The sequence below is a fragment of the Streptomyces sp. TAA040 genome (assembly GCF_000424845.1).
Genome location: NZ_AUKR01000002.1, coordinates 344,610 through 401,162, shown reverse-complemented (window position 1 = coordinate 401,162; position 56,553 = coordinate 344,610). Strand labels below are relative to the sequence as shown.

At 72.2% G+C, this 56,553-nt stretch carries 49 protein-coding genes and 1 pseudogene (1 of these 50 cut by a window edge); 19 read left to right on the top strand and 31 right to left on the bottom strand.

What is annotated here, in order from left to right; translation table 11 throughout:
• Positions 1–116: 116 nt before the first annotated feature.
• Positions 117–326 (bottom strand): MbtH family protein, encoded by a 210-nt coding sequence (locus tag H300_RS0103790; protein WP_028426373.1) that lies wholly within the window; start codon positions 324–326, stop codon positions 117–119.
• A gap of 66 nt (positions 327–392) precedes the next feature.
• The gene (locus H300_RS0103785) at positions 393–1,751 is read right to left on the bottom strand and encodes a lysine N(6)-hydroxylase/L-ornithine N(5)-oxygenase family protein (RefSeq protein ID WP_028426372.1); all 1,359 of its coding nucleotides are present in this window, start codon (positions 1,749–1,751) and stop codon (positions 393–395) included.
• A 265-nt stretch (positions 1,752–2,016) separates the two neighbouring features.
• Here H300_RS0103785 and H300_RS0103780 point away from each other — a divergent pair, with 265 nt between their 5' ends.
• Positions 2,017–2,964, top strand: a complete 948-nt coding sequence (locus tag H300_RS0103780) for a methionyl-tRNA formyltransferase (protein ID WP_028426371.1) — start codon at positions 2,017–2,019, stop codon at positions 2,962–2,964.
• A gap of 37 nt (positions 2,965–3,001) precedes the next feature.
• Here the strand turns inward: H300_RS0103780 and H300_RS0103775 are convergent, their stop codons facing one another.
• From H300_RS0103775 to H300_RS0103765, 4 genes are all read right to left on the bottom strand, one after another.
• On the bottom strand, positions 3,002–5,152 hold the full coding sequence (locus H300_RS0103775; protein ID WP_028426370.1) for a UvrD-helicase domain-containing protein: 2,151 nt from the start codon (positions 5,150–5,152) through the stop codon (positions 3,002–3,004).
• 219 nt (positions 5,153–5,371) lie between these two features.
• Positions 5,372–6,970: a serine/threonine-protein kinase gene (locus H300_RS0103770; RefSeq protein ID WP_028426369.1), complete on the bottom strand. Its 1,599-nt coding sequence runs from the start codon at positions 6,968–6,970 to the stop codon at positions 5,372–5,374.
• Between the two features lie 328 nt (positions 6,971–7,298).
• On the bottom strand, positions 7,299–7,514 hold the full coding sequence (locus tag H300_RS29760; protein WP_078515689.1) for a DUF397 domain-containing protein: 216 nt from the start codon (positions 7,512–7,514) through the stop codon (positions 7,299–7,301).
• Positions 7,498–8,337, bottom strand: a complete 840-nt coding sequence (locus H300_RS0103765) for a Scr1 family TA system antitoxin-like transcriptional regulator (RefSeq protein ID WP_028426368.1) — start codon at positions 8,335–8,337, stop codon at positions 7,498–7,500. The genes H300_RS29760 and H300_RS0103765 overlap by 17 nt, the downstream gene beginning before the upstream one ends.
• 776 nt (positions 8,338–9,113) lie before the next feature.
• Between H300_RS0103765 and tgmA (H300_RS0103760) the strand changes: the two genes are divergently transcribed.
• From tgmA (H300_RS0103760) to H300_RS0103740, 5 genes are all read left to right on the top strand, one after another.
• Positions 9,114–9,386: a putative ATP-grasp-modified RiPP gene (gene tgmA / locus H300_RS0103760; RefSeq protein WP_486583536.1), complete on the top strand. Its 273-nt coding sequence runs from the start codon at positions 9,114–9,116 to the stop codon at positions 9,384–9,386.
• Positions 9,387–9,396: 10 nt separating this feature from the next.
• Entirely contained in the window at positions 9,397–10,356 is a 960-nt protein-coding gene (tgmB, locus tag H300_RS0103755) for an ATP-grasp ribosomal peptide maturase (protein ID WP_028426366.1), read from the top strand.
• Positions 10,349–11,470, top strand: coding sequence for an ATP-grasp peptide maturase system methyltransferase (tgmC, locus tag H300_RS0103750; RefSeq protein WP_028426365.1), 1,122 nt, complete (start codon positions 10,349–10,351; stop codon positions 11,468–11,470). The genes tgmB (H300_RS0103755) and tgmC (H300_RS0103750) overlap by 8 nt, the downstream gene beginning before the upstream one ends.
• 421 nt (positions 11,471–11,891) lie before the next feature.
• Positions 11,892–12,755 carry a Scr1 family TA system antitoxin-like transcriptional regulator gene (locus tag H300_RS0103745; protein ID WP_028426364.1) on the top strand — a complete coding sequence of 288 codons (864 nt, stop codon included), beginning with the start codon at positions 11,892–11,894 and terminating at the stop codon, positions 12,753–12,755.
• Positions 12,752–12,967 carry a DUF397 domain-containing protein gene (locus H300_RS0103740; RefSeq protein ID WP_051269407.1) on the top strand — a complete coding sequence of 72 codons (216 nt, stop codon included), beginning with the start codon at positions 12,752–12,754 and terminating at the stop codon, positions 12,965–12,967. The genes H300_RS0103745 and H300_RS0103740 overlap by 4 nt, the downstream gene beginning before the upstream one ends.
• Before the next feature lie 53 nt (positions 12,968–13,020).
• Here H300_RS0103740 and H300_RS0103735 read toward each other — a convergent pair whose 3' ends face one another.
• From H300_RS0103735 to H300_RS24765, 11 genes are all read right to left on the bottom strand, one after another.
• Positions 13,021–16,206 carry a type I restriction endonuclease gene (locus tag H300_RS0103735; protein ID WP_028426362.1) on the bottom strand — a complete coding sequence of 1,062 codons (3,186 nt, stop codon included), beginning with the start codon at positions 16,204–16,206 and terminating at the stop codon, positions 13,021–13,023.
• Positions 16,203–17,459 carry a restriction endonuclease subunit S gene (locus H300_RS29755; protein ID WP_486583535.1) on the bottom strand — a complete coding sequence of 419 codons (1,257 nt, stop codon included), beginning with the start codon at positions 17,457–17,459 and terminating at the stop codon, positions 16,203–16,205. The genes H300_RS0103735 and H300_RS29755 overlap by 4 nt, the downstream gene beginning before the upstream one ends.
• Complete coding sequence (locus tag H300_RS0103725) at positions 17,456–19,447, bottom strand: HsdM family class I SAM-dependent methyltransferase (protein ID WP_028426361.1); 1,992 nt, start codon at positions 19,445–19,447, stop codon at positions 17,456–17,458. Before H300_RS0103725 ends, H300_RS29755 begins: the two co-directional genes overlap by 4 nt.
• A 217-nt stretch (positions 19,448–19,664) precedes the next feature.
• The gene (locus tag H300_RS24780; RefSeq protein WP_106966667.1) at positions 19,665–20,195 is read right to left on the bottom strand and encodes a helix-turn-helix domain-containing protein; all 531 of its coding nucleotides are present in this window, start codon (positions 20,193–20,195) and stop codon (positions 19,665–19,667) included.
• Between the two features lie 227 nt (positions 20,196–20,422).
• On the bottom strand, positions 20,423–21,061 hold the full coding sequence (locus H300_RS0103715) for a GAF domain-containing protein (protein ID WP_028426360.1): 639 nt from the start codon (positions 21,059–21,061) through the stop codon (positions 20,423–20,425).
• Complete coding sequence (locus H300_RS0103710) at positions 21,058–21,915, bottom strand: S8 family peptidase (protein ID WP_028426359.1); 858 nt, start codon at positions 21,913–21,915, stop codon at positions 21,058–21,060. The genes H300_RS0103715 and H300_RS0103710 overlap by 4 nt, the downstream gene beginning before the upstream one ends.
• 3 nt (positions 21,916–21,918) lie before the next feature.
• Entirely contained in the window at positions 21,919–25,380 is a 3,462-nt protein-coding gene (locus tag H300_RS32105; protein WP_078515688.1) for an adenylate/guanylate cyclase domain-containing protein, read from the bottom strand.
• Positions 25,381–25,558: 178 nt separating this feature from the next.
• A complete protein-coding gene (locus H300_RS0103700) occupies positions 25,559–25,759 on the bottom strand; it encodes an aroma-sacti cluster domain-containing protein (RefSeq protein WP_028426358.1) in 201 nt (66 codons plus the stop codon).
• The gene (locus H300_RS0103695; RefSeq protein ID WP_078515687.1) at positions 25,752–26,507 is read right to left on the bottom strand and encodes an iron-containing redox enzyme family protein; all 756 of its coding nucleotides are present in this window, start codon (positions 26,505–26,507) and stop codon (positions 25,752–25,754) included. Before H300_RS0103695 ends, H300_RS0103700 begins: the two co-directional genes overlap by 8 nt.
• Positions 26,504–27,643 carry a radical SAM protein gene (locus H300_RS24770; RefSeq protein WP_051269405.1) on the bottom strand — a complete coding sequence of 380 codons (1,140 nt, stop codon included), beginning with the start codon at positions 27,641–27,643 and terminating at the stop codon, positions 26,504–26,506. The genes H300_RS0103695 and H300_RS24770 overlap by 4 nt, the downstream gene beginning before the upstream one ends.
• Before the next feature lie 72 nt (positions 27,644–27,715).
• A complete protein-coding gene (locus tag H300_RS24765; protein WP_486583534.1) occupies positions 27,716–29,752 on the bottom strand; it encodes an AfsR/SARP family transcriptional regulator in 2,037 nt (678 codons plus the stop codon).
• A 462-nt stretch (positions 29,753–30,214) separates the two neighbouring features.
• Here H300_RS24765 and H300_RS31370 point away from each other — a divergent pair, with 462 nt between their 5' ends.
• From H300_RS31370 to H300_RS0103660, 5 genes are all read left to right on the top strand, one after another.
• The gene (locus H300_RS31370) at positions 30,215–30,379 is read left to right on the top strand and encodes a hypothetical protein (protein WP_158678311.1); all 165 of its coding nucleotides are present in this window, start codon (positions 30,215–30,217) and stop codon (positions 30,377–30,379) included.
• Between the two features lie 131 nt (positions 30,380–30,510).
• Positions 30,511–33,168, top strand: a complete 2,658-nt coding sequence (lanKC, locus tag H300_RS24760) for a class III lanthionine synthetase LanKC (RefSeq protein WP_051269403.1) — start codon at positions 30,511–30,513, stop codon at positions 33,166–33,168.
• Positions 33,169–33,180: 12 nt separating this feature from the next.
• Complete coding sequence (locus H300_RS0103670; protein WP_028426356.1) at positions 33,181–34,449, top strand: MFS transporter; 1,269 nt, start codon at positions 33,181–33,183, stop codon at positions 34,447–34,449.
• Positions 34,450–34,818: 369 nt separating this feature from the next.
• Positions 34,819–35,379: a ParH-like protein gene (locus H300_RS24755; protein ID WP_106966665.1), complete on the top strand. Its 561-nt coding sequence runs from the start codon at positions 34,819–34,821 to the stop codon at positions 35,377–35,379.
• Positions 35,372–36,697 carry an MAB_1171c family putative transporter gene (locus tag H300_RS0103660; protein ID WP_028426355.1) on the top strand — a complete coding sequence of 442 codons (1,326 nt, stop codon included), beginning with the start codon at positions 35,372–35,374 and terminating at the stop codon, positions 36,695–36,697. Before H300_RS24755 ends, H300_RS0103660 begins: the two co-directional genes overlap by 8 nt.
• 29 nt (positions 36,698–36,726) lie before the next feature.
• On the opposite strand, the gene bla is transcribed toward H300_RS0103660, so the two are convergent.
• Positions 36,727–37,677, bottom strand: coding sequence for a class A beta-lactamase (gene bla / locus H300_RS0103655; RefSeq protein ID WP_028426354.1), 951 nt, complete (start codon positions 37,675–37,677; stop codon positions 36,727–36,729).
• Between the two features lie 81 nt (positions 37,678–37,758).
• Between bla and H300_RS24750 the strand changes: the two genes are divergently transcribed.
• Both H300_RS24750 and H300_RS0103645 read left to right on the top strand, forming a co-directional pair.
• Positions 37,759–38,811: a LysR family transcriptional regulator gene (locus tag H300_RS24750; protein ID WP_078515686.1), complete on the top strand. Its 1,053-nt coding sequence runs from the start codon at positions 37,759–37,761 to the stop codon at positions 38,809–38,811.
• 32 nt (positions 38,812–38,843) lie between these two features.
• Positions 38,844–39,710 carry a serine hydrolase gene (locus H300_RS0103645; protein WP_486583543.1) on the top strand — a complete coding sequence of 289 codons (867 nt, stop codon included), beginning with the start codon at positions 38,844–38,846 and terminating at the stop codon, positions 39,708–39,710.
• Between the two features lie 69 nt (positions 39,711–39,779).
• Here H300_RS0103645 and H300_RS24745 read toward each other — a convergent pair.
• A pseudogene (locus tag H300_RS24745) lies at positions 39,780–40,640 on the bottom strand (AraC family transcriptional regulator); the annotation flags it as partial.
• Between the two features lie 70 nt (positions 40,641–40,710).
• On the opposite strand from H300_RS24745, the gene H300_RS0103635 reads away from it, so the two are divergent.
• Together H300_RS0103635 and H300_RS0103630 are read left to right on the top strand one after the other, a co-directional pair.
• On the top strand, positions 40,711–41,256 hold the full coding sequence (locus H300_RS0103635) for a metallophosphoesterase family protein (protein WP_028426352.1): 546 nt from the start codon (positions 40,711–40,713) through the stop codon (positions 41,254–41,256).
• A gap of 69 nt (positions 41,257–41,325) precedes the next feature.
• Positions 41,326–43,128, top strand: a complete 1,803-nt coding sequence (locus tag H300_RS0103630; RefSeq protein WP_028426351.1) for an acyl-CoA dehydrogenase — start codon at positions 41,326–41,328, stop codon at positions 43,126–43,128.
• A gap of 123 nt (positions 43,129–43,251) precedes the next feature.
• On the opposite strand, the gene H300_RS0103625 is transcribed toward H300_RS0103630, so the two are convergent.
• The 8 genes from H300_RS0103625 to tgmA (H300_RS0103590) form a co-directional block, all read right to left on the bottom strand.
• The gene (locus H300_RS0103625) at positions 43,252–43,944 is read right to left on the bottom strand and encodes a response regulator transcription factor (RefSeq protein ID WP_486583533.1); all 693 of its coding nucleotides are present in this window, start codon (positions 43,942–43,944) and stop codon (positions 43,252–43,254) included.
• Between the two features lie 177 nt (positions 43,945–44,121).
• On the bottom strand, positions 44,122–44,901 hold the full coding sequence (gene pstB, locus H300_RS0103620; protein ID WP_028426349.1) for a phosphate ABC transporter ATP-binding protein PstB: 780 nt from the start codon (positions 44,899–44,901) through the stop codon (positions 44,122–44,124).
• Between the two features lie 78 nt (positions 44,902–44,979).
• The gene (gene pstA / locus H300_RS0103615) at positions 44,980–46,059 is read right to left on the bottom strand and encodes a phosphate ABC transporter permease PstA (RefSeq protein WP_028426348.1); all 1,080 of its coding nucleotides are present in this window, start codon (positions 46,057–46,059) and stop codon (positions 44,980–44,982) included.
• Complete coding sequence (pstC, locus tag H300_RS0103610) at positions 46,059–47,003, bottom strand: phosphate ABC transporter permease subunit PstC (RefSeq protein WP_028426347.1); 945 nt, start codon at positions 47,001–47,003, stop codon at positions 46,059–46,061. The genes pstA and pstC overlap by 1 nt, the downstream gene beginning before the upstream one ends.
• 312 nt (positions 47,004–47,315) lie before the next feature.
• Positions 47,316–48,419, bottom strand: coding sequence for a phosphate ABC transporter substrate-binding protein PstS (gene pstS / locus H300_RS0103605; RefSeq protein WP_199779123.1), 1,104 nt, complete (start codon positions 48,417–48,419; stop codon positions 47,316–47,318).
• A 397-nt stretch (positions 48,420–48,816) separates the two neighbouring features.
• Positions 48,817–49,986 carry an ATP-grasp peptide maturase system methyltransferase gene (gene tgmC, locus H300_RS0103600; protein ID WP_028426345.1) on the bottom strand — a complete coding sequence of 390 codons (1,170 nt, stop codon included), beginning with the start codon at positions 49,984–49,986 and terminating at the stop codon, positions 48,817–48,819.
• Positions 49,983–50,942: an ATP-grasp ribosomal peptide maturase gene (gene tgmB / locus H300_RS0103595; RefSeq protein ID WP_028426344.1), complete on the bottom strand. Its 960-nt coding sequence runs from the start codon at positions 50,940–50,942 to the stop codon at positions 49,983–49,985. Before tgmB (H300_RS0103595) ends, tgmC (H300_RS0103600) begins: the two co-directional genes overlap by 4 nt.
• Before the next feature lie 3 nt (positions 50,943–50,945).
• Entirely contained in the window at positions 50,946–51,200 is a 255-nt protein-coding gene (tgmA, locus tag H300_RS0103590) for a putative ATP-grasp-modified RiPP (RefSeq protein WP_028426343.1), read from the bottom strand.
• Positions 51,201–51,413: 213 nt separating this feature from the next.
• On the opposite strand from tgmA (H300_RS0103590), the gene H300_RS0103585 reads away from it, so the two are divergent.
• The gene (locus H300_RS0103585) at positions 51,414–52,412 is read left to right on the top strand and encodes an XRE family transcriptional regulator (RefSeq protein WP_486583532.1); all 999 of its coding nucleotides are present in this window, start codon (positions 51,414–51,416) and stop codon (positions 52,410–52,412) included.
• 20 nt (positions 52,413–52,432) lie between these two features.
• Positions 52,433–53,014, top strand: coding sequence for an HD domain-containing protein (locus H300_RS0103580; RefSeq protein WP_028426341.1), 582 nt, complete (start codon positions 52,433–52,435; stop codon positions 53,012–53,014).
• A gap of 210 nt (positions 53,015–53,224) precedes the next feature.
• Here H300_RS0103580 and H300_RS0103575 read toward each other — a convergent pair whose 3' ends face one another.
• Complete coding sequence (locus tag H300_RS0103575; RefSeq protein WP_028426340.1) at positions 53,225–53,431, bottom strand: DUF397 domain-containing protein; 207 nt, start codon at positions 53,429–53,431, stop codon at positions 53,225–53,227.
• Positions 53,428–54,321: a Scr1 family TA system antitoxin-like transcriptional regulator gene (locus H300_RS0103570; RefSeq protein ID WP_078515685.1), complete on the bottom strand. Its 894-nt coding sequence runs from the start codon at positions 54,319–54,321 to the stop codon at positions 53,428–53,430. The genes H300_RS0103575 and H300_RS0103570 overlap by 4 nt, the downstream gene beginning before the upstream one ends.
• 155 nt (positions 54,322–54,476) lie before the next feature.
• Between H300_RS0103570 and H300_RS24740 the strand changes: the two genes are divergently transcribed.
• Positions 54,477–55,034 (top strand): ATP-binding protein, encoded by a 558-nt coding sequence (locus H300_RS24740; protein ID WP_486583531.1) that lies wholly within the window; start codon positions 54,477–54,479, stop codon positions 55,032–55,034.
• On the opposite strand, the gene H300_RS0103560 is transcribed toward H300_RS24740, so the two are convergent.
• On the bottom strand, positions 54,994–55,248 hold the full coding sequence (locus H300_RS0103560) for a WhiB family transcriptional regulator (protein ID WP_028426338.1): 255 nt from the start codon (positions 55,246–55,248) through the stop codon (positions 54,994–54,996). The two genes, H300_RS24740 and H300_RS0103560, sit on opposite strands and share 41 nt — an antisense overlap.
• On the opposite strand from H300_RS0103560, the gene H300_RS32100 reads away from it, so the two are divergent.
• The gene (locus H300_RS32100; RefSeq protein WP_486583530.1) at positions 55,135–55,737 is read left to right on the top strand and encodes a MarR family winged helix-turn-helix transcriptional regulator; all 603 of its coding nucleotides are present in this window, start codon (positions 55,135–55,137) and stop codon (positions 55,735–55,737) included. The two genes, H300_RS0103560 and H300_RS32100, sit on opposite strands and share 114 nt — an antisense overlap.
• 158 nt (positions 55,738–55,895) lie before the next feature.
• Here the strand turns inward: H300_RS32100 and H300_RS0103550 are convergent, their stop codons facing one another.
• Positions 55,896–56,553: the 3' portion of a sn-glycerol-3-phosphate ABC transporter ATP-binding protein UgpC gene (locus H300_RS0103550; RefSeq protein WP_028426337.1), read on the bottom strand. The gene runs 533 nt beyond the window's last position; only the last 658 of its 1,191 coding nucleotides appear in the window; the start codon falls outside the window, past its right edge — the gene reads right to left on this strand; the stop codon is at positions 55,896–55,898.

Below are 56,553 nucleotides of genomic sequence, written 5' to 3'. Positions count from 1 at the left end.
GCGGGGGCGGCCGGGCGCGGGTGCGGGCGGCCTTCCGGGCCCAGGCCCACTGCGGGGGTCCACTGCCGGGGCCGCCGGGCTCCCGCCCCGCGGCCCCGGTAGCGGACCGCGCGCGGTCAGCCCTGCCGGGCGACCAGGCTCGCGGGGCGCATGTCGGTCCAGTGCGCCTCGACGTACTCCAGGCAGGCCGCACGGCTGTCCGCTCCGAAGACGGTGCGCCACCCGGCCGGTACCTCGGCGAAGGCGGGCCACAGCGAGTGCTGGTTCTCCTCGTTGGTCAGGACCAGGAAGCGGGCCTGCGGGTCGTCGAACGGGTTGGTGGCCATGGCTGCGGTTCACTCCTTGCGGGTCCTGCCGGCGCTCCGGCACGGGACGGTCGTGGTGGGCACTGCTCAGCGCGCGGAGCCGATCCCGCCTGCGACCGGCCGTACCGCGGCGTCGTCGGCCCGCAGCCGGCGGTCCAGGAGCGAGTCCAGGATCTCGCCGACGCGGATCGCGGTGTTGGACAGCAGCGACGAGGTGATGCCGTGGGTGTGCTCGGTGCCGCCCTGGAGGTAGATCCCGCAGCGCAGCTCCGGGTCCGTCTCGATCCGGTAGTCGCGGGCGACGCGGACACGGCCCCGCTCGTCGCGGTGGCAGCGGCCGGCGACCTCGCCGAGGAGGCCGAGCGGGTCGGCGGGGTGGTAGCCGGTGGCGAAGACGACGGCGTCCGCGTCCAGGTGTGTCTCCTCTCCCGTGACCAGGGAGGTGACGGTGGCCCGCACGCTTTCCGGGCCCTCCTCCAGGGCGGTCAGCCGGGACGCGTTGAGGAAGCGCAGCCGCTCGGTGCCGAGGACCTTCTCCCGGTACGCCTCGCGGTACAGGTCGTCGATCAGGTCGATGTCGACCACGGAGTAGTTGGTGTTGCCGTGGTAGTCCATCAGCTTCCGCTTGACGCTGTCGGGGGCCGAGAAGTAGTCGTCCACCGCGTCGGGGTCGAAGATGCGGTTGGCGAAGCTGCTGTCGTCCGAGGGGCTGTAGCCGTAGCGGGAGAAGACGGCGCAGACCTCGGCCCCGGGGAAGCGGCGGTGCAGGTAGGCGACGTTCTCGGCGGCGCTCTGGCCGGCACCGACCACGACGAAGCGCGACGGCTGTCCCTCCGCCAGCCGCTCCACCCGGCCGAGCAGGTCGGAGGTGTGCCAGAGGTGGTCCGAGCGTTCGACGCCCTCCGGCATCCGCGGCCGCAGGCCCGTGCCGAGCACGAGGTTGCGGGCCCGGTGGACGACCACCTCGGAGCCCGAGCGCACCGTCACGTCCAGGTACTCCACCTCCAACCCGTCCTCGCACAGGACCGGTTCGACGGCGAGGACCTCGTGGCCGTAGGAGACCACGTCGTCGACCTTCGCGGCGGCCCACTCCAGGTAGTCGTGGAACTCGACCCGCAGCGGGAAGAGGTTCTTCTGGTTGAGGAAGTCGACCAGCCGCCCCCGGCTCTGGAGGTAGCACAGGAAGCTGTGCTCGCTCGCCGGGTTCCGCAGCGTCACCAGGTCCTTGAGGAAGGACACCTGCATCGTCGCGTCGTCGATCAGCATGCCGCGGTGCCAGCCGAACCGCGGTTGCCGCTCGAAGAAGTGGGAAGTGACCGCCTCCTGCCTGCCGACGCGCGCGTTGTGCTCGCTCAGGGCAAGGGCCATGGCCACGTTGGACGGACCGAAGCCGATGCCTATGAGGTCGTGGATCAGAGGTGCGTCGCCAGGTGGAACCTGAGACATGTCACTCCCATCGTGCGGGACGGCGCCGGCCGGGCGGCATGGAAACGGGCGGCCCGGGGCATGCCGGAGAGCAGCGACCCGGGTTCTGACTTAGGTGAGGCTAACCTGATCTGGTGGAGCCTGTCGACGGGGCGGCCGTGCCGTTCGCGGTTCAGGGGCCTGAAAGGGCGTGCCGTGCAGCGGTGTTGCGTAGTTAGGTAAGCCTTGCTTTACTTGCTGTCGGTCAGTTGCCCCACTCAAGTAGCTCCACTCGGGAGGAACCTTCATGCGGGTCGTCATGTTCGGATATCAGACCTGGGGCCACCGCACCCTGCGCGCGCTCCTGGACTCCGAGCACGACGTGGTGACCGTGGTGACGCACCCCCGGAGCGAGCACGCCTACGAGAGGATCTGGAGCGACTCCGTCGCCGACCTGGCCACCGAGCACGGCGTCCCGGTGATCATCCGCAACCGGCCCGACGACGAGGAGCTGTTCCAGCTCCTCAAGGACGCGGACCCGGACATCATCGTGGCCAACAACTGGCGCACCTGGATCCCCCCGCGGATCTACACCCTGCCCCGGCACGGCACGCTGAACGTCCACGACTCGCTGCTGCCCGCGTACGCCGGCTTCTCGCCGCTGATCTGGGCCCTCGTCAACGGAGAGCCGGAGGTCGGCGTCACCGCCCACATGATGGACGAGGAACTGGACGCCGGTGACATCGTCCTCCAGCAGGCCGTCACCGTCGGACCCCACGACACGGCGACCGACCTCTTCCACCGGACGGTCGAGCTCATCGCCCCGGTCACCCGCGGCGCGCTCGACCTCATCGCCTCCGGGCGGACCGAGTTCACCCCGCAGGACCGCTCCCGGGCCACCTTCTTCCACAAGCGCGCCGAGGAGGACATCCGGATCGACTGGGGCTGGTCCGCCGAGGACCTCGGGCGCCTGATCCGCGCCCAGTCCGCCCCGTATCCGGCCGCGTTCACCCACCATCGCGGCAGGCGCCTCGAAATCCTCTCCGCCTTCGTCTCGGAGGGCCGCTACGGCGGCACCCCCGGCCGCATCTTCTACCGCGAGGGCGAGGGAGTCGTGATCGTCGCCGGAGCCGACGCCCGCCGGGGCCGCAACCACGGCCTCGCCATCACCCGCGTCCGTACCGAGGACGGTCGCGAACTCCCCGCGACCGAGTACTTCACCTCCATGGGCGGCTACCTCACCTCCCACCCCTGAACGCCCCAGGGCGGCTCACCCCGCAGGGGGGCAGGCGTCACACGGCGCCCGCCTCCGTCAGGAACGGGCTCGGAGTCCCCGTCCACGACACGTGGAGGCTGTCGCGGGCGCGTGTGCAGGCCACGAAGAGCAGACAGCGCTCGGCTGCCAGGTCGGCCTCGTGCTGGAGGCGGTCCACCTCGACCGGGGTGACGGCCTTGGCGAAGGGCACGGCGCCCTGGCGGACGCCGATGACGGCGACACAGCGGAACTCCAGGCCCTTGAGGGAGTGCATGGTCCCGACGCGCACCGCCTCGGTGTTCTTCGGCGCGTCCCCGCGAAGCCGTACCGCCGCGACCCCGGCGTCCCGCAGTCCGGCAACGGCCTGGTCGCAGTTGCGGTTGAAGCGGGCGCCGACGGCGATGTCCGCGGCCGGGACACCGGCCTCCGTCCAGGCGCGCACCCGCGCGACGAGCGCGTCCAACTCGGCGTCCTCGGAGTCCGTGGCGCGCACCTCGGGGCCGTTGCCGTGCAGTGCCGACCGGTAGCCGATCAGCGTGTCGTGGCGGCCGTCGTCCTCCAACTGCTCGAAGGGACGTCCGAGCAGCAGCGCGGTGGACCAGGTCAGGATCTCGTGGGTGCTGCGGTAGTTCTTGCGCATCTTGGCCGACCTGCCGGTCACCCTGATCCCGAGGGCCTTGAGGGAGACCCTGGTGTCGTAGATGCGCTGGTGCGGATCGCCCGCGATGAACAGGTCGTCCGGGCGTTCCGGGACGGCCGCGCGCAGCAGCCGCCACTGCGCGGGATGGAGGTCCTGCGCCTCGTCCACGACGACGTGCCGGTACCGCGGGCCCTCCTTCGCGAGCAGGTCCGCCGCCTCCGCGCAGGTTCCCAGGTAGGTGCGCAGTCCGTCCGCCGCCAGCTGCGCGGTGAACTCCTCGACGACTCGCCAGACCGCCGGACGCTCGGCCGCGGGCAGTGCGCTGCCGCGTCCCCTGCGGTCGGCGGCCAGGTAGTCTTCGAGGCTGCGCAGGTCCTGGGCGAGGACGACGTGCTTGTACTCCTGGGCCAGGAACTGCCAGGTGGCCTCGCTCCCAGCGGCCAGCGCGGCCTTCGTCCAGCGGGCGTGCTCCTCGTTCCCGTACAGCGGACGGCACTCACCGCTGCCGGGCAGCACCCGGCCGGCGAACGAGTCGACGGTCGTCACGTCCACCCGCGAACGCAGCTCCTCGTTCTCGACAAGACCTTCGAGCCCGCTGCGGAGAGCTGTCACCAGGGAGTTCGTGTAGGTGGTCAGCAGGATGCGGTCCCCGTCGCGGAGGTGCCGCAGCAGGTGCCGGACGCGGTGCAGCGCGACGACCGTCTTGCCGGTGCCCGGCCCTCCGGTGACCTGGGCGGGCCCGGAGTAGGACGCCCGGTAGGCCACGCGGTGCTGTGAGGGGTGCAGGAAGATCCGCCAGGCGGCGAACGGCTTGTCGAGGATCTCGCGGAGCTCCTCGGAGGCGCTGACCAGCGCGATGCGGGTGCGGGTGCGGCGGATCGCGGTGTCGTAGTCGGCGGTGTCCACGGGGGGCGAGGACTGGTCGAGCGACCGCCCGGCCAGGCTGGGGGCGACCAGGTCGCGCCAGACGTCGTCGACGCCGAACCCCGCGGCCAGGTACTCCAGAACCTCTCGCTGGTCCTGCGGGAAGTGGGGTGCGAACACCTCCAGCTGTTCGAGGCTGGTCAGCACACGCGCCTGCCGGAGCGTGGTGGCGTCGATGCCGAGCGCGCCCATGTCGCCGTCGGACACCTTGGCGAAGAGCCGCCGGTCAGGAGCGGCGGCGATGCGCTCATAGGCGGGTGTGAGCTCCTCCAGCACGGTGATGTCGCGGATCTCCACCGCCTGCGTGACGGTGTTGATACTGGCCTTCTGCTTCACCGCCCAGGCGTTGGCCTTGTCGTGCGGCATCACCCGCAGCAGGACGAACGTGTCCCCGCGGTCCGGCGCCAGGAGCACGCCCCGGGTGCCCCGGTCGATGCGGATCGTGCGGATGTGCCTGTCGCGCGCACCGGTCAGGGACTCCAGGTTCAGCCCCGGGTCCTTGAAGAGCTGTTCCAGAGTGAGCCGCTCGAACTTCTCCCAGGCGTCGAACACCCCCTGCCGAACGGTGCCCTGGAGCTTGCCGAGCTGGGCGCAGAAGGAGATGTCGAAGGCGAGGTGCGGCATGGGCGGCAGGTGCTTCCTCGTGAGGGGCGGTCGTCAGTAATGGTCGGCCTCACCGTCGAGGACCGTCAACGCAGCTTCCTGCGTGCTGAAGCCGGTGACGATCCGTACCGCTTGCGCGGTCAACGCGCGCGAGAGCAGGCGTGGTGCGTACTCGGCCTCGGGCTTCCCCCGCTGGGGGAGGGGCGCACGGCGGTGCGTCCGGCACGGGGGCCGGTGGCCTCACTCCTCGGCCCGCGGATGTTCCAGAGCGAGGCGGACGAGGGCCAGGGTCTCGGCGATCTCGACGGTCAGCTCGTCCTCCGGCCCGAGGACCCGTACGAGGTCGGCGTGCAGGGGGACGAGCAGTGCGCCGGCCTCGGCGCTGCGGCCCTGCGCGAGCAGCAGCATGCCGATGTCGCGGCGCAGCACGAGGGCTTCCTCTCCCTCCTCGCCGTCGACCGACCGCACCATGTCGAGGACCGCGCGGAGCTCGGCCAGGGCGGCGGTGACCTCGCCCAGCTCGGCACGGCAACGCGCGGCCTGCGCGCGGCAGTCGAGCGCCTGCTCCCCGGCCGGCCCGGTGGTGCGCGCGTAGGCCTCCGCGAGCGCGTCGAACTCCGGCAGCGCGGCACGGACGTCGCCGCCCAGCAGGCGGCTCACCGCCCGCCGGGTCCGCAGCCCGAGCACGACCTTGTTGTCGGCTCCCAGGGCGCGCGCGGCGGGATCGACCACCTCGCCGACGACTTCCGCCGCCTGGGCGCAGCGCTCCTCCTGCATCAGCGCGTCGTAGTGGGCGTGGACCTCGCGGATCTCGGCCCGCAGGGTCTCCGGCATCGGGGCGGGAGCGGGGGAGTCGTCCGCGCCGCTCGCGGGCCGCTGCCCGGCCGCGCCCCGCGGTCGGGGCGCGTACGGGAGCCGGAAGAGGCCGGTCGGATCGGGCAGCCCGTGCGGGAGGGCATCGACGGGTAACGGCGCCGCACCGGGCGGGGGGACGAACGGAAGCAGGCGCTCGTACACCTCCTGCACGTCGGCGGGCCGGCCTTCGGGCTCCTTGGAGAGCAGGTGCAGGACGAGCGCCTCCAGCTCCCGCGGCACGTCCGCACGCAACCGGCCCAGGGGGGTGGGGGCGTCGTTGACGTGCCGGTACATCAGCACGTATTCGCTGTCGGCAGTGAACACCTTCTCGCCGCTGAGGAGTTCGTGCAGGACGCAGCCCAGCGCGTACAGGTCGGCCTGCGGTGTGATCCGCCCGCCGAGCACCTGCTCGGGCGCCATGTAGTGGTGGCTGCCGAGGGGGCTCCCGGTGGCCGTCAGTTTGGTGACGTCGGTGCGCAGTATGGCGGCGATGCCGAAGTCGAGGACCTTCACCGTCCCGTCCTGCGCGACGAGGATGTTGGCCGGCTTCAGGTCACGGTGGACGACCGGCACTCCGTGCGCGTGGGAGAGGACCGTCGCCACCTGGGCGAGGACCGAGGCCGCCCAGCTCACCGGCAGGCCGTGTCCGTCCGGTTCCCGGGCCGCGTCCACGCAGTCGGTGAGCGGCACCCCGTCGACGAGTTCCATCACCAGGTGCAGGTGCTCCAAGGCGTCGTCGAGCACCGCGTCGTACACCTGCGGCACGCCGGGGTGCCGGATGCGTGCCGTGACCCGCGCCTCGCGTTGGAAGCGCTTGACGAACTCCTGTCCGAGATCCGGTGAGGTCACGGACTGCCGGCGGATCAGTTTCACCGCCACCGGCCGGTCCAGCACGGCATCGTAGCCCCGCCACACGTCCCCCATGCCGCCGCGGCCGAGTGGGCCGAGGAGTTCGTACCGTCCCGCGATCGGCGTGTCCGCCACCGTTCCCCCGTCGCATGTCCCTCACCGGCGCCGCGCGGCACCGGCCCGTTCAGGTCGGGGACCAGTCTCGCGGTCGCGGTGATCGCCCGTCCACCGGTTCGCCTCCAGCAGGTGTATCAACCGGCCCGGTCGAGGTGTCCGGAGGTCGAACACCGCCACCGGCACCGCGCGTACCGATGAGGAGAGGGGCCGATCGGGCTGTGGGACAGGGGGCGAGCGCGCAGGTCCCGCGCTCCGCGATGTGCAGGCGTGGCTCCGCGCAGCCGTGGCGGCGGCCCTCGCCGCTTCGCGAGCGCCGGTCACGCGGGGGTCTGCTGCGGGGCTCGGCTCAGGCGGGGAGTTCACCGCCCTTGACGGCGCCGACGAACGACGACCAAGCGGCCCCGTCGAAGATGAGCGCAGGGCCGTACGGGGCCTTGGAATCACGCACCGGAACGCCCTCGGCATATCCGTCTGACACCTCCACGCATCCGCCCGCGTTGTTCTCGCTATGGCTGGACTTGCGCCAGGCGGGGAGAGTCGACGCGTCAGGGATCGTCTTCAACTTCGTACTCTTTCACGTAGGTGCGGATCAGATCGAAGGATTCATCGTCCGTGAGGGCCAGGGAGCGCACCGTGTCAAACCTCTGCGTCAGCTCAAGAACTCTTCTCGGCGACTCCACTGGTTCACCGGAGTCGAAGCTCTCGACTACGGCAATGGTCGCGCCATCGGGCAACGTGTGCAAGGTCAGGCTCCCCCCGAGCATCGGGTGCCCCCCTCGGTCGAAGGGGAGGACCTGCACGGTTACGTGCGAACGGACCGCGAGTCGCAACAGATGCTTCATCTGTGCAGCCATGCACGGTGGGTCACCGATGGGGCGCTTAAGTGCCGACTCGTCCATGATTCCCCAGTAATAGGGCGGTTCCTTGCGGTCCAGGATTCGCTGTCGCTTCACACGGATGGCAACGCGTTCGCTGATCTGTTCCTCGGATTCGCCCAGCTGGGATCTCCGGAAGGCCGCTCGCGTGTACCCCGGGGTCTGAAGAAGTCCGGGGATGACGCTGCTGTTGAAGACCTGGATGCGCCTGGCCTCGGGTTCCTTGTCAACGGCTTTCCGGCTGTAATCCGGAATCAGTGTGTCGTGGGCCAACTCAAGGAGTTCGGCCAGCACTCCGTCAGTATCGAAGAAGTGATCCAGCGTGTTGGCCATGGCTTCCGAAGGAAGCTGTTCCCCGAGTTCCACCCGACCCAAGTAACTGTGCGAGTAACCGCCCGCCCGTTCGGAGAGTTGGCGCAGGGACAAGCCCTTGCGCTCACGGAGCCGCCGCAGCCGTCTGCCGAGCCTGACCCGGGGCGTGAGCTTGGCGTTCTCGCTGTTCAACTCCACTCCACCGAACTCCTGTTCGGATCGATTCGCTGTCAACCCAGGGTATTCGGTGACAGTCCCGCCGTGTAACCGGCAGACCTCATCGGCAATATCTGTAAGGGTTGGAATGCGGTGCGTTACTACCCGTTCCATCGGGGTGCGCACACACGAGGTGTACGGAGGGATCATGAGTCAGCAAGCGGAGGATCGGCCCCCGGAGCGCCGGGCGGAAGTTGCGACACGAGCCGTCCGGCCGTTCCCGTCGAAGACTGCGGGGCGCGCGCCGAACCCGCACACGGCGAGTTCGGGCGCGACACGAGCGACGCCGACGTGTTGAAACGTCAGCACCGGCGACGGGAGTACCGCGGGCGACCTGCCGGACGTTCCGCTGCCGTGTCCTGCCGTGTCCTGCCGTGTCCTGCCGTGTCCTGCCGTGCGGAACGCGACGGCGGAGCCGGAGTGCGAGGCGCAGTCCGGCAGCGCGGACACGTACCGGGACCTGGCACGCGGGCTGCCGCCGGAACGTCGCGGACCGCATGGTCACGCCCCTCGGACGGGTTTCCGGCCGGACTCCCCTCGGCCGGCGTCCGGGGCGCCTACGAGTCGCCCACACGGGTGGAAAGTCACAGCCGATGGCGCGTTCCGGGGGGCGGCACGCTCGTGACCAGCAGCGTGGGCCGTATCGCCCGAAGACCCCCGGCCCGGCCGGTCATCCGCCCGCAAGGCCTGGACGGGTCGAGCCCCTGCCGGGCGGGCCCTGCACCGCATCCACCGTACGAATCGACCGAGGAGGAGACGTGCAAACGAGCCTCGCACGTACACAGACGACCGCACAGGCCCCGTGGGGACTGCGCCGTATGACCCCGCTGCGCAACGGGCCCCCTTCGCCCTGGCGGTACGCGGGCGTTGACCCGGTCACGCAGACCGGGCGATGGGTCGGGGAGGACGGCGCGATGACGCCGGCCGAACTCGGCAGGCACGGGACGAGCGTGAACACCTACCCGCCCACGCAGGTGGGCAAGGACGGCAAGGTGGACGCCGACTCCGGTCACGACGCGACGCAGGACTAGGGAAAGCTCCGTGGACGGACGCCCGGTGCTGGTCTGCACGCAGGACGAGGACGCCACCGCTGATCTGGTCATCGCGGAGTTGAACCGGCGCCGGGTCCCTGTCCTGCGCTTCGACCCTGGACGGGACTTTCCGGCCCTGTCGGTGCTCGCCGCACGCCTCGGGCCGGGCGGATGGGGCGGACAGCTCACTGTCGGCGACCGGGCGGCCGACCTGTCCGCCGTCCGCGCCCTGTACCACCGTCGCCCGAACGTCTACCCGACGGGCAGCGGCGAGCAGGCGGCCCGGTTCGCCGCTCAGGAGAACCGACGGGGACTGGGCGGGGTGCTGGGAGCGCTTCCGGGGTGTCTGTATCTCAGTCATCCGCAGGCCATCGCGCGGGCGGAGTACAAGCCCGCGCAGCTGGACGCCGCAGCACGGATGGGGCTCACGGTGTCGGCCACCCTGATCACGAATGATCCGGCGGAGGCCAAGGCCTTCTGCGCCGCGCAGCCGGCCGTGTACAAGGCCTTGCACACCGGTGCGTACGACCTGGAGGGCGAGCCCGCCGGTATCTGGGCCGCGCCCGTCGAGGCCGGGGAGATCGACGGCGCCGTCAGTCACAGCGCGCACCTGTTCCAAGCTCGGGTGCCCAAGGTGGCGGACGTGCGCGCGGTCGTTGTCGGTGAGCAGGTGTTCAGTGCTCGGATCACCGCGCCGCCCGGGGTCGTGGACTGGAGGGCGGAGTATCAGCGCCTCACCTATGAGTCCGTGGCCTGTCCGGAGGAGATGCGCGTGACGCTGGTGCGGTTCCTCGCCGACTTCGGGCTGAACTTCGGAGCCTTCGACTTCGCCGTGACCGCCGACGGCGCATGGTGGTTTCTGGAGTGCAACCCGAACGGTCAATGGGCCTGGCTCGAAGACGCGGCAGGACTGCCGGTCACCAGCGCAATCGCAGACCTGTTGGAGAACGGAGCGAGCCCTCATGACTGATCCCCTGCCCTCGGAGCGCCTGCGGGCCGACCTCGTGCGGCACCTGACCGAGTCCGGCGCACTTCGCAGCCCGGAGTGGGAAGCGGCCGTGTCGTCCGTGCCTCGTGAGGCGTTTCTCCCGCGTGGCTGGTTCGAGTACGAGGACGGCGGCTGGTACCGGCCTGTGTCCGGGCACGACGCGGCCGGACTCGGGCGGATCTACGAGGACGACACCCTCGTGACGCAGGTGGCCGGGGGCGTCTTCCCCGACCAGGTCGAGGGGCGCATCGCGGCGGCGCCCTCCTCGTCGTCCACCCTGCCGGGGCTGGTCGTGCGGATGCTCGAAGACCTGCGGGCCACCGAGGGAACGCGCGTCCTTGAGATCGGCACGGGCACGGGCTACTCCACCGCGTTGCTCTGCCATGTGGTCGGCGAGGACAACGTGACCACGGTCGAGGTGGACGCGGAGGTGTCCGCCCGCGCCGGGATGGCGCTCGGGGGCGCCGGCTACTGGCCTTCCCGGGTGGTCGGCGACGGCCTGGCGGGGTATGAGGAAGGCTGCCCGTATGACCGCGTGATCGCGACATGCGGCGTACACACCGTGCCGGCCGACTGGCTCGCGCAGACCCGGCCCGGTGGTGAGGTCCTGGTCACGGTCGCCGGATGGATGCACGCGTCCGAACTCGTACGGCTCACGGTCGCCGACGACGGCACGGCCAGTGGTCCGGTCCTCGGCGGGCAGGTGTCGTTCATGCTGGCCCGCCCGCATCTTCCGCCCCCGCTCGGGATGCTGCCGAACCTCGGTGAGAGCGACGCACTGCCCACGGTGTTCGGCGCGGACGTGCTCGACGACTGGACGGCCCGATTCGTCGCGCAGTTCGCCGCACCTCGCGCGCAGCGGTTCGCGCTCGAACGGGACGGCCGAACCGAACACGTCGTGATCGACGTGGACGGAGAATCGTGGGCGGTCGTCTTCTGGGACGGCGCACGGTGGAGGGTCCGGCAGGGCGGCCCGACGCGCCTGTGGGATCAGATCGCCGAAAGCGTCACACGCTGGCAGGCGGACGGGCGACCGACTGCCGATCGCATGCGGCTTCACGTCGGCCCGGATGGGCAACGGCTCACGTGGGAGTAGCCGACAACTGACAGCCCCCATGCGTTCCCTGGCCGCGTGCCGCGTGCCGCGTGCCGCGTGCCGCGTGCCGCGAGAGGGAGCGGTCGTTGCTCCCGCCGAAAGCGGCTGCCGGGTCGCGCTTCGGTGCGCGCGTTGCCGCTGGCACCCGGCGACCTGGTCGGCGACAAACCCTGGTCCGCCCGTGCGAGCCGCTCGGCAGCACGGTGCGGCGCTCCTCGGTCCTGGACAGTGCCGACCACGGGGCCGACGCGTGCCCGGGGTGGCGAGTGCGTTCGGTGTAGCGGGTGGGATCGGTGGGGTTGCTCGACTTGGCCCCATGACCTGCGTCTATGTCGTAGCGTGACAAGTAGTCACTCGCCGTCGTGTGTCGCTCGTACGCACGCGGCAGACCACGTGCACACGAAGGGAAGAGTGAAGGCCCATGCGGGACGAAGGCGGGACCACCGAGCGCGAACCGGAGCCGTTGGGGCAGCGGCCGGAGGACGAGCCGGGGCACGGCGTGGTGACGGCCTTCGGACGTCAGCTGAAGCTGCTGCGCACCCAGGCCGGCATGGACCGGGTGGAGTTCGGCAAACAGGTGGGGTATGCCCCGCAATCGGTGGCGTCGATCGAGCAGGGCCGCCGTATGCCTCAGCCGCACTTCATCGACAAGGCTGACGAGGTGCTGCGCGCGGGAGGTGTGTTGAGAGCCCTGAAAGAACTCGTCGCCCGGTCCCAGTACCCGGCCTTCTTTAGGGACATGGCTCGGCTGGAGGGGGAGGCGGTCTCACTCCACGTGTATGCGGCGTTGGCCGTGCCGGGGTTGTTGCAGACGGAGGATTACTCGCGTGCGGTGTTCACCATGCGTCGCCCACTACTGGACGACGAGACCATTGAAGAACGTGTCGCTGCGCGGCTGGCGAGGCAGCGTATCTTCGCGCGCCGCCCCCTGCCGACGTTGAGTTTCGTGGTGGAGGAATCGGTCCTGAGGCGTCCTGTCGGGGGTTCGGCGATCCTGCGGGAGCAGCTTGAGGAGATTCTCCGGGTCGGGCAGCGGCGCAACGTTGAAGTCCAGGTGATGCCGACTGCGCGCCAGGAACACTGCGGTTTGGCGGGGCCGTTCACCTTGATCGAAACCTGTGAGGGTCGGAGGATGGCATACGTTGAGGTGCAGCGTGACAGCCACCTGCACATGGAGAGAACGCTTGTCAGAGATGGCGAGGAGCAGTACGGCATTCTCAGAGCACAGGCGCTTACTCCGAGCGAGTCGCTGACCTTCATCAATAAGATTTTGGGAGAGACATGAGTGACCGGGTGACACAGGATGACTTGCCCGAGGCGGTCTGGTACAAGAGCAGCCACAGCAGTGGAGAGGGCGGTGAGTGCGTCGAGGTGGCGATGGCTTCCGCTTCGGTGCGCGTGCGGGATTCGAAGCGGTTGGACGGGCCTGTGCTGGCGGTCGGTCGTGAGGCGTGGGCCGGGTTCGTGGCCTTGGCCGTCGCGGGCCGTCAGGCGTAGCGACGGTCCGCGCCTGCGTGCACGGACGCGGTGCGCGCAGGCGCGGCCTGCCCCTACGCGGCGTCGTCCAACCCCTCCTCGCGGCGGATCATCCGCCACGCGGCGCGGCGGGCGCTGCGGTCGAGGCTGGATTTGAAGTTCCGGTCGGGGCCGAAGTACTGGCGGCCCAGCCCGGCGATGGAGTCGATGTGGTCGGCCATCTTGTCGGCGAAGACCCTGTCGAAGACCTTGCCGAAGTTGCCCTCGTCGTTGACGACGGCCGCGGCCCGCACCTTCGCATCGGCCTTGGCCTCCTCGAAGGGCTGAATCACGTCCTGCTCGGTGAAGTCCGTGCCGAACTTGGCGTTGAACTTCTCGATCAGCTCCGACAGCAGTGACTTGTCCGGGTCCTGGGCGCCGCCCTCACCGTCGCCGAACCCCTGCATCGTGGCGGGGCCCTCGGGGTTCAGGGAGACGTCGTGCTCGCCGGTCCTCTCCACCCTCAGGTGGCTGAGGTCGACCGCTCCGATGTCCACGCCGCCGTCGGCCCGGCCGCGCAGACGCGTGAGGAGGTACCGGCCGTAGAGGTGGAGCCGTTCGAGCTCGGGGTCGTGGTACGGCACGATCTGGGCGAGGAACCCGTACTTGCGCACGTAGTCGTGCAGGTCGGCGTGGAAGCCCTCGGCCGTCCGGACGTCGTCCTCGTCCTCGTCGTTGTCCCGCAGGGCCTCGTAGCGGACGACCGCGGGGGAGAGGCGGCGGTACAGCTCCGCGTGCAGCTTCTCCCACGCGGCCGTCGAGCCCGCGGCTCTGTCCTTCGCCGCGAAGTACGCGGTGGCGAACTCGTCCATCTCCGTCTCGGAGATGATCGGCGCGGACATGACCCGGCTCTGGGCCGTGTAGAGCAGGTTGGGGTCCGAGGGAAGCGTGTTCGCCTCCTCGAAGTACGGGCGGAACGCCTCTTTGATGTCCTCGGCCTCGTTGGTGAAGTCCAGGACGGCGAGGTCCGCTTGCGCCTTCCGCTCGGCGGTGCGGTTCAGACGGGAGAGGGTCTGGACCGCGGAGATGCCGGTCAGGGTCTTGTTGACGTACATCGTGGACAGCAGGGGTTGGTCGAAGCCGGTCTGGTACTTCTCGGCGACCACGAGAATCCTGTACTCGGGCTGCCCCTTCCCTCCCGCCTTCGCAGCCTTGTCGTCGGCCCGGGTGTAGTCGAAGGCCTTCGGCAGCGCGGTCTCCGACAGCCCGTCGTTCTCCTTCGTCTCCGTGGTCTCCTCGCCGTCGATGGTGAGTGAACCTGAGAAGGCGGCGAGGACGCCCACGTCCGGGTACTTGGTGTCGTAGTCGCGGTCCCGGAGATAGCTCTTGATGGCGCGGGCCATCTGCACGGCCGAGCGCCGGGACGCGGTGACGACCATGGCCTTGGCCCGTCCCCCGAGCCGTCCGCGGGTGTGGGTGACGAAGTGCTCGGCGATCACCTGGGCGTGCTGGGACACCGTCGAGTCGTGGGTGAGGGCGTAGCGGGCGAGGAGTGAGTTCGCCTTGCCGGGGTCCACCTCCAACTCCTCGCGGTTCTGGTTCACCAGCTTCCAGTACGTGTTGTACGTGATGTAGTTGCGCAGCGGATCGAGGATGAAGCCTTCCTCGATGGCCTGGCGCATGGAGTACGTGTGGAAGGGCCGGTAGGCCTCCTTCCCGTCCACCCGGTCCGGGGTGCCGAAGAGTTCGAGCGTCTTGGACTTGGGAGTGGCGGTGAAGGCGAAGTAGGAGAGATTGGCGGCCCGGGAGCGCTCAAGCGCCTTTCTCCGGAGCTTCTGTGTCACGGCGACGCTGGTCGCGCCACTGTCGGCGGAGTCCGAGTCGAGTCCGAGTTCGCGGAGAGCGGCGCGGACGGAGGTGGCCGCGTCCCCCGACTGCGAGGAGTGCGCCTCGTCGATGACGATCGCGAAGTGGGTGCCTTTGATCTCGGTCGGGGTGCGCTTGATGTAGTCGAGGAGCGCGGGGAACGAGTGCAGGGTGACGGTGACGATCTTGCCGGTGTCGCGGGAGAGGGCGCGGGCGAGCTGCTCGCTCTTGGCGCCCTGCTTCTCGTCCACCTTGACGACCAGCCCGTCCGTCTGCGAGAAGCTGCCGACGGTCGCGCGGAGCTGGGCGTCCAGGTTCCTGCGGTCGGTGATGACGATCACCTTGTCGAAGACCGGGCTGCCCGGCTTGATCCGGCCGGCGGCCAGGGCCTCGGAGTCGAGCGCGCGCGGATCGTTGCCGGCGTGCAGGTCGGAGAGGCGGTGCGCGAGCCATCCGATGGTGTTGGACTTGCCCGAGCCCGCCGAGGCCATGATCAGGTAGTTGTGCCCGGGGCCGTGGGCGGCGGCGTGCGCGGTCAGCTTCTTGACCACGTCCCACTGGTGGTAGCGCGGGAAGACCGTGGTCCGGGCGGTCGCGCCTCCGGGGGCCTTGGTCTTCTGCTGGTGGGCGAACCGCTGGAGGAGGTCGAGCCAGTTCTCCCGCTCCCAGACCTGCTCCCAGAGGTAGGACGTGGCGTACGTGCCGTAGGCGGCCGGAGCCGGATTTCCGGCACCGCCGGGGCGTCCGGGACCGTCAGAGCCGGTGTTGAAGGGCAGGAAGCGGGTGTTCTCGCCCTTGAGGTGCGTCGCGACGAAGACCCGGTCCGGATCGACGGCGAAGTTCGCGATCACCCGGCGGGTGAAGACCAGCTCGGTGGGGTCGCGGTCCGTGCGGTACTGCTGCTTGGCCTGCTCGACGCCCTGGCCGGTCAGGGGGTTCTTCAGCTCGGCGGTGGCGATCGGGATGCCGTTGAGGAACAGGGCGAGGTCGAGGCGGTGGTGCGCGTCGAGCTGCTTCGTGGCGTAGGAAAGCTCACGGACGACGGTGAGCCGGTTGGCCCGATAGCCGTCGAGAACCGAGTCCTCGGGGACGAGGTTCGGCTTGAAGTAGGCGACCCGCAGGCGGACCCCGCGATCCTTCACACCGTTGCGCAGGACGTGCAGCAGGCCGTCGGTGGCGATCGCCTGGTCCAGACGGCGTGCGAAGCCGCGCTGAGCCTCGTTGGCGTCACCGTAGACGGTCCGCAGCTCGTACCACTCCTCCGCCTGGGTCCTGTCGAGGAACTCGAACAGCTCCCGAGTGTCCAGACCGAGTTCCGGCTGATAGCCGGCAGGACCGACCTCGTGCCAACCGCGCTCGGTCATCGCGGCGACGATCGCGGAACCGAACGCGGACTCGTCGTGGGCGGGGCTCATACGCTGATTCCCTCCGTGGTGTTCCGTCCGCTGGCGGTGGACACGTCGAACTGACCGGTGACGGCCGCGGTGATGAGCGCCTGACGCCGTTCGGTAATGCGGGCGTCGAACTCATCGAGTTTGCCGCGAAGGGGACGCAATTTGCGAATCTGATCCCCAATTTCATGCTGTTCTTTGAGAGGTGCGACCGGGATCGGAATGCGCCCGAACATATCCCAGTTGCGGAAGTCGAACGCGCGTTCTCGCGTACTGTAAGAGAATCCAGTGAGATAGCCTTGCAGGGATAGAATTCGCAGCAGTCTTCCGTAGTAAAGCGCGTCACCCTCTTTGCGGGGTGTCAGTACATGATAGACCGGGCTGCAATTTCCCTCAGCTTCAGAAGTGCCGATTGCGCCAGCGAACCCGTCCAATCCATGCACGATGACATCGTCCACTCGTACATGGACACCGTGTGGTTCGAGAGAAGCCGAATTTGTATAACCTTCGGCACGTCTCAGTGAGCGAGCGGTAACTTGCCCGTCCCGAAAGGCTGTAATAACCTCTGAAGTGTCCGCGGTGGCGCGATTGTGTTTGTCGAGTAGCCAGCGCATGGCGATGAGCGGATCCCCCGTGCTCGGCTCAGCAAGGCTGCTTTTCCCGATTATGTTGAGCACCCGGGTGTCGATGCGATCATTTAGTAGTTTATGTTGAAGTGCGCGTGAATGCGTAATCGCGGCGAGTTTGCTAATCTCGGCGTCGAGGAAATCGGCGATTCGGCGCTGTTCTGCTTCTGGGGGTTCGGGTAGCGGGAAACGTTTAATGTCTCGCTGGAAAAGATGTGGGACCCCCATGCCGTCCTTGACGGAATTAATGTGAGATTGAATGGGGGTGCTGGCGATTACATATCGCAGGAAACGTGGCTCCATTGAAGAGGTTCGAATCACCGCGATTGAGCCATTGACTGTAGCTTCGCAGGGAATGTCCTGGGCGATGTTCACGATTCCGAGAGTGTTCCCGTCTTTCGCTAGCAAGACATCCCCCTCTCTCAGCTTGAGTTCCGGGGATTCGTGATAGCGAAACTGTGAGATATAATTCACGTTCGCGTAGTCAATTGTGCGAGTTTTGATGTTCGGAGTAGCTAGAAAGGCGTAACCTTCTTCTTGGTACTCGGCCGCCGTGAGTGCCTTCCAGCCGATACGCGCTTTTACGGATGCGATTCGGTCCAACCGTGTGATGCCCCAATGTGGTGGCAACGAAGCAAGAACGTCGTTCATTCCGTCACCTCGCCGAGGAGGGCCTGGATCTCGGCCTCCAGGGTCTTGAGCTCCGCGTCGATCTCGGCCAGGGGCCTCGGGGGCTCGTAGACGTAGAAGTGCCGGGTGAACGGGATCTCGTAGCCGGTCCTGGTCTTCGTGTGGTCGATCCATGCGTCCGGGACGTGCGGGTGGACCTCACGTTCCAGGTACTCCTCGACGTCCTCGCCGAGCGGGACGTTCTCGTAGTCCCGGAGTTCCGTGTCCGGCTCCGTCTCGCCCTTGATGCGCTGCACCTCGCCCTCGGGGTCGCGCACGCCGACCGCGTCGCGCAGGGCCTTCGCGAAAGGTGCGCCCGTCGGCCAGAGCAGGCCGGCGGCGACCACGGCGTCCTTCAGGTCGACCCAGGCGTCCGCCTTCTTGGGCCAGGACGAGCCCAGCCGCGTACGGAGAGCACCCACGAACGCCTCGGGGTCCGTCAGTTTCTGGACCGGCTTTGCCGCTGCCAGGGCCGTCAGCGTCTCCTCGGTGACCTCGAAGCGGAGCTTCAGCGGACGCTCGACCGTGATGCGCTGGTAGCCGAAGGCGGTGTTGTCGAAGACCTTGACCTTGCCGTGAAGCGGGTGGTCCGGGTCGTCGGCGACGTGGACGGCCTCCGCATACAGTTGCGTCACCTCCCGGATGTGCTGCGCGCTCAACTCCTTGCGCTTGTCGCCGAGGGACTTGCGCATCTTCTGCCACTGGTCGCGCGCGTCCAGCAGGACGACCTTGCCCTTGTGCTCCGGGGCCTTGCGGTTGGTGAGAACCCAGAAGTACGTGGAGATGCCGGTGTTGTAGAAAAGCTGGTCCGGCAGGGCGACGACGGCTTCGAGCCAGTCGTTCTCCAGAATCCAGCGGCGGACCTCCGACTCGCCGGAACCGGCTCCGCCCGTGAAGAGCGGAGAGCCGTTGAAGACGATGGCGACGCGTGAACCGCCCCCGCCCTTGACGTCCACCGGCTTCATCATCGAGATCATGTGCTGGAGGAAGAGGAGCGAGCCGTCGTTGATCCGGGGGAGGCCCGCGCCGAACCGGCCCGCGTCGCCGAGGTGCCGGTGCTCGTACTCGACCTCGTCCTTGACCTTCTTCCACTCCACGCCGAACGGCGGGTTGGCCAGCAGGTAGTCGAACTTCTCGCGGCCGTGGCCGGGGTCGCTGAAGGAGTTGCCGAAGGCGATGTTCTCCGGGTCCTGCTCCTTGATCATCAGGTCGGACCGGCAGATGGCCCAGGACTCGGGGTTGAGCTCCTGTCCGTGCACCTCGACGGTGGCGTCCTTGTTGTGGGACCGGATGTACTCCTCGGCCGCCGAGAGCATGCCTCCGGTGCCGCAGGCCGGGTCCATGACCGTACGCACCACACCGGGAACCTGGAGCGCGTCGCCGTCCGGGGCGATCAGCAGGTTGACCATCAGCCGGATGACCTCGCGGGGAGTGAAGTGCTCGCCCGCCGTCTCGTTCGACTGCTCCGCGAAGCGGCGGATCAGCTCTTCGAAGACGTACCCCATGTGGTGATTCGAGACCACGTCGGGGTGCAAATCCAGGTCGGTGAACCTGCCGATGACCTGGTAGAGCAGGTCCGCGCCGTCGAGCCGCTTGATCTGTTGCGCGAACTCGTACTTGTCGAGGACCTCGCGGGCGTTCTCCGAGAAGCCGCCCACGTAGATCTGTAGCAGCTTCGCCGCGTTCTGCGGGTCGGCGGCGATCCGCTTCAGCGTGAGGTCGCTCCTGTTGTAGAACGAGTGCCCCGACGCCTTGCGGAGAAAGTGGGCCGTGTCGATGTCCTGGCCCTCGAAGCGGGCCACGGTCTCCGCGACCTGCTCGCGGGTCGGCTCCAGGACGCACTCCAGGCGGCGCAGCACGGTGAAGGGCAGGATGACCTTGCCGTAGTCGGACTGCTTGTAGTCACCGCGCAGGAGGTCGGCGACGGACCAGGCGTGGTTCGCCAGCTCCGTGTGCTTACTGCTGTTCAAGGGGTTCCCCGGTTTCCTTCCTGACCTGTCCCGCCCGAGAGGAGCGGGTGCGGTCCAGTGTGGTGGATGGGAGACGGCTCCGTGGGCGCTTCCGCAGGGATCGTCGTCGGCCCCTGGACCGGCTCGTCGGCGAGCCGGTCCGGCCCTCGCGTGCCGGAACGCAGCGCGGGTCGCACATGGCGCGGGCCGGTGTTCGGGAGGGTGGGCGGTGCCGGGATCAGGGGTGTTCCCCCGGGTGCCGCTCGCCACGGCTGTTCCCGTCCCGCCCGTCCCGCCCGTCCTGCTCCGGGGGCCCGTCCCGCCTTCCCGGGGCGTCCTGCCCTCCGGGGGCGTCCTGCCCGCCGCGTTCGCGGCGGCCGATGACGTCGATCATGTCGCTGATGGTGCCGACGGCCTCGGGGGAGAGGTTCACCGCGCGCAGCGCCATGCTGCGGATGCCCGCGTCCCGAAGGGCGCCGAGCAGTTCGAGTTCGGCGGCGATCCCGGTGCTGCGGTCCTCCTCGAAGAAGTAGGCCACCGGGACCTGGAAGAACTGGGCGAGGGCTTCGAGGTGGCGTTTGGTGGGGTTGTCGCGCCGGCCGGTGCGCAACTGCCACAGGTAGGTGGCGGAGAAGCTCTCGCCGGTAGCCTCACGGCAGGCGCGGGCGACCTCCTCGTGGCTGTACTGCTCACGGCTGGGTCGGCGCACCACGCGGAAGAGCGCGTCGATCCGCTCCGCCAGGCTCGTGTGCTCGTCCGTCCCGGCCACTTCTCCGCCCGTCCCTCCCTCGGCAGGGGATCGACTCGTGCGGGCCCCCTGCCCCTCCCCGCCATCCTAAGGGCTTGTCCGGTCGGGGGCGGGGGGCTTGTCCCCGCCCCGGCGCCGAGGCGCGCGGCGGGGGCCCGGCGCCGGTGCGGCCCCCCGCCCTGCACCCGCACCGGACCCCCGTCTCGCCCCCGCGCCCCCCGCGCCCCCGCCCCCCCCGCGCCCCCGGGTCAGCGGGCGGGCGCCTCCAGGAGGCGCTGGAGGCTGCCCACCAGGTGCAGTGCGGCGCTGCGCCCGCTCTGGTCCAGGGCTGGTCCGTGCTCCGCGGCCGGACGGCCGGTGTCCGGAGCGGCGGGGGCGGACCGGTTGTCGGCGACGACCCGCAGCGCCGCTGCGGCCTGGCGGGCGAACAGCGCCAGCAGGTCGAGCTCGTCCAGGCTGGAACGGGACTGGGGGACCGGGTCGAGCACCTCCAGCACGCCGAGAATCCGGTCGTGGTGCAGCAACGGTGCCGCCATGATCGAGTCCGGTACGTAGGCGGTGGACTCGGCGAAGTCGCGGGCGAAGGCCGTGTTGTGCGTCAGGTCGTCGACGACCATGGGTTCCCCGGAGGAGACCACCCAGCCGGCGATGCCGTCGCCGGCCGGGAACCGCCGGCCCACCAGGGTGTCCTCCCCCTGGCCCGCGACGGCCTGGAAGACGAGTTCGTGCGCTTCCTCGTCGTAGAGGAACACCGAACTCGCCTGGGCGTCGAAGATGGCCCGCGCCACCTCCACCACCGAGTGGAGCAGTTCCCCGGCCGCCGGGTCGGGCTGGTCGGCAGGTCTCCCGCCGGTCGTGACCGGCGTCGAGTCGTGGGCTTCGATCACGATGTACCTCCGGTGCCTGTGTGCACGTTGGCCGCCGACAGGTAGAGGGCGTTCTTGAGCTGGAACGTCGTCATCCTGCGGTGTTTGGAAAGGATGCGGGCGCAGAGCCCGGCCACGAACGGAGTCGCGAAGCTGTTGCCGGTGGTGCGGATGGACGTCCCGCCCAGCCAGGCCGCCCGGACGTTCTGCCCCGGCGCGAAGAACTCCACCGGCGGGGCGGGGTTGTACAGGTGCAGGTCGGGATCGTCCTCCTGGTGGCTGCCGACGGAGATGACCGAGGCGAAGCGCCAGGGGAAGCTCTCGACGGGGGTGTTGTGCGCCGAGGCGACGATCACCGTCCGGCGGAAGTACGCCTCGTCGGCGAGGCTGTGGAGCTCCTCGGCGAACCGGGTCCGAGTGGTCGACAGGCTCAGGTTGATCACGTCGAAGTTCTGCCGGACGGCCCAGCGCAACCCGGTGAGCATCATGTCCCCGGTGCCGGAGAACCGCTCGCCCAGCACCCGGACGCTGTGGATCTCGCACTCCGGCGCCGTCCGGCGGACGATGCCGGCGCAGGCGGTGCCGTGGCCGCAGGCGTCGGACGCCTCGGTCGGCACCACCGTGCAGCCCTGCTCCTCCTGGACCACCCGCCAGGAACTCTGCACGGGCCCGACCATCGGATGGTCCGCCTCGACCCCGGAGTCCACCACGCACACCCGTACCCCCCTGCCGCGCGCCCCGCCCCACGCCCAGGACGGGGGCGCGGGCTGCCCGTCGGCTTCGATCGCCACGTCCTCCGGGCGCCCGGCGCGGAGCTTCCAGGTCAGTCCGGCGCGGGTGCCCGGGGCCGCGCCTCCCCGCTCGGCGGTGTCCATCGCTCAGTCCTTCCCGTCCGGCGCGGTCCGTGCCGCACCGGCTGCCCGTGCCGCACCGGCTATGCGTGTCCGGAGGTCCGCCGCGCGGCGGGCTCCCGGCAGATGGCCCTTCTCCGCCCAGCACCGGTCGGCGGCGGCCACCGCCTCCTCGGCCCGTTCCCACCGGCCCAGGAGCCGGTCCACCTCCGCGCGGTCCGTCCAGGCGACCCCCCGCACCACGGGCGAGTCGGTCGACTCGGCCGCTTCGACGGCACGCTCGGCGCGTAGCACGGCCTCCTCCCGGCGGCCGTACGCCGCCGCCAACCGGCCCCGCATGCCGTCCAGATCGGCCGCGTCGGCGCGCGGCAGCCGCTCCGGGCCGGCGCCGGAGTCGAGCCGCTCGGCGGCTTCGGCGTGCCGGCCCTCCTCGACGAGCAGACGCGCGTGCTCACGCGCCACCGCGCCGCCGAGGGTTCCCGGCGGCGCGTGCTCCGCCGCCTCGGCCAGCAGGTCCGCCGCCCTGCGCGGCCGCCCGGCCAGCGCCTCGACGGCGGCCCCGAAGACGGGGAGCACCACCCGCCCCTCGGCGAAGCCGAGTTCGTCAACGAGGCGACGGGCCTCCGCCAGCCTTTCCCGGGCGCCCTCCCAGTCCTCCTCCAGGGCCAGCAGCACCGCGAGCGGGCAGTTCAGGGTCACGCGTACGGTCGCGCGGGTGCCGCCGTGCTCGTGGAGCAGCCCGCGGCAGCGGCGCACGGCCTCCGGTACCCGCTCGGGTCCGCGCCACAGCGAGATGCCGACCGCTCCGAGCGCCGCCGCCCGCTCCGGCTCCGCGTCCGCCCGCACCGCGTGGTCCAGCGAGCGGGTGAGCAGCGCGTCGGCCTCCCCGTGCCGCCCCTGCAACTGGCGCTCCTGCGCCATCCGCAGGCACGCCCGGGCGACCCCGAGGTCGTCACCCGCGGCCTCGAACACGGCGAGGGCCCGGCGGGCGGTCCGCGCGGCGTCGCCCGGGGCGGTCGCCGCCATCGAGAGCCGGGCGTGGGCGGTCTCCACCGGGTCGCGGGACTCGGCGAGCACCGCGGTGAGGAGTTCGTGTCCCGTCCCGGTCCGGCCGGTGGCCAGCCGCACCTCGCCGAGCCGGCGGGTGGCGGTCGTCCAGGTCGGCCCCCCTGCGGGGGCCAGCCCGGCGGCGCGGGAGAGCAGCGCCTCGGCCCAGCTCAGGTCGGCGCGGGCCAGCGCCCTTCCGCCGACCTCGGCCAGCCCGGCCGTCGCGCGGTCCCGCAGCGCCTCGGTACGGGCGTCCAGCAGGCCGAGTTCGGTGCGGTACCGGTACGCCCGCTCCAGATGGCCGACCGCCTGTACCTCCTGCCCGAGCCCGGGCCCAAGGCCGACGCCGGGTCCGACGCCGACGCCGGGCCCGGGTCCGATGCCGACGCCGGGCCCGGGTCCGGGCGTTCCCGAGCGGACCGGTTCGGGGCCGGTGGTGGCCCCGAACCGGTCCGGACCGTCCAGCGCGGCGGCGCGCTCGTGCCGTTCGGCGCGTACCCGTTTGGCCATGGAGTCGTAGGTGACCTCGTGCAGCAGACCGCTGCCGAACCGGTGCGCCGCGGCGAGGGAGGTGGGTCGCCCGACCGGCTGGATCAGCCGCCGCCGCCGCAGGCCGGCCAGCGCCGTACGGACCGGATCGCGCCGGACGCCGCCCGGTCCGGTCCGGCCGCCCGGCTCTCCGCCGTCGTCCGGTACGGCCCCGGCGCCGCCCCCCTCCTGACCGGCGCCGGTCAGGGGGCCGCCCGGGGTGCGCTCGGCGGCGGCCAGTGCGGTGATCCGGGCGGTGTCGAACTCGCGGCCCAGTACGGCGGCCAGGTCCAGCACGGCCCGTTCGGAGCGGTCCAGGGCGTCGAGCCGGGCACCGAGCAGGGCCTGGAGCGTGGGCGGCAGCGAGGCGCCGCGGCCGGACTCGTCGGCGGTGGTCAGCAACTGCTCCAGGTAGAAGGGGTTCCCCCCGGCTCCCTCGATGATCTCCGACGGCACGGCGGCCCGGTGGGCCTGCACTTCGACGAGGGCACCGGCCATGGTCTCGGCCTCCGCGGGCGAGAGGCCGCCCAGCATCAGCGCCCGCGACCGCAGGCGTCCGCTTCCCCAGGAGGGTCTGCGGTCCAGCAGGTCCAGCCGGGCCGTGCAGACGAGGAGGACGGCGGACAGGTCGAGTTCCTCGATCAGCCGGTCCAGGACGTCCAGCAGCAGTTCGCTCGCCCAGTGGCAGTCGTCCACGATCAGGACGACCGGGCGCCGGCGGGCCACGGCGGACAGCAGGGTCGTCAGCGCGGCGCAGGTGTCGTCCACGGACGGGTTGGGGGTGCCGTCCTCCAGCAGGCCGGCCCCGAGCACCGAGCAGGCCGCCCGGACCGAGGCGCGTTCGGCGGGTTCGGCGGCGCGCAGCAGCGCGTCGGCCGCCCCGCCGGCGCCTGCACCGGCGGCGGCGGCGGTGGCGGTCGGGGCCGGGGCCGGGGCCGGGGGCCGGGCCGGGGCGGTGTTCCGGCCGGTGGCGGGGCCCGCCCAGGCGTCGGCCAGCAGCTCCTGCACCGCCTCGGCCAGCGGGGCCAGGCTTCCCCGGTCGCCGTAGGAACGGCAGCGCCCGGACCCCGAGGCCGCCCCCGGCACCACGGAATCCCGCCACTCGCGCACCAGCCGGGTCTTGCCCATGCCGGCCTCCCCGTAGACCGTGACCAGTTGGGAGCCGCCCCCCTCGGCCGCGCCGTCGAGCGCGAGGCCGAGTTCGCCCAGCTCGCGCCGGCGGCCGGTGAACGGCACGTCGAAGCGGCGCAGCAGCTCCGGCGCGTCCTCGTCCACGGCCAGCAGTCGGTGCGCGGTCACGGCGGCGTCCTTGCCCTTGAGGCTGAGCGCCCCGACGGGCTCGGTACGGGCGGCCGGGCCGGCGGCCGACAGCGTGCCGTCCCCGATCAGGACCTCGCCCTCGGAGGCGTTCTGCTCCAAGCGGGCGGCGATGTTGACCGTCTCGCCCGACACGAGCTTCTGCCGCGCCGACACGTCCGAGGTCGTCACGACCGGGCCGGTGTGCACGCCGATCCGCACCGCCAGCCGTACGCCGAGGGTCTGGGACAGCTCGGTGTTCAGCGCCGCCACCGCGTCCTGCATGCCGAGTGCGGCGGTCAGCGCCCGGCGGGCGTCGTCCTCGTGGATGACCGGAATCCCGAACACGGCCATCACGGCGTCGCCGATGAACTTCTCCACCGTCCCGCCGTACTCCTCGATGCGCTCGCTCATCGCGTCGAAGTACCGCAGGGTCACCGCGCGGAGCGCCTCCGGGTCGAGCGCACCGGAGAGTGCCGTGGAGCCGACCAGATCGCAGAAGACGATCGTCACCACCTTGCGCTCCTCGACCGCCGCGGCGGTGGGGCAGGCGGCGCCGCAGTGCAGGCAGAACCGGGCGGTGCCGGGGAGCGGCAGGTGGCAGGCGGAGCAGTCCATGGCGGGTCCTCGGGATCGCGGCGGGACGCACGGCCGGAGGGCGGCGGTGCGGTGGCGCAGGGGCGTGTCCTCCCGGCGGGTGCCCGCGCGGGCGCTGCGCGGGCACCGGTGCCCTGCCGGTCGGGAGCGATCCGGTGCCGCGGGTCGGTGCGGTCGGCACGGCACCCGCGGCGCGGGGTCAGAAGAGCGCACCGCCCGCGATCTCGCTGTGGGCCTGCACCTCCGGTCCCAGTTCGCCGAGCCGTGCCTTGATGTCGAGGAGCAGCGCGAGCTCCTCGGCGGAGAGGTCACGCAGCAACGTGCGCTGGCCCTCGCTGAGGTCCTGCACGGTGTAGCCCTCCGCGGCAAGCGCGGCCAGCACGTCCGTCTGCTCATCCATGTGTGACCTCCGTCGGAACCACCGGCGTGCCGTGCGGCACTCCGGTCGGTGCGGGGCCGGCGAGTCCGGCGAAGAGCCGGACGAGGGCCCCGGTGGCGGTCAGCCCGCTCACCGCCACGGCTCTCGCCAGCTCCGGCGTCAGCGGGAGCGCGTCGATCCGGTCGAACACCGCCCGGGCGTGCCCGGTGTCCAGCTCCGCGTGCTCCCGGACGGTCCGGACGGCCGACGGCGGGAGCCGCGCGGCGCCGACCAGCCGGTCGGCGAGCCAGGGCGCCGGGGCGTTGCTCTCCAGCACCGCGATGTAGCCGAGCAGCGCCACCGGGTGGTGGTGCTCGATCCAGTAGTACTGGGGGCCCACCAGCGCGGCGACCGCCGCTGCCGGCTGGCGGTCCAGCACCTCGGACGGCTCCGCCCCCAGGACCGCGAGGTCGTCCAGCAGCCATTGGTCGTGGTCCCGTTCCTCTGCGATGTGCTGCTCCAGGTACCGGGACAGGGGACCGGCGACCGGGTCCGCGGGGCCGAGTGCGGCGCAGCGCCGGTGGGCGCGCTCCATCAGCGGCACCGAGGCCCGGATCACCCCGTGCATGGCGTGCAGGTAGGCCGCGTAGCGCTCGGGGAGCCCGGGCCGCCGCCACAGTTCGTTGAGCACGGCCCGCACCGCCGGTGCCGTCAGCAGCAGCCGGACGCGCAGCGCCTCCCCGGCGGGTGCCGTCCCGGCGGGCGGCGGGCCGTCGGCGGGCCCCCTCACCGGTCCCTCCCGGGCGGCTCCGTGCCCCCGGGCGGTGCCTGGCCGCCGAGAGGCGGCTCCGGGACGCCGGACCCGGGCAGCGCGACCAGTTCCGCGTACACGGGCACCCCGTGCCGCCGCATCAGGGCCACCGGCCCTTCCCCGACCAGGTGCCGGGCCGTCTCCCGGTCCAGGAGCGCGCCCGCCGCTCCGGAGGCGAGCCGCCGCGCGGTGCCGAGCGCCGCCGGAAGGTCGCTCAGCTTCCGGCAGCCGGCACAGTACCCGCGGGGGGCGCCCTCGCCGCCGGGACCCGCGCGGGACAGCAGGTGGGCGGGCCCGGCACTGCGCACCATCCGCAGGACCGGGGAGTCCGCGCTGTGCCGCCGCACCTCGGGCCAGCCGTCCGTGCCGATGTGCCCGAGCCGCAGGTGCGGCGGTGCCGGGCGCCGGTCCACGGTCTGCTGGTTGCAGCAGGCCAGGACGGTTCCGTCGGGGGCCACGACCGGCCAGGCGGCCATCGAGCACGGCTGCACCCGTCCCGGATTCTCGCCCTCGGGCGCCGCGGCGGCCCAGGAGGCCGCGCGGCCCAGCGGACGCACGGAGTTGACGAGCATCGGGACGCGGTCCGCGAAGGTGCGGCGGATCTCGGCGGTGACGTCGGCCAGGTACGGGTCCTCGGCTCCGCGGCCGGTGAGGTGGAAGCTCGCCGGGATGCCCCAGTCGAGCACCCGGCCCACCATGCGCAGGACGTCGGCACGGGCGATCTCGCGCTCGTGGAAGACGTCCAGGCTGACCGAGAAGTGGTCGACCGCCCGCACGGCCCGGGCGACCCGGTCCGGGATGCGGCCGCCCGCGGCGAAGAACGCGCCGCTGAGCAGCGCCGTCCGGGTGCCCCGCAGACGTGCCTCCCGGGCCAGGTCCACCACGAGGTCCGGCAGCAGCAGCGGTTCGCCGCCGGTGAGCATGACCACCTCGGGGCGGTCGTCCGCGGTGAACGAGCGGACGAAGCGGAGCAGGTCGGCAGCCTCCGGCTCCCCGGAGGCCATCGTGGAACCGGACGAGCAGTGGGCGCAGTGCAGCGGGCAGCGCCGGGTGAGGGTCATCAGCAGGCCGGCCCCGGGCTGCGGCCTGAGCCGCATCAGTTCGGCGAGTTCCACCTGCCGCCGCCTCCTCGGATCGTTCCGGCGCGCTCTGACCGCTCTCCGGACGCGCTCCTCAAGCCTGGGCGCTCAGAGTTCAACGCCGGTTGCCGAACGGTTGGCAGGTGGTATGACCGCAGCTCGGACGGGTGCGGACGCGGCTCCTCCGGCCTCCCGCCCGGCGGCCGGGACAGCGGCCGGGACGGGGGCCGGGAAGGGCACGGCCCGGGTCGTGGCCGGTGCCGCCACCGGGTCCGGAAGCCGCTCGGCGGCCGGTGCCGCCACCGGACCCGGGTGCCGCTCGGCGGCCGGACGCTCCACCGGGGCCGGCTGCTCCCCGGCGTGGACCCCGGCGAGGAGAGGCAGCCGGTAGAGCACGGCGTGCGCGGTCGCCTCGTCGTCGGGCACGGACACCACCCCGGCGTCGATCAGCCGCTCCAGGTCCCGCCGGGCCGCGGTGGCGGGACGGCCCAGGGCGGCGGCCGCCTCGTCCAGGGTGAAGACGGGACGGGCGAGGGTCCCGAGCCCGCGCAGGCTCGTGCGGGCGCACTCCGGCAGCTCCCGCCAGGTGCGGTCCAGTACCCGGCGGACGTCGAGGTCTCCGGAGGCCAACTCGTCCAGCAGAGCGCCGCGGTCGGCGAGCCGGTCCGCGTACTCGCCCAGCGGCACGTACCGGAGCACCGACAGCTTGCGTCCGCACACCCGCACGGCCAGCGGCAGGAAGCCGGTGGCGCCGGCGATGCGGTGGGCGGCCGCCCGGTCGGAGTCCAGCCGCGACTCCCCGACGAGCCGGCCCAGCAGGTGCAGCGCCTCCTCGGGCGGGAAGGGGGGCACCTCGACGCGGTGGACGGAGTCCAGCCCCGGCAGCGGCGAGCGCGCCGTGACCACCACGGCACTCGCCCCGGCCCCGGGAAGGAGCGGCCGTACCGCCGCCGCGTCCGCCGCGTCGTCCAGCACCACCAGCAGCCGGTGCCGGGCGAGCCAGGAGCGCCACGCGCCGGCCGCGTCACCGGGCCGCCGGGGCGTTGGCGAGGCGTCCGAGCCGGTCAGCCGGGCCAGGTCGGCGAGTACGGCGGCGGGGTCGCGGGGGCTCCCCGCGGCGTCCCGCATCGCGACCAGCACGGTGCCGTCCGGATACGCACCGGACGCGCGGTGCGCCGCCCGTACCGCCAGGGCGGTCTTGCCGATGCCCGCCGGGCCGGTGAGCAGCACGGGCCGTCCGCGCCCCAGCGCGGCGTCCAGCTCGGCGAGTTCGGCCGCGCGGCCGGTGAAGTCCGGCAGGTCGCCCGGGAGCGGCGCGGCCCCCGGCGGACCGGTCCGCTGCGGGGGCACCGCCGGCAGCCGCGGACCGTACTGCTCCCCCGCGAGCAGGGAGCGGTACAGCGCGGCGAGGGCCGGGCTGGGCTGGATGCCCAGTTCCGCCGCCAACGACTGGCGCAGGCCGTCGTAGACCGCGAGCGCCTCGGTCTGCCGGCCGGTCCGGCAGTACGCGTCCATCTGCACGGCGCGCAACCGCTCGCGGTGCGGGTACGACTCGGCGAGCGTGTCGACGGAGTCGGCGACCTCCGCGGCGTTGCCCAGGTGGAGTTCGGCCTCCGCCCAGTCCTCGTACGTCCGGAGGTGCCGGGCGGCCAGGCGCTCGGATTCGTCGGACAGGAAGGGCGAGCAGGACAGTTCGGGCAGCGGCTGCCCCCGCCAGAGGTCGAGCGCCTGCCGCAGCAACCGGGCGGCCGTCCCGAAGGACCCCTGCCCGTAGGCGTCCCGGCCCTCCCGGGAGAGCCGGCGGAAGGCCGCCGCGTCCAGCTCGTCCTCGGCCACCCGCAGCAGGTAGCCGCCCGGACGGTTCTCCAGCCGTCCGCCGAAGCCGGCCTCGGCGAGGGTGCGGCGCAGCCCCGAGACGTACACCTGCACGTTCTTGCGGGCGGTGCGCGGCGGGTTGTCGTCCCACAGCGCCTCGGTCAGCAGCCCGACGGACACCGGTGCGTTGGCCCGGCACAGCAGCACCGCGAGGAGCAGCCGCTGCTTGAGCGGGCCGGTCGGCAGTCCGCCGGGGAGGTCGACGGCCAGCGGGCCCAGGATGGCGAACCGCAGGCGGTGCGGTGGCGGTGCGTCCGTTCCGTCCTTCACCGGATTCCCCCTTCGACGGTGTGCACGGGCGTTCGTGTCCCGCGGGTGCCCGCGGGTGCCCGCGGGTGCCCGCGGTCCGGAGCGGGGCGCGGGCGGCGTTCGGGCGGCGTTCGCGGGGATGGCCCCCGATGACGTCAGCCAGTGCGCACGGGATCTCGCATCGTATTCATCTCAGTTCATGACTGTAGGCGGCGCGGTGAGCCCGTGTCAGCACCGCGTCCGCGGTACCGCCCGCGCACGTCCCGGCCCCACCCGCCGCAAGCACCGGGGCCCACCCGCCGCGAGGTGCGGGGAAACCGCCTCTATACCGCGGGCCGGTCGGATTCCAGCCCGGCGGACCTAGCTTTCCTGGCATCGGCGGAACACGCCGGTGGCGCCCTACCCGGAATCCGGTCGGCTTCGGCCGCGCGGACTCCGGTGGGCCGGGCGCCGCATCGATCTCACAGACCCAGGGAGAGAACCATGGCTGACATCACCGAGCCCACCCCCGAGGAGAACGCCGCCGCCGAGTCCGAGGAGTCCGAGGTCGAGGCCCACGGCGAGAACGTCCGGTCCCTCCAGGACATGGAGGCCGGCAACGTCCCCGACGACGCGCTCATCAGCACCGTGAGCCTCGGGGACTGCTGACCGGTCGACTCGGCGGCGTGCGTCTCCGGCTCCCGCCGGAGGAGCACGCCGCCCGGGCCGTGCGGTGCGCGGCCCGGCAGCCCGTCGTTCCGGCCGCTGACGTCGGCCGCCTTGCGCGCAGGAGACGCTCGATGAGGAACAACCCGCTCACCTTCGCCGTCGCGGACCCGGAGTTCTACGCACCCCTCGACAGTGCCGCCCACCCGGGCGACGCGCTCCGGCCGGCCCGGCTGCCCGCCGACTGGAACGCCCGGACGTCCGGGGTGTGGACGTTGTGGCGCCCGCCCGGCGCCGTGCTGCCCGACGACGGCTGGAAGGTGCACGTCTCGGCCCGGCCCGACCGTCTCGATCCGGTGCTCGACACCGTCGCCGGAGTCTGCTTCGCCGAGGGCGTGGTGTTCAAGCACCTGTCCGCCCGGCTGTTCTACCGGCTCACCCACCACAAGCACGCCGGCCGTCCGCAGAGCGGCAAGTTCGTGGCGGCCTACCCCGTGGACGTCCCCGCCGCCCGGCGCCTGATGGAGCGTCTGGAGCAGGCGCTCGACGGCGAGGAGGGCCCGTACATCCTCACCGACCGCCGCTTCCGGCGCTCGCGGACGGTGCACTACCGCTACGGCGCCTTCCGGGCGCGGCCCCGGGTCCGACCCGACGGGAGCCGGGCGCTGGACCTGCGCGACGGCCTCGGCAACCTCGCGGAGGACGTGCGCGGCGTCGGCTTCCTGCTGCCCGCGGGCGTCGAGGACCCCTTCCGCGCGCCCCGGACCGCCCCCGCGACCACCCCCGCGACCACCCCCGGGGCTCCCGCCCCCGCGACCACCCCCGGGGTGCCGGCCTCCGAGGCGCCGGCCCCGGTGACGCTGGACGGCGTGGCGTTCGAGGAGGCGGTGCGGCACAGCAACGCCGGCGGTGCCTATCGTGCCCACGACACCGCCACCGGCCGGCAGGTCTTCGTGAAGGAGGCCAGAGCCCACACCGGCGTCAGGGAGGACGGCGCGACGGCCGTCCAGCAACTGGAGGCCGAGTGGGAGGTGCTGCGCGCGCTGCACGCCCTCGACCCCGGGCTGGCACCGGAGCCGATCCGCCGGTTCCGCTCCTGGGAGCACGAGTTCATGGTCACCGAGTTCATCGCAGGGACTCCCCTCTCGCGCTGGATGGCCGCCCGGAACCCGCTGCTGCGGGTGACCGCCGGCCCGGCGGAGATCCGGGCCTACTACGAGCGGTGCGAGCGCGTCCTGTGCGCGGTCGAGGACCGGTTGCGGCGCCTCCACGCCTGCGGACACCTCTTCGTCGACGTCAGCCCCGGGAACGTCCTCGTCGACGAGGAGGACCGGGTCCGGCTGGTCGACTTCGAGGCGGCGCACCGGACCGGTACCGCCTTCGCGCGGGTCGGCACGCCCGGCTACTCCCCGCCGCCCGAACTCGTCGGGGAGGACCTCGCCGTCTACGACGACTACGGCGTCTCCGCACTGGCGCACCTGCTGCTGGGCCCGCTCCACCACGTGGTGCGCCGCAACCCCGACGTGCTGGCGCACCAGTACCACGACCTGGCCGAACGCGCCCCCGTCCCGCCCGCGCTGTGGAAGCGGGCCACCCGGTTCCACCGGCCGGGCCCGTCGCCGCAGCTCCCCGGCCCCGAGGAGCTGGCCCGCGACCCGCTGCCGCACCTGGCCGCACTGCGCGACCGGGTCGCCGACGCCCTGGTGGCGATGGCCGACCCGGCCCACCCCGACCGGGTGTTCCCGACGATCCCGGACGGCCACCGCAGCAACGCCCTGTGCCTCGCGTACGGCAGCGCCGGCGTGGTGCACGCCCTGGCCCGGGCCGGGCGCACCCTCCCCGAAGGGGTGCTGGACCGGTTGCGGGACGACGCCGTCGCCGGGGTGGACGGGCTCGGCCCCGGCCTGTTCGTGGGCACCGCGGGGATCGCCCGGGTGCTCGCCGACCGGGGGAGGGCCGAGACGGCCGCCGAACTGCTCGCCGCGGCCGACCGGCACCCCCTCACGAGGACGTGCGCCACCCTGGCCGGCGGCTCCGCCGGAGTCGCCATGGCCCACCTCTCCCTCTACGGGCACACCCGCGACAGCCGCCACCTGGAGCGCGCGGCCGACCTCGCCGACGCGCTCCCGCCGGACGGCGCGCTCGCCCCGGCCCTCGGCCCGGACGACGCCACCGGGCTGCTGCACGGACGCTGCGGCATCGCGCTGATGCTCCAGCAAGTCGCCGCCGCCACCGGAGAGACGAGGCACCTGACGCGCGCCGTCGGGCTCCTCCACGCCGAACTGGACCGGGCCACCGATCCCGACGCGGCCGACCTGGCCTTCCCCGTCTCCGCCACCGACACCCGCAGCATGGCGTACCTGTACGCCGGTTCGGCCGGCATGGTGCACGCGGTGACGCGGTGCCTGCTGATGCGGGAGGAACCGCGCCTCCGCGAGGCGCTGCCCCGCCTCCTCGCCCCGCTGCGGAGCACCATCACCGCGATGCCCGGTCTCTACCAGGGCCTCTCCGGGCTCGGGATGGCCCTGGTCGACCACAGCCTGCTGACCGGCGACCCCTCCGGCCGGGAGGCCGCCGTCCGCACGGCCCGGGTCCTCCACAAGTACGCGATACCGCATGCCACCGGGGTCCGCTTCCTCGGGGACCAGTCGCTGCGGTACAGCGCCGACCTGTTCAGCGGCTCGGCAGGGGTGCTGCTCTTCCTCACCGAACTGCTCGACCCCCGCCCGGACGCGCTGTTCACCGTCGACTCGCTCGCCGCGGCCCGCGTCCCGGCCCCGGCCCTGCCCTGACCGGAGGCACACGTGCGCCGCGACACCAACCTGTACTGGTGGGGCCAGACGACCTCCGCCTTCGGCTCCTTCTTCTCCGCCGTGGCCCTGCCGATCATCGCCGTGGTGCACCTCGACGCCACGGCGGGCGAGATCGGGATGATCAGCGCCGCGGCGGTGCTGCCCGTCCTGCTCCTGGGCCTGCCCTTCGGAGCCCTGGCGGACCGCATCGCCCGGCCCCGCCGGGTCCTGACGGCCCTGGACGTGCTGTCCGGACTGTCGGTCGCGGTCGTCGCGCTCGGCCTGGCACACGAGGTCGTCGGGGTGGCCTGGCTGATCGCGCTCAGCATCGTCCGGGGCGGCCTGTCCACCCTGGCCGGCTCCCTCTACTTCGTGCACCTGCGGCAGCTGGTCGGCGCGGAGGGGGTCGGCCCCGCCCGGGCGCGGCTCCAGGCGGGGCAGTACGGAGCGTCCCTGGTCGGCCGCTCGCTCGCCGGACCGGCGGTCGCCGTCTTCGGCGGAGCGACCGCGCTGGCGATCGACGCGGTGAGCTACGCGCTCAGCGCGGCGGCGCTGCTGGCGATGCGCGCTCCGGACCGGGCCGCCGCCCGGCCCCGGACCGCGGTCGGCGGGCTGCGCGGTGCGGCCGTCGGCATGCGGTTCTTCTTCGACCACACCTTCCACCGGGCGCTGCTGGCCTTCGTCCTGTCCTCCGCGGTCGCGCTGGCCGGGATCACCGCTCTCACCGGCCCGTTCCTCCTGCGTGACCTGCAACTGCCCACCTCGGCCTACGGACTCGTCTTCGCGCTCTCCGGTGCGATGGGGCTGGCCGGCTCCGCCCTGGCGGCGCGGGTGGTGGGGCCCGGCCGGAACCCGCACCGGGTCACCACCCTCGCCTTCGGAGCCGCGGGATGCTGCACCCTGCTGCTTCCCCTGGCCACCGGCCCGCGGGCACTCGCCGCCGTCGTCGCGGCGCTCGGGATCGGACTGCCGGTGTTCTTCGGGGCCATCGCCAACGTGGCACTGACCTCGGTGCTCGCTGTGGACGTGCCCGAGGAGGCGATGGGCCGGGCGATGGCGGCCCTCCAGGTGCTCAACGCCGGAGCCGGTGTCCTGGGCGCGCTGCTCGGCGGCTTCCTGGGCGACGCCGCCGGAGTGCGGGCGGCCCTGTGGACGCTCGCCGCGGTGAAGCTCGGCGCCGTGCTGCTGGCCGGCCCGCCCGCCCTCCGCGCGGCCCGCCGCATCCGGGACGCCGACCGGCCGGAACCCGAACCCGAGGGCGTCGAGATCAGGACGGTGTGAGGGTCCGGCGAAGGGGGCCCGCTCGGCGGCCCGGCCCCGTTCGGGGACTGCGCGCCATGGTCGCCCGGCCCGTCGGGAGGGTTCCGGCGCGCGGAACCGACCACCGGGCGGCCGGGCGGGCCCGAGCGGACGCGGCGGTCACCCCGCGTGGTCGGCCGAAAAACGACGGTTGCCGTGGTCGGCGGCCCAGCGCTCTCGTCAGCCGCGGCGACGGCGGCTAACCTCGCCCCACGACAGCCCGGCCACCACCCCCGCAGCGGCCGGGCACGACCCTCACCTCTGCTTCCCTCCCGGTTCCGGGCGGCGCGCCCGGGCGCGCCGCGCGTTGTGGGCGGGCCGGTGGAGTGGCCGCGGCGGAGAGGAGCCCCGGTGCGTGCGTTCCGGCGGGAGAAGGACCTCCGGCAGCGGACCCGTCGGCTCGCGGCCGGGCTGGCGCTGCCCCGGCCCTTCGACCCCGGGGAGTTCGTCGCCTCGCTGGCGGAGCAGCGCCGCCGGCCGATCCGGCTGCTTCCCGTCGAGCAGCCGCACTACGCGCCGTGCGGTCTGCTGGTGACCACCGACCGGGTCGACTACATCGTCTACGCGCGGGGTACGACCGCACTGCACCAGCGGCACATCCTGCTGCACGAGGTCGCGCACCTGCTGTGCGGCCACGACCGCACGGCCGCGGCCGACTCCGCCGGCCTCGCCAGCCTGGTGCCGCACCTCTCGCCCGCCCTGGTGCGCCGCGTCCTCGGCCGGACGGTGTACGCCGCCGCGCACGAGCGGGAGGCAGAACTCCTGGCCTCGCTGATCCAGCACCGAGTGCAGGCGGAGCAGGCCCAGGAGGTCCAACGGGCCGCACGGGAAGGCGGCGCGGCGCGTCCGGGGGACGACCGCGCCGCGGTGCTCATCGGCGCACCCGCTCGGCGGGGCCGGGAGCATGCGTGACGTCGTCGGCTACCTCCCCGCCGTCCTCGCCGCCGTCCTCGGCTGCTTCGAACTCGCCCTCGCCCGCCGCGGCCGGGTGTCCGCCGGTGTCCGCCAACTGTGCCTCTTCGGACTCTGCATGGGCGCGGCGATGGCCGTGCTCGCCCCAGCCACCGGGCGGGCGTGGAGCGCGGCCCTCCCCGCGCTGAGCGGGCTGACCTACCCCGTCGGACGGGAACTGGAGATCCTCGCCCTGTACTTCCTGGTCTCCGCCGTGATGGCACTCGACCTGCCCGGCCCCCGACCGGGCCGGAGCATCCGGGAACTGCGCGGTGCCCACGTCCGGCTCACCGTCTTCACCGTCGTCGCCTGCGGAGTGCTCCACCCGCTTGCGGGGGCCACCGTCGCGGGCGAGCGGATGGTCGTCCACGACGACGCGGGCAGGGCGGCGCTGGCCGCCTTCGACGGCGTCTTCACCCTGTTCAGCCTCTGGTGCGTCGGCCTGTTCGTCTCCGCCGTGCACGGACGCGCCCGCGGCCTGCGTCCCGGACCGCTGCGCACCGGACTGCGGCTGATCACCGCCGCCGGACTCGTCGGATGGGTGTGGGCGCTGTGGGGACTGGCCCCGCTGATCGACACGGTGCGCACCGGCTCGCAGGCGGCCGTCCAGAACCCGGTCTCCGAACTGCTCAGCGGCACCTGCCTGCTGCTGGCCGTCGCCGGGGCCAGCGCGGCCCTGTGGCGCGCTCCGCTCGCCGGCCCGGCGCGCTGGGTGCGCGCATGGCGGGGCTGCCGGGCGCTGCGGCCGCTGTGGTCGGCGCTCCGCGCCGCGGCCCCGGGAACCGCGCTCCGCCCCGGCGGCCGCCTGACGGTGCTCGGCGGACCGGGCGGGGCCGAGTACGCGCTCTACCGCCGGGTGATCGAGATCCGGGACGGCTATCTCGCCCTGCGGCCCCACCTGTCCCCCCGGGCGCCGGCCTGGACGAGGGACGCACTGGCCCGCTTCCCGCCGGACCCGGCACGCCGGGCGTCCGTCATCGAGGCCGCCGCCCTCGCCGCGGCCCTCCAGGCCGCCCGGGCCGGAGCCCCCGCGTCCGCCGAACACCCCGCGGGAGCTGCGGGGGCCGGGGGAGCCGCAGGCTTCGGGGGCTTCCGGGAAGCCTCGGAGGCCGGGGGCGTCGCGGGTTTCGGGGCCGAGGAGGTGACCGCGCACCGGCTCGGGCGGGGGGCGGACACCGTGCACGAGGAGGCGGGCTGGCTGACCGAGGTGGCCGAGGCGTACACCCGCTCCCCGGCCGTCGCCGAGGTGCGCCGCCGAGCCGCCCGGGAGTTCGGCTGACCGTGCCTCCTCGGCGATCGGGCGACGGGTCAGCGCAGCGCGGCGAGGCCCGCTTCGGTGGCCTCGGCGAGGAGGGCGTCGTCGGAGGCGGCGCCCTCCTCGCCGCGGTCCGAGACGATGGCGAGGACGAGCGGTGCGCCGCTGTCCGGCCAGACGACGGCGATGTCGTTGCGGGTGCCGTGTCCGCCACCGCCGCCGGTCTTGTCGCCGACCCGCCACCCGTCCGGGACACCGGCCCGGATGTAGTCGTCGCCGGTGGTGTTGCCGAGGAGCAGGTCCGTCAGCCGCTCCCGGCGGTCCTCCGGGAGCGCGTCGCCCAGGACGAACCGGCGCAGGTCGGTGCCGAGGGCGCGCGGGCTGCTGGTGTCGCGGTCGTCGCCCGGGGCGAAGCCGTTCAGGTCCGGCTCGATCCGGTCCACGCTGGTCGTGGTGTCGCCCAGGTCGCGGAGCGCCTTCTGGAGGCCCTCGGGGCCGTCCAGTTCCTCCAGCATCAGGTTGGCCGCGGTGTTGTCGCTGTACTGCACGGCCGCGGCGATGAGCGCGTCGAGCGTCATGCCCGTGTCGACGTGCTCCGAGGTGACGGGGGCGTACTCCAGCAGGTCGGACTCGTCGTACCGCACGACGCGGTCCAGCTCCTCGTCGGTGGAGGTCCCCAGCAGCACACCGGCGGCGAGGGCCTTGAAGGTCGAGGCGTAGGAGAAGCGCTCGTCGGCCCGGTGGGTGATCTCGCGTCCGGTGCCGGTGTCGAGGAGGTAGAAGCCGAGCCGGGCGTCGAACCGCTCCTCCAGCTGGGCCAGGGCCTGCTCGGCGCGCTTCTGGGCGGCGGCCCCCTGCTCGGCCGGGGCGGAGGAGGAGGCGGAGGCGGAGGCGGAGGCGCCGGGAGAGCTGGCGGTGCTGCTGTCGCTGCACCCGGCGAGCAGGCCCGCGGTGAGGACGAGAGCCGCGGCGGGCAGGGCTGTGCGGAACGTGGAGAACGTCATACGGACAGCGTTCCGGCAGCCGTCCATCCGGTCAAAGACACCAACCTGGTGTCCCATGCCGATCCGGCATACGGTGGCGGAGTGGATCTGCTTGCCGCGTGCCGTGTCTTCGTCCTGGTGGAGGAGCGCGGCAGCTTCACCCTCGGCGCGGCGGCCGCCCGCGTCCCGCAGTCCGTCGCGAGCCGCCGGATCGCCGCGCTGGAGGCGCACTTCGGGGAGCGGCTGTTCGACCGCTCGGTGCGCGGAGCCGTACTCACCCTGTTCGGGCGGGACATGCTGCCGTCCGCGAAACGGCTGGTGCGGCTGGCCGAGGCCATGGAGGAGAGCGCCCGGCGGGCCCGTCTCCGGCCGCTCGCGCTGGCGGTGCCCGAGACGGGCCCGGTCCGCGAACTCGCGCTCCTGGACGCCGCCGCCCGGGAGCGGAACACCCTGCTGGACCTCCGACCGGCCGGTCCGGCGGAGCGGGCGGAACTGCTGCGGGCCCAGGAGGTGTGGGCGGCGCTGCTCGCCGTCCCGCCGGACGGCGCCGAGTGGGTGGTCCCGCTGGGGCTCGCCTCGTCGGCGGACCTCGGCCCGTCGCCCCTCCGCCTCGAAACCCTCCGCCCGGGCCGCTCGCCGCGCTCGTTCCGGCGTGTCCGCATCCAGCCCGAGGACGACGTGCCCCACATCCGCGACCGGCTGGAGCTGATCGGCCACCGGGCGGCGTTCGTCCCCGCGCAGATCGCGGTCGCCCCGACGCTGACCGCGGCGGTCTCGGCGGCCCTGCGCGGTGACGGCTTCCTGCTCTGCTCCGGACCGCAGGCCCGGGAGTGGGGACTGCGGTGGCACCGGCTGGCGGGCGCGCCCCTCGCTCGCGGCTACCGGGTGTCCGCGGTCACCGGAGACGACGCGGAGCGGATGCTGGCCGGGCTCGGGCAGCACGTGGCCCGCGTCCTGGGCGCACCGCTCGGAGCCGGGCCGGCCAACGACGGCGCGGGCGCGGCAGGCGGCGGGACGGCGCGCGCGGGCGCGGCAGGCGGCGGGACGCGCGAGGCCGGTGGCACGGGCGGGGCCAGGGGGACGTACGGGGCCAGAGGGACGTACGGGAGCGACGGGGAGAACGGGAGCGACGCGGAGAACGGGAGCGGTGCGTGAGTGACGTACGGGTGGTGGCGGAGCTGCGGGAGATGCTCGCCGAGGCGGGACTGTCGGGATCCTTCCTGGTCCGCGATCTGCTGACCGGACGGGAGGTCGGCATCGACGTCGACACCGTGCTGCCGTCCGCCTCACTGGTGAAGGTGCCGCTGGCCGTCGCGGTGCTCGACCGGGTGCGAGACGGCCGCCTGGACGGAGCCGCCCGCGTGGAGGTCGCTCCGGGACGCGTGACCACTCCCGGCCCGGTGGGCCTGAGCCGCTTCCGCCATCCGGCGTGTGTCGCGGTCGAGGACCTGGTCCATCTGAGCACCGCGCTCAGCGACAGCACCGCCGCCGACGCGCTGTTCGCCCTGGTGCCGCCCGCGGAGGTCGAGCGGACCCTGCGGGAGGCGGGGATCGGCGGCATCACCGTGCGGCACACCATGGGGGAGCTGAACGAGACCCCGATCGAGCGCTGGGGCGCGCGGGACACCTACCTCGCGCACTCCCTCGCGATCGCCTCCGGTGAGGCGGGACGGACGCACCCGATCCCGCAACTCGACCTGAGCCGGGCCAACGCGGCCTCCGCGCGCGCCTGGGTCGCTCTGCTGGAGGCGCTGTGGCGGCCGTCCCGGTTTGCGGCGCCCGTCGCCGAGCGTGTGCGCGCGGTCATGGCGCACAACGTGATGCGGCAGCGGCTGGCCCCGGACTTCGCCTCGGACGCCTCACGGTGGTCGTCGAAGACCGGCACGCTGCTGAACCTCCGGCACGAGGTGGGCGTTGTCGAGCACGACGACGGCGGCGTGCTCGCCGTGGCAGCGCTGACCGAGTCCGCCGTTCCGGCCTCGGCCCAGCCCGCCGCCGAGGCCGTGATGGCCCGTGTGGCGCGCGCCCTGCACGACCACCTGCGCGCGGAGTGAGCCCGCCGGCCCGTCGCCGTAGCCCGCGGGGCGGCGGCACGGTCGGGGGAGGGCCGGAGCAGAGGCGGGTCAGCACTCCAGGACCACGGTCCGGTCGGAGACGTCGATGCCGGGAGCCGGTCGCGGCCGGGACCCCTTGCGGAACTCCTGCGGGCTCACGCCGCGTTCCCGCTTGAACGCGGCGCTGAGGGCGAAGGCACCGCCGTACCCCACCCGTCGTGCCGCGCGCTCCACCGTCACCTCCGGGTCCCGCAGCAGCTCCGCCGCGAGGGTGAGCCGCCAACCGGTCAGGTACGCCATCGGCGGTTCCCCGACGAGCCGGGTGAAGTGCCGGGCCAGTCCCGCGCGGGAGACCCCCACCGAGGCCGCGAGCGCGGCGACCGTCCACGGGTGCTCGGGCCGTTCGTGCAGCAGTTGCAGGGCCGGACCCACGACGGGGTCGCCCTGGGCCCGGAACCAGGGCGGCGCCCCGGACCCCGGGTCGGCGAGCCAGGTGCGCAGGACGTCGATCAGCAGCAGGTCCAGCAGGCGGTCGAGCACGATCTCCTGACCGAACTCCTCCCGGCAGATCTCCTCCGCCAGTACGCCGATGACGGGGTTCCGCCCCGCGGACGCCGGCCGCACCAGGAGCACCGGCAGGGTCCCCAGCAGGCGTCGGCCGATCTCACCGGGGGCGAGGTAGGTGCCGCTGAGCATCACCGCGGAGCCGCTCCGGTGGGCCTCGCCCCAGGTGCGGACCCCCAGCGTCCGGGTGTCGCTGACGTCCTCGCCCTCGGTGGTGCTGCACCGCTGGTCCTCCCCGACGGTGATCCGCGGCTCGGTGTCCCGGCTGTCCGCCAGCGTGTAGGGGTCGGGACCGCGCACCAGCGCCACGTCACCGGGGGAGAGCCGTACGGGGCGGCTGCCGGTCGGCAGCACCCAGGCGTCCCCCCCTCCGCGTCCACCGCCGCCCCGGCGGCAGGCAGGGCGGCAGGCAGGGTGTCGGAACTACCGTGGACGGATGCGCCTGCTGCTCACCGCCGACACCCACCTCCCCCGACGGGCCAAGCAGCTCCCGGACGAGCTCCTGGCGCGGATGGCCGAGGCGGACGCGGTTCTCCACGCCGGAGACTGGGTGGACCTCGCCACCCTCGACCTGTTCCGCGCCCGCAGTGCGCGGCTGGTCGCGGTGCACGGAAACAACGACGGACCCGAGCTGCGGGAGCGGCTCCCCGAGGTGGCCGGGGCCGAGCTGGGCGGGCTGCGGTTCGGCGTCGTCCACGAGACGGGGGCCGCCCGCGGGCGCGAGCGCCGGTGCGCCGAGGTCTTCGGGGACCTGGACGTGCTCGTCTTCGGCCACAGCCACATCCCGTGGGACTCCACCGCCGAGACCCCCGGCGGCGGCACCCTGCGGCTGCTGAACCCGGGCTCGCCCACCGACCGGCGCGCCCAGCCGTACTGCACGTACCTGACCGCCGAGGTGTCGGAAGGCGCACTGACGGACGTAACGCTGCACCGGTTGCCGCAGCGTCCGACGCGGGCCCGGCCCGCGCCGGGGGGTGGCTGAGCAAGCGCTTAGTAAGGCATGCTGCTGGGGCACGCCACCCACCGACCGACCGCGATTGGGGCACGCGCCATGGCGAAGCCGTCTCTCCTGCTCTCCCGACGGGATCTGGACTTCCTGCTGCACGAGTGGCTGGACACCGACGAGCTGGTGCGCCGGCCCCGCTACGAGGAGCACTCCCGGGACACGGTGGACGCCGTACTCGAACTGAGCGAGCAGCTCGCCACCCGCTGGTTCGCTCCGCACAACAAGCGCAGCGACCAGGAGGAGCCGCGCTTCGACGGGGAGCGGGTGCACCTGGTCCCCGAGGTGGGCGAGGCGCTGGAGGCCTTCGCCGGCGCCGACCTGCTCGCCGCGTCCGTCGACAACGACCTCGGCGGTATGCAGCTCCCGCAGGTGGTCGCCACGGCCTGCTTCGCCTGGTTCCAGGCCGCGAACATCGGGACGTCCGCGTATCCCTTCCTGACGCTCGGCAACGCCAACCTGCTCCACGCCCACGGCACCAGGGAGCAGATCGACACCTACGTGCGCCCCATGCTCGGCGGCCGCTTCTTCGGAACGATGTGCCTGTCCGAGCCGCAGGCCGGCTCCGCACTGGCCGACGTGGCCACCCGCGCCGAGCCGCAGCCGGACGGCACCTACCGGCTCTTCGGCAACAAGATGTGGATCTCGGCCGGCGACCACGAGCTGACCGAGAACATCGTCCACCTGGTGCTGGCACGGGTGCCCGGCGGGCCGCCCGGGGTACGGGGCCTGTCGCTGTTCGTGGTGCCCAAGTACCTGGTCCTGGCGGACGGGAAGCGGGGGGAGCGCAACGACGTCGCCCTGGCCGGCCTCAACCACAAGATGGGCTACCGCGGGACCACCAACACACTGCTCAACTTCGGTGAGGGCCGGCACCGTCCGGGCGGCACACCGGGCGCGGTGGGCGAGCTCGTGGGGGAGGAGCACCGCGGACTCGCGTACATGTTCCACATGATGAACGGCGCCCGGATCGGCGTGGGGGCGGGCGCCGCCGCGCTCGGGTACACCGGGTACCTCAAGTCGCTGGAGTACGCCAGGACCCGGCTCCAGGGCCGGCCGGTGGCGGACCGCGACCCCTCGGCGCCCCCGGTGGCCCTCGTCGAGCACCCCGACGTGCGCCGGATGCTGCTCGCCCAGAAGTCGTACGCGGAGGGCGCGCTGGCGCTCATCCTGTACTGCGCACGGCTGGTGGACGAGCAGCAGACCGGCGCCACCGCGGCCGACCGCGAGCGCGCCGGCCGCCTCCTCGACGTGCTGACCCCGATCGCCAAGAGCTGGCCGTCCCAGTGGTGCCTGGCCGCCAACGACCTGGCGATCCAGGTGCACGGCGGCTACGGCTACACCCGGGAGTACGACGTCGAGCAGCACTACCGCGACAACCGGCTGAACCCGATCCACGAGGGCACGCACGGCATCCAGGCGCTCGACCTGCTCGGACGCCGCGCCGTCGCCGAGGACGGCGCCGGTCTGGCGGCCCTGGGCGAGGCGGTCGCCGCGACGGTGCGGCGGGCAGCCGCGGACGGGCGCGAACTCGCCGGTCACGCACGAGCGCTGGAGGCCTCCTGGCAGCGGGTCGCCGAGGTGACCGCCGCCGCGTGGGCGAAGGGCGACCCCGCCGCCGCGCTGGCCAACGCGACGGCCTACCTGGAGGCCGTCGGCCATGTGGTCGTGGCCTGGCTCTGGTTGGACATGGCGCTGGCCACCGACCCGGACGGGGACGGGTTCCACCGCGGCAAGCGGGCCGCCTGCCGCTACTTCTTCCGCTACGAACTGCCCAAGACGAAAGCGCAGTTCGACCTGGTGGCGGCGATGGACAGCACCGTGCTGGACACCTCGTCCGACTGGCTCTGACCCGCCCGGCGGTGCCGCGCCCCCGGCTGCCCGCCGGCGCCCGGCCGCGGCACCGCCGCCGCACCGGACCCGCGGCCGGCCTGCGGCACCGCCGACGCACCGGCCGACCGCGCGGGGGCCGGGTCAGGGCGGCGGGGGGACCAGCCGGTACCCGACCCCGCGGACGGTCCGGATGATCTCCGGGTGGTGCGGGTCGTCGCCCAGCCGCTCCCGCAGCCGCCGGACGTGCACGGTGAGGGTGTTGGAACGGCTGGCCGCGGCCCCCCACAGCTCGACCTGGATGTGCTCCCGGGCGACCACCCGCTCGGGGTCGCGCATCAGCAGGTGCAGAAGCTGGAACTCGCGCAGCGGGAGCTGCGCGGTCGGCGTCCCGTGCACCCGCACCTCGTACGTGCCCGGGTCCAGCGTCAGCGAGCCGCAGACCAGCGGCTCCGCGGAACCGGTCGCGTCCGCCTCCGAGAGGCTGAGCAACCGGGCGACCTCGCGCGGGCGGTAGGGCCGGGCCACGCAGGCGCTGGCGCCCGCCTCCAGCGCGCGGGCGGCGAGCACGGTGTCCCGCGGGCCCACGCCCAGCACCACCGGGACGGACATCCGCTGCCGCACCAGCCGCAGCACCGTCGGCCCGTCGATCACCGGCAGGTCCGCCGAGACCAGCAGCACGTCGGGTCGGCGCAGACCCGCCTCCAGCAGGGTGGACGCCCCGTCCGCGCAGTCGATCACCGTCACCCGGTACGTGGCGAGCTGCTCGGTCAGGGCCCGGCGGGTCGGCTCGTCGCCGTCCGCCAGCAGCACAGTGGTGGTCAGCCAGGCGACCATGGTGTTCCGCCCTCGCTTTCGGTGCCGCCGTCGCACGCGTCGGGCCCCCGGCCGAGGAGCCGCTCCGGGAGCCGCACTCCGGCCGCGGGCCCGACGCGTGCCGGAGACGGTGGGGGGTGGGGGGTGGGGGTCGGGCGCCCGCGTCACCGCGGGCGGCCGCGCGCTGCCGTCCGGCGGTCAGCCGAAGCGGCCCGAGACGTAGTCCTCGGTGGACTCGTGCGCCGGGTTGGTGAAGATCTTCGTGGTGGAGTCCATCTCCACCAGTTCCCCCGGTTCGCCGACGGCCCTGAGGTTGAAGAAGCCGGTGCTGTCGCTCACCCGCTGCGCCTGCTGCATGTTGTGCGTGACGATGACGATCGTGTACTCGGTCTTCAACTTGGCGATCAGGTCCTCGATGGCCTGCGTGGAGATGGGGTCGAGTGCCGAGCAGGGCTCGTCCATCAGCAGCACGTCGGGCTGCACCGCGATGGCCCGCGCGATGCAGAGCCGCTGCTGCTGCCCGCCGGACAGCCCCGAACCCGGGCGCTGGAGTCGGTCCTTGACCTCGCCCCACAGGTTGGCGGAGTGCAGTGAGCGCTCCACCAGGGCGTCGAGTTCGGCCCGCGGCATGCCCCGGTTGTTCAGCCGCGCCCCGGCGGCGACGTTGTCGTACACCGACATGGTGGGGAACGGGTTGGGGCGCTGGAAGACCATGCCCACCTGGCGGCGCACCCGCACCGGGTCCACGTTGGGGGCGTACAGGTCCTGCCCGCCGAGCGTGACCGTGCCGCTGACACGGGCGTTGGGCACCAGCTCGTGCATCCGGTTCAGGGTGCGCAGAAAGGTCGACTTGCCGCAGCCGGACGGGCCGATCAGGGCGGTGACCGCCTTGCGCCCGATCCGCATCGACACGTTCTGCACGGCGTGGAACCGGTCGTAGTAGATGTCGAGGTCCTTGACCTCGATGTGCTGCGCCACGGGGCTTCCTTGTCGGGTCGGACGGCCGGACCTCGCGGGGCGGGGCCCGGCCGTGTCGGTGGGGCGGGTGCCGGCTCGTCAGCCGCGGGTCTTGGGCGCGAAGACGCGGGAGATCAGCCGCGCCCCCAGGTTCAGCGCCATCACGATGATGATCAGCACCAGCGCGGCCGCCCACGCGCGGTCGAGCGACGCCTCGGCGGGGAAGCCGGGTGTGACGTACTGGTAGTACGAGAAGACGGACAGTGTCGCCATCCGGCCGTCGAAGGGGTTGAAGTTGTCACTGGCGGTGATGCCGACGGTGATGAGCAGCGGTGCGGTCTCGCCGATCACCCGGGCGACGGCCAGCGTCACGCCCGTGGTGATGCCGGCCAGCGCGGTCGGCAGCACCACCTTCACGATGGTCCGCCACTTCGGCACGGCGAGCGCGTAGGCCGCCTCGCGCAGCTCGTTCGGCACGAGCTTCAGCATCTCCTCGGCGGACCGCACCACCACCGGGATCATCAGCACGCTCAGCGCCACGGCGCCCATGACGCCCATCCGGACGCCGGGGCCGAAGAAGAGCGCGAACAGGGCGTAGGCGAAGAGACCGGCCACGATCGAGGGGATGCCGGTCATCACGTCCACGAAGAAGGTGATCGCCCTGGCCAGGCGGCCGCGACCGTACTCGATCAGGTAGATCGCGGTGAGCAGCCCGATCGGTACCGAGATCAGCGCGGTCAGACCGGTGATGATCAGTGTGCCGAAGATGGCGTGGTGGACGCCGCCGCCCTCGCCCACCACTCCGCGCATCGAGTGGGTGAAGAAGGTGGCGTCGAAACGGGCCGTCCCGCGGCTGACCACGGTCGCCAGCACCGAGACCAGCGGCAGCATCGCCAGCAGGAAGGCCGAGCTGACCACCGCGGTCACCAGGCGGTCGGTGGCCGACCGGGACTCCTCCACCCGTCGCGACCAGAAATAGATCACGGCGGTGTAGCCGGCGGCGGCCAGCACCCCGCACACCGCCGGGTTCCAGCCCGCCAGCCAGAGGCCCAGTCCGAGCAGGGCGAAGGCCAGCAGGGTGAGCGACGCCGCCCGCGGGGGCAGTGAACCGTGGGTGAGCGGACCCTCCTCCAGGGGGAGGTGCACGTCCGGCTCCGAGGGCGTGGTCTGGGTGGACATCAGTTGGCTCCCGAGAATTCGCGCCGCCGGTTGATCACCGCACGCGCCGCCATGTTGACGGCGAGCGTGACGGCGAAGAGGACGAGACCGGAGGCGATCAGCGCGTTGACCTTGATTCCGGTGGACTCCGGGAACTGCAGCGCGATGTTGGCCGCGATGGTCGACGGATTGCCGTTGCTGATCAGGTTGAGGGTGACGCCGCCGGACGGGGACAGCACCATGGCGACCGCCATGGTCTCGCCGAGTGCCCGTCCCAGACCCAGCATCGAGCCGCCGATGATCGCCGACCTGCCGAACGGCAGCACCGACATCCGGATCATCTCGAAGCGGGTCGCCCCCAGGGCCCAGGACGCCTCCTCGTGCAGGCGCGGCGTCTGGAGGAAGGCCTCCCGGATCACCGCGGTGCTGATCGGCAGGATCATGATCGCCAGTACCAGGGCGACGGTGAGCATGGTGCGGCCGGTCGAGGAGGCCGGCCCGGCGAAGAACGGGATGAAGCCGAGGTTCTCCGCCAGCCAGCCGGTCGGCTCCACGGTCAGCGGCGCCAGTTGGCTGATGCCCCAGAGCCCGAAGATGATGCTGGGCACAGCGGCCAGCAGGTCGATGACGTAACCGAGCGCGGTCGCCACCCTGCGGTGCGCGTAGCGGGTGATGAACAGGGCGATCGCCACGGCCAGCGGTGCCGCGACGAGCAGGGCGAGCACCGCCGAGAGCAGCGTGCCGAACATCAGCGGCCACACGTACAGTGCGATGCCCTCGCCGCCGGGGATCTCCTCCGCCGGGGCCGTCAGCGCGGGCCAGGCCTCGGAGACCAGGAACGCCGCCACGCCGGCCAGGACAGCGAGGATCAGCACCCCCGCACCGGTGGAGACGCCGGCGAAGAGCCGGTCCCCGAGCCGCAGGGGGACTCCCCGGCTGCGCGTTTTCTCGGTGGTGGGAGCCACTCGGATATCCCTTTCTCATACGGGCGTTCCACCGGGCGTGCCGCGGTGGGCAGGAGCGGGGCCGGCGGTGGGGGTGGGGGCCGACGACCGGGTGTGGCGGGTGCGGCGTGCGGCAGGGCGGCGGTGCGGGGTACGGCGTCAGCGCCGCGAGGGCCGCGAGGCCCCTGCGGGGCCGGTGGGGCCCTCACGGGCCCCGGGGGCGGGGAGGGCCCGGGGAGGACCCGGAGGTCCGGGCGGCCCCCCGGGCCGCCCGGACCTCCCTGTGCCCGCCCGGTCCGGCGGGTGCCGGCCGGCGGGCGCCGGCTCCGGGTGTCAGCCGGCGGAGATGGCGTCGATCGCCGGCTGCACCTGCTCGCGCAGCGAGTCCGAGATCGGGGCGGAACCGGCCGACTCGGCGGCCGCGTTCTGGCCCTCCTCGCTGACCATGTAGTCCAGGTAGCCCTTCACCAGCTCAGCGGTCTCCGCGTTGTCGTAGGTGCCGCAGGCCATGGCGTACGAGACCAGGACGATCGGGTAGGCACCGGACTCGGTGGTGTCCCGGGCCAGGTCGTAGGCGAAGTCGAACTCGCCGCGGCCCTCGACCCGCTCGGAGACCTCGACGACCTTGGCAGCCGCCTCCGGCGAGTACTCCACGAACTCCTCGCCCACGCCGACCTTCACGGTGCCCAGGTCGCCGGCCTGGCTGGCGTCGGCGTAACCGATGGTGCCGTTGCCGTTGGTCACGGCCTGGACGACACCGGAGGTGCCCTGGGCGGCCTCGCCGCCGTCCACCGGCCAGTCACCGCTGACCTCGTGCGACCAGTTGTCCGGGGAGACGGCCTTCAGGTACTCGACGAAGTTCTCGGTGGTGCCGGACTCGTCCGAGCGGTTGACCGGGGAGATCGCGGTGTCGGGCAGGTCCGCGTCGGGGTTGTCCGCCGCGATCGCCTCGTCGTTCCACTTGGTGATCTTCTGGTCGAAGATCCGGGCGATGGTGTCCGGCTTCAGGTTCAGTTCGTCGACGCCCTCGACGTTGAAGATCACGGCGATCGGGGAGACGTAGGTCGGGATCTCGATGACCTTCTCGCAGCGCTTCTCGGCGCCCGCCAGCTCCTCCTCGTCCAGGTAGGCGTCGGTGCCGCCGAAGTCGGAACCGCCCTCGACGAACTGCTCGCGGCCACCGCCGGAGCCGATCGGGTCGTAGTTGACCGTCACGTCCGGGTTGGCCTCGATGAAGCCGGCCATCCAGGCCTGCTGAGCGGCGTCCTGCGAGCTGGCCCCCGCACCGGAGATGGTGCCCGAGAGCTTCGAGCCGCCGCTCTCGCCCGAACCGGCCTCGTCGTCCGACTCGTTCGAGGAGCCGCACGCCGCCAGCCCGAGGGAGAGCACGACCGCCGCCGGGAGCGCGAGCATGCGGCTCAGCTTGGTACCGTTCACAATTGACCTCTTCCGAAGATTCCGGTCGGTGCCGGCCGACCGGGGGGAAACCTCAACGTGAAGGGACGCTAGAAGCGCGAGGTGGCTTCACAGAGCGACCTCGGTGAACGCGTCGTGAACGGAAGCAACACGCAAGTGACGTCACCGCCACATCACGGAGACGTCACGGAAGAGTCAAGGTGACGCCCGCCGGGCCCGCCGTCGCGCGACGTGCGAGCCCGGCGGGTGCCACTGCACGGGAAGGCGCCGCGGAGCACGGTGGAGGACCACCTGCGGGTCCTGGCGGCCTGTCCGAGGATGACGCGGGGCGCGTCGGTTTCGGGACCGGCCCCTTCAGGACCGTCACCGGTCAGGAGAGTGGCGGCGCGGAGGTGTCCGCTCTGCGCGTCGCTGCCGGTCAGACAAGGCGATGCTGCCAGCGGAGCGCCGGGTGACCTTCGATCCAGTAGGTGTGGGCCTCCTGCGTGATGTGCAGCTGCACCGTTGCGATGTCGGGGCTGCCCGCGTCCAGCCACGCGACGAGGTCCTGCTCGATGGTGTCCCACAGGGGCAGCGGGCCGCCCTGCCGGACCGTCCAGGTGCTGTCGTTCCCGGTGAACGACGCGAACGACTCGCGGTCCGGGTCGAAGAGGTGCAGCAGCCGCTTCCCGTCCGGCGACGTGGCGCGGGTGAAGCGTGCCCCTGGGGCCGCGAGTTGCGCCAGGAAGGCCGGCACCCACTCCTCCAGCAGGAGCGGGGACAGTACGGACTGTCGCTCGCTGTCGGCGTAGGCCGTACGGGCGGAGAGGTCACCGGCGATCGGCACCTCGGCCTGGGACCGGACCTGCATGAACGAGCTGCGACCGATGATCCTGCCCCGGGCGGTGCCGTCCTCGGCGACCGTGACCTTCGCGAGCCCGGTGCCGTAGTGCCAGGACCCACCGACCGTGGCCAGGACGACGCCGCCCGGCCTGGTCTGCCTGACCCAGGTGTAGGGGATGCGGTTCACCCCGCACGTGGCGATCACGCGGTCGTACGGTGCGCGGCGGGGATGTCCGAGGAGCCCGTCGCCGGTGACGGTCCAGGTCGAGAAGCCTGCGGTCTCCAGGGCGGCATCCGCGCGGGCCGCCACGCCCGGGTCCACTTCGACCGTGGTCACGTTGTCCTCCCCGAGGCGGAAGCACATCAGGGCGCAGGAGTAACCGGTGCCCGTACCGATCTCCAGCACCTGGTGCCCGTCTTCCACTTCCAGCTTCTCCACCATGTCCACCACGGTGACCGGCGTGGTGGACGACGATGTCGGCGAACCCGCCACCGGGCCGCCGGTCCGGTCGGCGGTGAGGTGCCCGTCGAGCTGCGTGGTCAAGGACGCGTCGCGGTAGGCGAGCTGCACCCACGCGTCCGCGTCGGTTCCGACGGCCGTGACGGGCCGCCACCGGCCGCCCTCCGCGGGCAGGAACACGCCCGGGTTCAGGAACAGCTCCCGAGGTACGGCCTCCACCGCCGCCCGCCAATGAGGGCTGACGAGGACGCCCGCCTGCGCCAGGCGTCCGGCAAGGGCACGCCGCTGAGGCGTGGTGTCGGTCATGGGGCAGCTCCTTGCGTCAGCAGTTCGGCGAATGCGGCGGACATCGCGAGATCGGTGGACTCCTCCAGCCATCCCCATTGCCCGTTCGGGTTCAACTCCAGCCACCACAGACCCCCGACCTTGTCCACGGCCAGATCGAAGCTCCCCGAGGCCAGGTCGAAGTGGTCCAGGTACGCAAGGAGGGCCTTCTCCATGCGGTGGGGCAGCTCCACCACGCCGTAGGACAGAGCCGAGTAGTCCTTGCGCCAGTCCAGCATCCCGGACTCGATTCGCACGGCGAACACACGGCGACCGACGACCAGCACGCGGATGTCGGCCGCTTTGTCCACGACAGCCTGGAAGAGGTGCGGCACCACACGTACGCTCTCGTCGATCTCCGGCGCGGTGACCGGATCGGCCCACCCCGTCACGGGAACGCCGTCCCGCTGGTACGGCGTCCACCGGAGCGTCTTGAAGAGCACCTGATCGTGGCTGTCGATGAAGGACCGTGCCTCGTCCGGGTCGTTCGTCACCAGCGTCGGTGGCACGCTCAGCCCGAGGCGCTGAGCGACGGCGAGCTGGGCAGGCTTGTAGTCCGCGGCGGCATTCAGCAAGGGGTGGTTGACCCACAGAGGTCCGTCGAGGGCGTAGAGGGAGCCTCCGAGCCCGAAGCGGACCTGCGCCGCCGCGAACCGCGCATCGTCGGCACCGAGGTGGTCGAAGGCGGGCCATACCGGGCGGCGCCAGTACACCGACCGGATCTGGGCCAGGTCTACGGTCCTGGAGGGGGTACGGACCTGTCCAGTCACGGCGGCCGGGCAAGTGCCGAACCGAGCGGAGACCGTGAGGTCCGCACCGATATCGGCGGGGTTGAGCCTGACTACCGGTGCGTTTAGCCGGTTCAGCTCAGTGATCACCATGTCGGCGGTGACGTCGTCTGCCTCGGTGGCCACGAGCACCGGCCTCTCCTCGGCCACCGATCAGTCCTGCTGCGAGTCCTGGTCGTGCCCCTGGTCGGGCGCAGAATCAGAGTTCGTGTTCGTGCTCGTCTCCGTGCCGCTGCTGGTGCCGTGCTTGCCCAATTCGATCACGCTGCCGGTGCGGTCGGTGTAAAGGCCGAGCTGCGTGGCAGGGTCGAGCCTGACCGACGCGTGGGTGCGGTGGGTGACCGTCGGGTACGGGGCGAGCCGACCCACGCCCCAGGGACGTACGCCGCTCTTGACTGCGGTAGCCATCTTCGCCTCCTTGGAGGGGGACTGTTACGAACCAAAAGCTAAGGCCGCCGTGGATGGAGTAGGACTGACTCTGAGTACGGGTTCCACGACCGAGGGTGCAAAGGGGGCGGTATGGCCGCGAAAGGAACTGCGCGAGGACAGGCGACAACGGGCATGATCGCCGGGTCCGTCCTCCGAGTCGCCCGAGAGAGTGCGAGCTTCACACAGGCCGACATGGCCGAGGCCGTGGGCGCCGACCTCACCACCTGGCAGAGCTGGGAGACCGGGCGAAGGCCGCTCGCCAACATGAAGGCCGGTGCACTACTGAACCTGCGGCGCGGGTTACTGGCCCTGGGCTCCGCCCCTCACGTTCTCCGCCTCCTTGATCCGGCGATGGACGCGGACCGCATCATCTCGGCGACGATCCATTCGGACAACACGGGCCGGCACCCCCTGGCCGGTTGGGTGCACACCCGCGATACGGCCCACATGCTCGCGTGGGTGCTGAACGGCACCGACCCGCCCGCACTCGCACCCAGGCCGATGCCGGGACGCCGCGGCCCTGTCGCCAAGTCTCCAGTGCTGCCCGCACCCGACCGCACCACATTCTCCTCACAGCTGCGCCACACGGCCGAGTCGGCCCTGCTCGCGGGAGACGACGGTCTACTCCTTCACCGCCAGGCGCTCTACCTGTGCTCGTACGACCGAACCCCCGAGGCGACAGCGTGGATGAGCCACGCCCTGCGCACGTGCCGTGGCCTGATCGCAGCCCGCGGCTGGACACCCTACTGGGCGACGGCACGATCAACCGCAGCCGCACTCGCGCGTCTTGGCGATCGCCAGCCACTCCTGGACTTCATCGACAGAGGGTTGGCGGAAGACGACGCCGCCGAGACGGCCAACCTCAACTATTGGGCCTACTGGCTCGGCTCGATCCAAGAGTCGCAGCCGGACGACGGCTTCATGCGGCACGGACCGACCAACTGGGAACCCGTGCGGCTCCTGCGAGGACTCACCACCGGCCTGCACCGGGCCCCGGCGTACGTGGACCTGTACGTCCATTCGCTCTGGGCCCTGCTGACCACCAACCGGTGGCTGCCCCTGGCAGACGCGGAGCTGACCGAGGAACTGTGCGCGCATGCCGTCAGGTTGCTGGATCATGAGGGGATCTCCCAGCGATCGAGGCGTGAACTCAGCCTGGTGCATTACGTTCTACGCGAGAACCGCACGTGACACACCGGAGGAAGCACTTCATGGCGGACGCAGACCAGGAGCAGGCGAAGGGCACGGCAGGCTTCCTGCTGGAGATGGGTATGCTGAAGCGCGCCAAGCGGTCCGGATGGTGGATTGCCGGAGTCAAGGACCCCGAGACCATCGCGGAGCACAGTTTCAGAGTCGCACTCATCGGCTCGGTACTCGCCATGATGGAGGGCGCCGACCCGGCGAAGACCGCCCTCCTCGGCCTCTGGCACGACACCCAGGAAACCCGCGTCAGCGACATCCCGCACATTGGCCGTCGCTACCTCGAAGCCGCCAGCAACGAAAGGGTGACCGCAGACCAGGTCTCGGCCGCGCACCCGGCGGTGAAGGTCGGCGCCCAGCAAATCGTCGAAGAGTACGAGAACGGTGACTCCCTGGAAGTGATCTGCGCTCACGACGCAGACAAGCTCGAATGCCTCCTCCAAGCTGTCGAATACGGCGAGCAGGGTTGCTCGAACGTTCAGCCCTGGATTGACAGCAGCGTCGCGAAACTGAAGACAGCCGCCGCGCAGAGCCTCGCCGACGCTGCGCTCACCATGACTTCGATCGAGTGGCAGCAGACCTATCTTCCCTGACCAACACACCCACACGGAGCCCGCGGCGCACCCGCGACGGCCTGCCCGCGAACCGGCGAGGACGGTACGGGCGAACCGTCGGATCGATCAGCGACGGCGCTGACGCATCGAGGTCAAGACGGTGCCCTGCCGGGTCCGCCGTCGTGGCGCGACGTGCGTGCCCGGCAGGACGCTCGATACATGCTCGGTACGGTGCTCGGTGGGCCGTGGTCAGCGGGTGGTGGCGTAAGCGAGGAAGGCTGGCCATCCGGTGTCGGGGACGGTGAGGCGCGGGCCGGACGGGTGCTTGGAATCGCGGATGTGGACGGCCGAGTCACCCGTGGCCACCTCCACGCACTCGCCCCCGTTCCCCGCGCTGTAGCTGCTCTTCACCCAGGTGAGCCCATTGGTGTCGGGTGTGGACCGTGCGATGTTCATTGCTCTCCCAGCAGCGCTTCGATTCGGGCCAGAGAATCGCCCGGGCTGAGTGCCTGGCCCCGGAGGTCTCCATAGCGTGCTGCCAGAATACGGACCTCGTCCGGGTCTGTAATCAGACTATTGACGTCCTGTACTTCGACGTAGCCGACTTGGCGCTGTGCCCTGGGGGTGAGGAGGATGAACGGGCCCTCCAGCGCCGCGTGGTCCTCGCAGGCCAGCGGAAGAAGTTGGATCGTGGTGCTACGCAGCCGTCCAAGTGCGATGAGGTGGCGGAGTTGGGCGTGCCGCACCGCGCGACCGCCCACCAGCCGATTCAGCACCGACTCGTCGATCACGGCGCTGACCATGACGGAAGGAGTGCTCGTCAGCAACTCCTGCCGGGCCATCCGTGCCACGACTCGCTGTTCGATGGTTGCCTCGTCCAGCGGGGGGCGCCGTGACCGGAAAGTCGTGCGGGCGTAGTCCTCGGTCTGGAGGAGCCCGGGGATGGTGAGGGTGCTGAAGACGTTCACCTCGGCGGCCTCCGCCTCAAGCCGGGCGTAGTCGCGGAACCAGGCCGGGTGCCGGACACGGGTCTTCGCCTTGGCCCGGGCCACGTCCTCCTTTGCGGCGCGGAGCAGGCCTCCGGCGTCGAGGAGTTCGTCCGCGGCGTCCAGCAACTCCGGTTGCGGGGTGCGCCGTCCGCGTTCCACGGAGGAGATCAGGTCCTCGCCGTAGCCGAGGCGGTCGGCGAGTTCCCTCTGCGTGAGTCCCGCGCGTTCCCGCAGGAGTTTGAGTTGCCTCCCGAGGGTGCGGAACAACTCCAGTGTGCCGTCCGCGTCCTCCGGCGGATCGGGACGCACCGGAGTCTCGCGCCGTTCTCCGTGCCCCGCACCTGCGCCCTGTCCCATGGTGCCCCCTCGTGTCCCTGCCCCGCCCAACGGCTGCCGTCTCCGCACGGATACGTCCGACGGCCCGGACAGGGCGCTCCGCCCAGCGGTACGCACCCCGCACGTACCGGAGTCGTCCCTGGTCAGAGTAGAACGAAGCGAACACGCTCTGTCACATGAACTCGGAAATCACCCGTAACGGGGCCGTCGTGCCCAGGATGCGCTTCAGTCAGCTGTTCAGCTCCACCAGGCGTGGTGCCCACCTGGCCCGGCTGCTGTCGGTGCGGCAGCTCGTGGACTGGGGGTGGGGGCGCGAGTCGGAGGCACTGGCCACCGCGGCACTCGTCGTGGGGGAGCTGACGGCGAACGCCGCCCTGCACGGACGGGTCGCCGGCAGGGGCTTCCGCCTCACGCTGACGCCGCACCCCGATCCGTGGGCGCCGTCCCGGCTGCGCATCGCCGTGTCCGACTGCCGTGGCGAACGCGCACCCGCACGGCTCGCGCCTGCGACGGCGCAGGAGTCCGGGCGCGGCCTGCTGCTGGTCGAGGCCCTGGCCGACTGCTGGGGCGTGATGCCGCGCCTTCCGTCGGGGAAGACGGTGTGGGCGGAGTGCGCGGTGCCGGTCGGGACGGTCGCCGCCGGGCCGGAGCCGCAGGCTCCGGCGGAGCGGGGTGCGCCGCGGGGACCTCGGGTCAGGAGGCCGCGCGGAGGCGGCGGCGGGCGGCGCGGGTAGCGAGGGCGCGGCGCTGGTTCTCGTCGAGGCCGCCCCAGACGCCGTACTGCTGCTTGGTCTCCAGGGCCCACTCCAGGCACTGCTCCGCCACCGGGCAGGTGTGGCAGATCGCCTTGGCCTCCTCGGCCTGGCGCAGCGCGGGTGCGCCGGTGCCCACCGGGAAGAACAGTTCCGCGTCCTCGTTGCGACATGCGGCGTGCTGGCGCCAACTCATCGGTGCCTCCCATCGGGGTGGTGCGCGGTCGGGAATCGGGTGTTCGTCCGCCGGGGGTCGCCGCCGAGTGTCGGCGGTCGGCGCCGGCTTGCGTGCTGCGCTTCCACGGAGGTTCTCCGTGGACGTACGGGTCGCCGCAACCCGCTCCCTGAAACGCGCTTCCGCCACTTCTGCCCGGTTTCGGGCAAGGGGGGTGCCCCGGCTGAGATCGCGACTGCGCTGCTGCTGCCCAAGGCGAGCGTGACGGTCTACGTGCGCAACCTCGTCGCCAAGGGCTTCGTCCGCCGCGAGATCGACGAGGCCGACTTGCGGCGTCATCGGCTCGTACTGACCGCTGAGGGCACGCAAGCACGCGATCGAGCACTTGCCGCCCTCGTGGCGGAGTGCGATCGCAGGTTAACGAAGGTCACCCCGCAGGACCGCGTTGAGCTGCAACGCATCCTCAAAGCGATGCTCGCCTCGACCGCGTCAGACCGTATGCGCGAGTGATTCGTCTGTCCGGAGCTCTGCTGCACGGTCGGGCCGCGACCGCATGGATTCATCAGATCGTTCAGGTTGCGACGGCAAGGGAGACCCGCCCAGCGGATGCCCTTCCCGCTTCGGACGCGGGCACGTTCGCAGCGCGCACTCCGCCTCCAGCATCCGGCTCACACGGGGCCCTCGTGGGTGAGGTGGCGTCCCGAGTCCGGGTCGAAGAGGAGCAGCCGTTCGGGGTCGAACCAGACCTCCAGCCCCTGGTTCTCGCGGGCTCCGGTGGCGGCGGAGAGGCGGGTGACGAGCTGGGCCGTGCCGCCGGTGGGGACGTCGGCGGAGCCGGTGACCGAGGCCAGGTCGGTGAGCTGCTGGGAGCGGGCGCCCTCGCCCTCCAGCTCGAAGTGCGCGTACTTCTCCGAGCCGAGCGACTCCAGGACGTCCACCGTCCCGCTGAACGTGCGGCCGTCCGCCCGGTGCTGCTCGTCGACGAGGGCGGCGTCCTCGAAGTGCTCGGGCCGGATGCCCGCGATCAGTTCGCGCGGGGCGCCGGCGGACTCCAGGCGCCGGCGGACCCGGTCGGTCAGCGGGGCGGCCCCGAGCGGGGTGTCGACGTGGCCGTCCCTCACGGTCGCGGGCAGGAAGTTCATCGACGGGGAGCCGATGAAGCCCGCGACGAAGAGGTTGCTGGGCTGCTCGTAGAGGTGCTGCGGGGAGCCGATCTGCTGCACGTGCCCGGCCTGGAGGACCACGATGCGGTCCCCGAGCGTCATGGCCTCCGTCTGGTCGTGGGTGACGTAGACGGTCGTGGTGCCGAGGCGCTTCTGCAGCCGG

What these genes read in the sequence shown, in the direction of transcription:
- H300_RS0103625 (WP_486583533.1), bottom strand. Translation starts at nt 43,944, where the DNA reads ATGGTCGCCTGGCTGACCACCACTGTGCTGCTGGCGGACGGCGACGAG.
- H300_RS0103700 (WP_028426358.1), bottom strand. Translation starts at nt 25,759, where the DNA reads ATGGATGAGCAGACGGACGTGCTGGCCGCGCTTGCCGCGGAGGGCTAC.
- bla (WP_028426354.1), bottom strand. Translation starts at nt 37,677, where the DNA reads ATGACGTTCTCCACGTTCCGCACAGCCCTGCCCGCCGCGGCTCTCGTC.
- H300_RS0103570 (WP_078515685.1), bottom strand. Translation starts at nt 54,321, where the DNA reads ATGGGACAGGGCGCAGGTGCGGGGCACGGAGAACGGCGCGAGACTCCG.
- tgmA (WP_028426343.1), bottom strand. Translation starts at nt 51,200, where the DNA reads ATGGCTACCGCAGTCAAGAGCGGCGTACGTCCCTGGGGCGTGGGTCGG.
- H300_RS0103790 (WP_028426373.1), bottom strand. Translation starts at nt 326, where the DNA reads ATGGCCACCAACCCGTTCGACGACCCGCAGGCCCGCTTCCTGGTCCTG.
- H300_RS0103785 (WP_028426372.1), bottom strand. Translation starts at nt 1,751, where the DNA reads ATGTCTCAGGTTCCACCTGGCGACGCACCTCTGATCCACGACCTCATA.
- H300_RS0103740 (WP_051269407.1), top strand. Translation starts at nt 12,752, where the DNA reads ATGAGTGACCGGGTGACACAGGATGACTTGCCCGAGGCGGTCTGGTAC.
- H300_RS0103775 (WP_028426370.1), bottom strand. Translation starts at nt 5,152, where the DNA reads ATGCCGCACCTCGCCTTCGACATCTCCTTCTGCGCCCAGCTCGGCAAG.
- H300_RS0103560 (WP_028426338.1), bottom strand. Translation starts at nt 55,248, where the DNA reads ATGAGTTGGCGCCAGCACGCCGCATGTCGCAACGAGGACGCGGAACTG.
- tgmC (WP_028426365.1), top strand. Translation starts at nt 10,349, where the DNA reads ATGACTGATCCCCTGCCCTCGGAGCGCCTGCGGGCCGACCTCGTGCGG.
- H300_RS0103780 (WP_028426371.1), top strand. Translation starts at nt 2,017, where the DNA reads ATGCGGGTCGTCATGTTCGGATATCAGACCTGGGGCCACCGCACCCTG.
- H300_RS0103585 (WP_486583532.1), top strand. Translation starts at nt 51,414, where the DNA reads ATGGCCGAGGCCGTGGGCGCCGACCTCACCACCTGGCAGAGCTGGGAG.
- H300_RS0103580 (WP_028426341.1), top strand. Translation starts at nt 52,433, where the DNA reads ATGGCGGACGCAGACCAGGAGCAGGCGAAGGGCACGGCAGGCTTCCTG.
- H300_RS0103735 (WP_028426362.1), bottom strand. Translation starts at nt 16,206, where the DNA reads ATGAGCCCCGCCCACGACGAGTCCGCGTTCGGTTCCGCGATCGTCGCC.
- lanKC (WP_051269403.1), top strand. Translation starts at nt 30,511, where the DNA reads ATGAGGAACAACCCGCTCACCTTCGCCGTCGCGGACCCGGAGTTCTAC.
- H300_RS32105 (WP_078515688.1), bottom strand. Translation starts at nt 25,380, where the DNA reads ATGGACTGCTCCGCCTGCCACCTGCCGCTCCCCGGCACCGCCCGGTTC.
- H300_RS0103745 (WP_028426364.1), top strand. Translation starts at nt 11,892, where the DNA reads ATGCGGGACGAAGGCGGGACCACCGAGCGCGAACCGGAGCCGTTGGGG.
- H300_RS0103630 (WP_028426351.1), top strand. Translation starts at nt 41,326, where the DNA reads ATGGCGAAGCCGTCTCTCCTGCTCTCCCGACGGGATCTGGACTTCCTG.
- H300_RS0103645 (WP_486583543.1), top strand. Translation starts at nt 38,844, where the DNA reads ATGCTCGCCGAGGCGGGACTGTCGGGATCCTTCCTGGTCCGCGATCTG.
- pstA (WP_028426348.1), bottom strand. Translation starts at nt 46,059, where the DNA reads ATGTCCACCCAGACCACGCCCTCGGAGCCGGACGTGCACCTCCCCCTG.
- H300_RS29755 (WP_486583535.1), bottom strand. Translation starts at nt 17,459, where the DNA reads ATGAACGACGTTCTTGCTTCGTTGCCACCACATTGGGGCATCACACGG.
- tgmC (WP_028426345.1), bottom strand. Translation starts at nt 49,986, where the DNA reads ATGACCGACACCACGCCTCAGCGGCGTGCCCTTGCCGGACGCCTGGCG.
- H300_RS24740 (WP_486583531.1), top strand. Translation starts at nt 54,477, where the DNA reads ATGAACTCGGAAATCACCCGTAACGGGGCCGTCGTGCCCAGGATGCGC.
- H300_RS0103710 (WP_028426359.1), bottom strand. Translation starts at nt 21,915, where the DNA reads ATGGACACCGCCGAGCGGGGAGGCGCGGCCCCGGGCACCCGCGCCGGA.
- H300_RS31370 (WP_158678311.1), top strand. Translation starts at nt 30,215, where the DNA reads ATGGCTGACATCACCGAGCCCACCCCCGAGGAGAACGCCGCCGCCGAG.
- H300_RS0103575 (WP_028426340.1), bottom strand. Translation starts at nt 53,431, where the DNA reads ATGAACATCGCACGGTCCACACCCGACACCAATGGGCTCACCTGGGTG.
- H300_RS0103635 (WP_028426352.1), top strand. Translation starts at nt 40,711, where the DNA reads ATGCGCCTGCTGCTCACCGCCGACACCCACCTCCCCCGACGGGCCAAG.
- H300_RS0103660 (WP_028426355.1), top strand. Translation starts at nt 35,372, where the DNA reads ATGCGTGACGTCGTCGGCTACCTCCCCGCCGTCCTCGCCGCCGTCCTC.